The organism is Variovorax sp. KBW07, assembly GCF_003852515.1.
Lineage (GTDB): Bacteria > Pseudomonadota > Gammaproteobacteria > Burkholderiales > Burkholderiaceae_C > Variovorax.
In genome coordinates this window covers 22,651-67,526 of the sequence record NZ_QAJK01000008.1, presented here as the reverse complement: position 1 = coordinate 67,526, position 44,876 = coordinate 22,651, and the positions used below count along the sequence as shown (strand labels likewise).

General features: G+C 68.2%; 43 protein-coding genes. 24 read left to right on the top strand and 19 right to left on the bottom strand.

All coding sequences use genetic code 11. The features are described from left to right. The first annotated feature begins 163 nt into the window (after positions 1 to 163). From atzF to DBV14_RS01830, 14 genes are all read left to right on the top strand, one after another. Complete coding sequence (gene atzF, locus DBV14_RS01895; RefSeq protein ID WP_124457502.1) at positions 164 to 1,885, top strand: allophanate hydrolase; 1,722 nt, start codon at positions 164 to 166, stop codon at positions 1,883 to 1,885. Between the two features lie 13 nt (positions 1,886 to 1,898). Next, positions 1,899 to 2,897, top strand: coding sequence for an ABC transporter substrate-binding protein (locus tag DBV14_RS01890; protein ID WP_124457501.1), 999 nt, complete (start codon positions 1,899 to 1,901; stop codon positions 2,895 to 2,897). A gap of 2 nt (positions 2,898 to 2,899) precedes the next feature. Then, positions 2,900 to 3,739 (top strand): ABC transporter permease, encoded by an 840-nt coding sequence (locus tag DBV14_RS01885; protein ID WP_124457500.1) that lies wholly within the window; start codon positions 2,900 to 2,902, stop codon positions 3,737 to 3,739. Further along, positions 3,736 to 4,569: an ABC transporter ATP-binding protein gene (locus tag DBV14_RS01880; RefSeq protein WP_124457499.1), complete on the top strand. Its 834-nt coding sequence runs from the start codon at positions 3,736 to 3,738 to the stop codon at positions 4,567 to 4,569. Before DBV14_RS01885 ends, DBV14_RS01880 begins: the two co-directional genes overlap by 4 nt. Before the next feature lie 12 nt (positions 4,570 to 4,581). After that, on the top strand, positions 4,582 to 4,788 hold the full coding sequence (locus DBV14_RS01875) for a DUF4089 domain-containing protein (RefSeq protein ID WP_124457498.1): 207 nt from the start codon (positions 4,582 to 4,584) through the stop codon (positions 4,786 to 4,788). Then, positions 4,785 to 6,233, top strand: coding sequence for an AtzE family amidohydrolase (locus DBV14_RS01870; RefSeq protein WP_124457497.1), 1,449 nt, complete (start codon positions 4,785 to 4,787; stop codon positions 6,231 to 6,233). The genes DBV14_RS01875 and DBV14_RS01870 overlap by 4 nt, the downstream gene beginning before the upstream one ends. Beyond that, positions 6,230 to 6,610, top strand: coding sequence for an oxalurate catabolism protein HpxZ (gene hpxZ, locus DBV14_RS01865; RefSeq protein WP_124457496.1), 381 nt, complete (start codon positions 6,230 to 6,232; stop codon positions 6,608 to 6,610). The genes DBV14_RS01870 and hpxZ overlap by 4 nt, the downstream gene beginning before the upstream one ends. Before the next feature lie 47 nt (positions 6,611 to 6,657). Then, positions 6,658 to 7,779, top strand: coding sequence for a BMP family ABC transporter substrate-binding protein (locus DBV14_RS01860; RefSeq protein ID WP_124457495.1), 1,122 nt, complete (start codon positions 6,658 to 6,660; stop codon positions 7,777 to 7,779). A gap of 25 nt (positions 7,780 to 7,804) precedes the next feature. After that, positions 7,805 to 8,866 (top strand): ABC transporter permease, encoded by a 1,062-nt coding sequence (locus DBV14_RS01855; protein WP_124457494.1) that lies wholly within the window; start codon positions 7,805 to 7,807, stop codon positions 8,864 to 8,866. Next, positions 8,863 to 9,786 carry an ABC transporter permease gene (locus DBV14_RS01850; protein WP_124457493.1) on the top strand — a complete coding sequence of 308 codons (924 nt, stop codon included), beginning with the start codon at positions 8,863 to 8,865 and terminating at the stop codon, positions 9,784 to 9,786. The genes DBV14_RS01855 and DBV14_RS01850 overlap by 4 nt, the downstream gene beginning before the upstream one ends. Before the next feature lie 26 nt (positions 9,787 to 9,812). Further along, complete coding sequence (locus tag DBV14_RS01845; protein WP_124457492.1) at positions 9,813 to 10,541, top strand: cysteine hydrolase family protein; 729 nt, start codon at positions 9,813 to 9,815, stop codon at positions 10,539 to 10,541. An 8-nt stretch (positions 10,542 to 10,549) separates the two neighbouring features. After that, a complete protein-coding gene (locus DBV14_RS01840) occupies positions 10,550 to 12,148 on the top strand; it encodes an ABC transporter ATP-binding protein (protein WP_124457491.1) in 1,599 nt (532 codons plus the stop codon). 259 nt (positions 12,149 to 12,407) lie between these two features. Continuing rightward, positions 12,408 to 13,076: a cysteine hydrolase family protein gene (locus DBV14_RS01835; protein ID WP_124457490.1), complete on the top strand. Its 669-nt coding sequence runs from the start codon at positions 12,408 to 12,410 to the stop codon at positions 13,074 to 13,076. Between the two features lie 29 nt (positions 13,077 to 13,105). Continuing rightward, entirely contained in the window at positions 13,106 to 13,873 is a 768-nt protein-coding gene (locus tag DBV14_RS01830; protein ID WP_185545892.1) for a GntR family transcriptional regulator, read from the top strand. Positions 13,874 to 14,015: 142 nt separating this feature from the next. Here the strand turns inward: DBV14_RS01830 and DBV14_RS01825 are convergent, their stop codons facing one another. Beyond that, positions 14,016 to 14,978, bottom strand: coding sequence for a tripartite tricarboxylate transporter substrate binding protein (locus DBV14_RS01825; protein WP_124457488.1), 963 nt, complete (start codon positions 14,976 to 14,978; stop codon positions 14,016 to 14,018). Positions 14,979 to 15,036: 58 nt separating this feature from the next. After that, positions 15,037 to 16,272, bottom strand: coding sequence for a flavin-dependent oxidoreductase (locus DBV14_RS01820; protein WP_124457487.1), 1,236 nt, complete (start codon positions 16,270 to 16,272; stop codon positions 15,037 to 15,039). A gap of 101 nt (positions 16,273 to 16,373) precedes the next feature. On the opposite strand from DBV14_RS01820, the gene DBV14_RS01815 reads away from it, so the two are divergent. After that, positions 16,374 to 17,285, top strand: a complete 912-nt coding sequence (locus tag DBV14_RS01815) for a LysR family transcriptional regulator (protein WP_124457486.1) — start codon at positions 16,374 to 16,376, stop codon at positions 17,283 to 17,285. Between the two features lie 49 nt (positions 17,286 to 17,334). On the opposite strand, the gene DBV14_RS01810 is transcribed toward DBV14_RS01815, so the two are convergent. From DBV14_RS01810 to DBV14_RS01795, 4 genes are read right to left on the bottom strand one after another with little or no spacing between them, the layout of a single operon-like run. Then, positions 17,335 to 19,338 (bottom strand): DUF4034 domain-containing protein, encoded by a 2,004-nt coding sequence (locus tag DBV14_RS01810; RefSeq protein WP_124457485.1) that lies wholly within the window; start codon positions 19,336 to 19,338, stop codon positions 17,335 to 17,337. Positions 19,339 to 19,354: 16 nt separating this feature from the next. Next, a complete protein-coding gene (locus tag DBV14_RS01805; RefSeq protein WP_260396778.1) occupies positions 19,355 to 20,164 on the bottom strand; it encodes a DUF1266 domain-containing protein in 810 nt (269 codons plus the stop codon). Then, positions 20,161 to 21,567 carry a PcfJ domain-containing protein gene (locus DBV14_RS01800; protein ID WP_124457484.1) on the bottom strand — a complete coding sequence of 469 codons (1,407 nt, stop codon included), beginning with the start codon at positions 21,565 to 21,567 and terminating at the stop codon, positions 20,161 to 20,163. Before DBV14_RS01800 ends, DBV14_RS01805 begins: the two co-directional genes overlap by 4 nt. Before the next feature lie 19 nt (positions 21,568 to 21,586). Further along, on the bottom strand, positions 21,587 to 22,390 hold the full coding sequence (locus tag DBV14_RS01795) for an exodeoxyribonuclease III (protein WP_124457483.1): 804 nt from the start codon (positions 22,388 to 22,390) through the stop codon (positions 21,587 to 21,589). 13 nt (positions 22,391 to 22,403) lie between these two features. On the opposite strand from DBV14_RS01795, the gene pyrE reads away from it, so the two are divergent. Both pyrE and DBV14_RS01785 read left to right on the top strand, forming a co-directional pair. Beyond that, the gene (pyrE, locus tag DBV14_RS01790; RefSeq protein ID WP_124457482.1) at positions 22,404 to 23,090 is read left to right on the top strand and encodes an orotate phosphoribosyltransferase; all 687 of its coding nucleotides are present in this window, start codon (positions 22,404 to 22,406) and stop codon (positions 23,088 to 23,090) included. A gap of 12 nt (positions 23,091 to 23,102) precedes the next feature. Beyond that, on the top strand, positions 23,103 to 23,795 hold the full coding sequence (locus DBV14_RS01785) for a DUF4124 domain-containing protein (RefSeq protein ID WP_124457481.1): 693 nt from the start codon (positions 23,103 to 23,105) through the stop codon (positions 23,793 to 23,795). 42 nt (positions 23,796 to 23,837) lie between these two features. Here the strand turns inward: DBV14_RS01785 and gatB are convergent, their stop codons facing one another. Genes gatB through gatC form a run of 3 tightly spaced genes read right to left on the bottom strand, consistent with a single transcriptional unit; the run spans position 23,838 to position 27,119 of the window. Next, on the bottom strand, positions 23,838 to 25,328 hold the full coding sequence (gene gatB, locus DBV14_RS01780) for an Asp-tRNA(Asn)/Glu-tRNA(Gln) amidotransferase subunit GatB (protein ID WP_124457480.1): 1,491 nt from the start codon (positions 25,326 to 25,328) through the stop codon (positions 23,838 to 23,840). 1 nt (position 25,329) lies between these two features. Continuing rightward, positions 25,330 to 26,820 (bottom strand): Asp-tRNA(Asn)/Glu-tRNA(Gln) amidotransferase subunit GatA, encoded by a 1,491-nt coding sequence (gene gatA / locus DBV14_RS01775; RefSeq protein WP_124457479.1) that lies wholly within the window; start codon positions 26,818 to 26,820, stop codon positions 25,330 to 25,332. Next, positions 26,820 to 27,119: an Asp-tRNA(Asn)/Glu-tRNA(Gln) amidotransferase subunit GatC gene (gene gatC / locus DBV14_RS01770; protein WP_124457478.1), complete on the bottom strand. Its 300-nt coding sequence runs from the start codon at positions 27,117 to 27,119 to the stop codon at positions 26,820 to 26,822. The genes gatA and gatC overlap by 1 nt, the downstream gene beginning before the upstream one ends. A 214-nt stretch (positions 27,120 to 27,333) precedes the next feature. Here gatC and DBV14_RS01765 point away from each other — a divergent pair, with 214 nt between their 5' ends. The 4 genes from DBV14_RS01765 (at position 27,334) to mrdA (ending at position 31,971) form a co-directional block, all read left to right on the top strand. After that, positions 27,334 to 28,377 (top strand): rod shape-determining protein, encoded by a 1,044-nt coding sequence (locus tag DBV14_RS01765; RefSeq protein WP_013538761.1) that lies wholly within the window; start codon positions 27,334 to 27,336, stop codon positions 28,375 to 28,377. A gap of 86 nt (positions 28,378 to 28,463) precedes the next feature. Then, entirely contained in the window at positions 28,464 to 29,423 is a 960-nt protein-coding gene (gene mreC, locus DBV14_RS01760; protein ID WP_124457477.1) for a rod shape-determining protein MreC, read from the top strand. Next, positions 29,420 to 29,941, top strand: a complete 522-nt coding sequence (gene mreD / locus DBV14_RS01755) for a rod shape-determining protein MreD (protein WP_124457476.1) — start codon at positions 29,420 to 29,422, stop codon at positions 29,939 to 29,941. The genes mreC and mreD overlap by 4 nt, the downstream gene beginning before the upstream one ends. 59 nt (positions 29,942 to 30,000) lie before the next feature. Then, the gene (mrdA, locus tag DBV14_RS01750; protein ID WP_124457475.1) at positions 30,001 to 31,971 is read left to right on the top strand and encodes a penicillin-binding protein 2; all 1,971 of its coding nucleotides are present in this window, start codon (positions 30,001 to 30,003) and stop codon (positions 31,969 to 31,971) included. 133 nt (positions 31,972 to 32,104) lie between these two features. Here the strand turns inward: mrdA and fahA are convergent, their stop codons facing one another. From fahA to DBV14_RS01720, 6 genes are all read right to left on the bottom strand, one after another. Further along, the gene (gene fahA, locus DBV14_RS01745) at positions 32,105 to 33,382 is read right to left on the bottom strand and encodes a fumarylacetoacetase (RefSeq protein WP_124457474.1); all 1,278 of its coding nucleotides are present in this window, start codon (positions 33,380 to 33,382) and stop codon (positions 32,105 to 32,107) included. A gap of 130 nt (positions 33,383 to 33,512) precedes the next feature. Beyond that, complete coding sequence (locus DBV14_RS01740; protein ID WP_124457504.1) at positions 33,513 to 34,502, bottom strand: tripartite tricarboxylate transporter substrate binding protein; 990 nt, start codon at positions 34,500 to 34,502, stop codon at positions 33,513 to 33,515. 2 nt (positions 34,503 to 34,504) lie between these two features. Next, the gene (gene hmgA, locus DBV14_RS01735; RefSeq protein WP_124457473.1) at positions 34,505 to 35,815 is read right to left on the bottom strand and encodes a homogentisate 1,2-dioxygenase; all 1,311 of its coding nucleotides are present in this window, start codon (positions 35,813 to 35,815) and stop codon (positions 34,505 to 34,507) included. A gap of 54 nt (positions 35,816 to 35,869) precedes the next feature. Further along, on the bottom strand, positions 35,870 to 36,067 hold the full coding sequence (locus DBV14_RS01730; RefSeq protein ID WP_124457472.1) for a DUF2783 domain-containing protein: 198 nt from the start codon (positions 36,065 to 36,067) through the stop codon (positions 35,870 to 35,872). Between the two features lie 5 nt (positions 36,068 to 36,072). Beyond that, complete coding sequence (locus DBV14_RS01725; RefSeq protein ID WP_124457471.1) at positions 36,073 to 37,710, bottom strand: FAD-dependent oxidoreductase; 1,638 nt, start codon at positions 37,708 to 37,710, stop codon at positions 36,073 to 36,075. 153 nt (positions 37,711 to 37,863) lie between these two features. Next, positions 37,864 to 38,823, bottom strand: a complete 960-nt coding sequence (locus tag DBV14_RS01720) for an MBL fold metallo-hydrolase (RefSeq protein ID WP_124457470.1) — start codon at positions 38,821 to 38,823, stop codon at positions 37,864 to 37,866. A 156-nt stretch (positions 38,824 to 38,979) separates the two neighbouring features. Between DBV14_RS01720 and DBV14_RS01715 the strand changes: the two genes are divergently transcribed. From DBV14_RS01715 to DBV14_RS01705, 3 genes are all read left to right on the top strand, one after another. Then, the gene (locus DBV14_RS01715; protein WP_124457469.1) at positions 38,980 to 39,849 is read left to right on the top strand and encodes an IclR family transcriptional regulator; all 870 of its coding nucleotides are present in this window, start codon (positions 38,980 to 38,982) and stop codon (positions 39,847 to 39,849) included. A 3-nt stretch (positions 39,850 to 39,852) separates the two neighbouring features. Then, entirely contained in the window at positions 39,853 to 40,608 is a 756-nt protein-coding gene (locus DBV14_RS01710; RefSeq protein WP_124457468.1) for a Sir2 family NAD-dependent protein deacetylase, read from the top strand. 101 nt (positions 40,609 to 40,709) lie between these two features. Next, positions 40,710 to 41,726, top strand: coding sequence for a hypothetical protein (locus DBV14_RS01705; RefSeq protein ID WP_124457467.1), 1,017 nt, complete (start codon positions 40,710 to 40,712; stop codon positions 41,724 to 41,726). A gap of 22 nt (positions 41,727 to 41,748) precedes the next feature. Here DBV14_RS01705 and DBV14_RS01700 read toward each other — a convergent pair whose 3' ends face one another. The 4 genes from DBV14_RS01700 to DBV14_RS01685 are packed head-to-tail and all read right to left on the bottom strand — an operon-like array spanning position 41,749 to position 44,606. Beyond that, on the bottom strand, positions 41,749 to 41,970 hold the full coding sequence (locus tag DBV14_RS01700) for a hypothetical protein (protein ID WP_124457466.1): 222 nt from the start codon (positions 41,968 to 41,970) through the stop codon (positions 41,749 to 41,751). A 33-nt stretch (positions 41,971 to 42,003) separates the two neighbouring features. Next, positions 42,004 to 42,759 carry an ABC-type transport auxiliary lipoprotein family protein gene (locus tag DBV14_RS01695; RefSeq protein WP_124457465.1) on the bottom strand — a complete coding sequence of 252 codons (756 nt, stop codon included), beginning with the start codon at positions 42,757 to 42,759 and terminating at the stop codon, positions 42,004 to 42,006. 18 nt (positions 42,760 to 42,777) lie between these two features. After that, positions 42,778 to 43,746, bottom strand: a complete 969-nt coding sequence (locus DBV14_RS01690; protein ID WP_124457464.1) for an MlaD family protein — start codon at positions 43,744 to 43,746, stop codon at positions 42,778 to 42,780. 17 nt (positions 43,747 to 43,763) lie between these two features. Further along, positions 43,764 to 44,606, bottom strand: coding sequence for an ABC transporter ATP-binding protein (locus DBV14_RS01685; RefSeq protein ID WP_124457463.1), 843 nt, complete (start codon positions 44,604 to 44,606; stop codon positions 43,764 to 43,766). Between the last annotated feature and the right edge of the window lie 270 nt (positions 44,607 to 44,876).

Sequence of the window (44,876 nt, the reverse complement as noted above, 5' to 3'; positions counted from 1 at the left end):
CCGTCGGCGTGGGCGTCGCCATGAACAGCAGCGAGGCGCTTGATCGAACGCTGCAGCCCTCACCCTAGCCCTCTCCCAGAGGGAGAGGGGACAAGCCCAAAGCCCCGAATCCGTTGGCACGCCACTTGCATCTCGACTTGTACACAAGTTTGGATGCCTGAAGATGGTGCATGTAGAAAACGGATCGCCCGCCGCCGCCTGGATCGCGAAATTCGCGACCCCCGTGCGGGGTGCGCAAGACAACGAAGCGCTCGGTGCGGTGCTCCCGCTTGCCGGCCTGCGCTTCGCCGTCAAGGACAACATCGACGTGGCCGGCGTGCCCACCACTGCCGCCTGCCCGGCCTTCGAGCGCTCGCCCAGCGTCCATGCGGCCGTGGTGCAGCGCCTGCTCGATGCCGGTGCATCGCTCGTCGGCAAGACCAACCTCGACCAGTTCGCCTGCGGCCTCAACGGCACCCGCTCTCCCTATGGCGAAGTGCCCAACGCCTTCGACGCGCGGTATGTCTCCGGCGGCTCCAGTTCGGGCTCGGCCTATGCGGTGGCGGCCGGTGAAGTCGACTTCGCCCTCGGCACCGACACCGCCGGCTCCGGCCGCGTGCCTGCGGGGCTCAACAACATCGTCGGCCTCAAGCCCTCGCGTGGACTGCTGAGCACCTTCGGCGTGGTGCCGGCGGCGCAAAGCGCGGACTGCGTGTCGATCTTCGCGCGCACCGTGGCGCTGGCGGTCGACGTGCTGCTGGCTACGGCCGGCCACGACGCGCGCGATCCGTACTCGCGCGACCTGGCCCTGCGCCGCGAACCGATGCCCGCGCGCTTCCGCTTTGGCGTGCCCGACACGTTGAATTTCTTTGGCGACAGCGCCGCCGAACAGGCCTTTGCCGAAGCACAGGAGAAGCTGGTGGCGCTGGGCGGTTCGCCCGTCAGCATTCCCTATGCGCCGCTGGCCGAAGCCGCCGCGCTGCTCTATGAGAGCGCGCTGGTCGCCGAACGCTACGCCGCGGTGCATGCGTTCTTCGACGCCCACGGCGACGAGGTGATCGAGCCGGTGCGCAGCATTCTTGCAAGCGGCCGCAACTACACAGCGGCCGATGTGTTCGATGCGCAAACACGCCTGCGCGCCATTGCGCAGCAGGTCGCGCCGATGTGGCGCGGCATCGATGTGCTGCTGGTGCCCACCGCGCCCACGCACTACAGCCGCGAGCAGATGCGTGCCGACCCGGTCGTGTGCAACCGCAACCTCGGCGCGTACACCAACTTCGTCAACCTGCTCGACTACGCCGCGCTGTCGGTGCCGAGCAGCCTGCGCGCGGACGGCCTGCCCTTCGGCATCACCCTGATCGGCCCGTGCGGCAGCGACCTCGCACTGGCCGAACTGGGCCAGCGCTATCACCACGCCACCGGCCTTGCGCAGGGCGCGACGGGGCTGCCGCTGCCCGCACCGCGTCCGGTGCCCGGCCTGGCCGCGCCGGGCGCCGGCACGCTGCCCATCGTGGTGGTCGGCGCGCACCTCTCGGGCATGCCGCTCAATGGCCAGCTCACCGAGCGCGGCGCCACGTTGCTGCGTGCGACGACGACGGCGGCCGCCTATCGCCTCTACGCGTTGCCCGGCACCACGCCGCCCAAGCCGGGCCTGCAGCGCAGCGAAGAAGCCGGCGGTGCCGCCATCGACGTCGAAGTCTGGGCCCTGCCGCTGGCGCAGGTCGGCAGCTTCCTGGCGCTGATTCCGCCGCCGCTCGGCCTGGGCAGCGTCGAGCTGGCAGACGGCAGCTGGGCCAAGGGCTTCATCTGCGAAGGCCATGCACTGGCCGGCGCGCAGGACGTGACCCACCACGGCGGCTGGCGCGCCTACATCGCAAGCCGCACCGCTGCCCCCCATTCCCATTGATCCAGGAGTTTCGATGACCACCCCAGAAAAATCGTTCGCATCGCGCCGCCAGTTGCTGCAAGCCGGCGCAGCCGGACTCGCCGTGCTGGCCGCACCGGCCGTGGTGCGCGCGCAGGCCGCGCCCAAGCTGCGCATCGGCTTCTGGCCCGTGGCCGCGGGCTTGCCGTTCTTCGCGGCGGTCGATCGCGGCTACTTCAAGGAAGCGGGGCTCGATGTGGAGCCGCTCAAGTTCGCCGGCGCGCAACAGGTCATGGAGGCCATGCTCGCGGGCCGCTGCGACGGCAGCGCCAACGGCACCGGCTCCGCCAATCTCGCCATCGGCGAGATCGCGCAGCCGGGCCTGTTCAAGATCTTCTGCACCAACCCGAGCAACGCGAAATTCGTGCTCGACGAGTTCATCGTCGCCAAGGACAGCCCCATCAAGACCATGGCCGAACTGGCAGGCAAGAAGGTGGCCTCCGGCCCCGGCATCCAGAACGTCACGCTGTGCAAGACCATGCTCGAACGCGCGGGCGCCAAGGGCGCGACCGTGAGCGAGCTGCCCATCGGCCAGCACGTGGCCGCGTTGGTGGCGGGCCAGGTCGACGCCTGCTACACGCTGGAGCCCACCGGCACGGTCGGCCGCATGAACGGCACCACCCGCGTGATCGAGGCCGGCGTGGTGGCCAGGTACATCCTCGGCGACCCGATGGCGCCGTGGCACGGCGGTGCGGCCAGCCTCACCACCGAGTTCATCAAGAAGAACCCCGAGGTCGCGAAGAAGTACATCGCCGCCTACGCGCGCGGCGTGGAGCTGGTGCGCAGCAAGCCCGACGACGCGCGCCAGCACATGAAGGGCTACACCGCCATCGAAGGCAAGCTCACGGCCGAGGTGCCGCTCGCGTCGTACATGCTCCACAACGAGTTCAAGCCGAGCGACGTCGCGTACTTCCAGAAGTTCTACGACCTGTTCACCGAGAAAGGCATCTTCGAAAAGAAGGTGCTGGTGGACGGCCTTCTCTACAAGGCGTGACCATGGCCGACACACACACGACCGCGGCCACCGCTCCTGCCGGACGATGGACCCCGCCTGCCGGCACCGCGGTTGCGGCTCCCAAGCCGCCATTGAGCGACCGCCTGCTGCCCTTCATCGGCCCCGTGGCGCTGTTCATCGTGTGGGACCTGGTGGTGCGGCTCGGCTTCATCAAGCCGATCCTGTTGCCCACGCCCGCCGACACCATTGCGGCGCTGATCACGGGGCTCGCGGGCGGTCCGCTGCTCACCGATTTCGCGATGACCGTGTGGCGCACCCTGCAAGCCTTCCTGATCGCGGCGGTGGTCGGCGTGCCGCTGGGCGTGCTGCTCGGCAGCAACGAGAAGGCCTACCGCAGCGTGGAGTTCCTGATCGACTTCTTCCGCTCGACACCGTCGTCCGCGCTGATTCCATTGTTCCTGCTGGTCTTCGGTGTGTCCGATGTCAACAAGGTGGCCATCGCCGCTTTCGGGGCACTGCTGATCGTGGTGTTCAACAGCGCCTACGGCGTCATGAATGCCCGCAAGCAACGCGTGATGGCCGCGCGCGTCATGGGCGCTTCGCGCTGGCAGGTCTTCAAGGACGTGCTGATCTGGGAAAGCCTGCAGCCCACCTTCGTCGGCCTGCGCTCGGCGGTGTCGATGGCGCTGGTGATCGTCATCGTGGCCGAGATGTTCATCGGCTCCGACACGGGCCTGGGCCATCGCATCATCGATGCGCAGCAGGTGCTCAACGTGAAGAGCATGTACGCGGCCATCCTTGCGGCCGGTGCGCTGGGCTACGCGCTCAACGTTCTCTTTCTCGTCGCCGAGCGCCGCATCGTGCACTGGAGCGGAAGATGAAAGTCACGCCCGACATCGTCATCAACGGCCCGGTGTATGCCGACGTGCCCAAGCCGGTCTTCAAGCCCGGCCCGGCCGGCACGCACATCACCATTCGCGGGCTGACCAAGTACTTCGCGGGCTGGCCGCTGTACGAGAACTTCGACCTCGACATCCCGAAACACAAGATCGTCTCGGTGTTCGGGCCCAACGGCTGCGGCAAGTCCACGCTGATCAACATGATCGCGGGGCTGGTTCCCATCGATTCGGGCGAGATCCTGTTCGACGGCAAGCAGCGCAAGGACACCAAGATCGGCTACGTGTTCCAGAACTACCGCGAGGCGATGTTCCCGTGGATGCGGACCATCGACAACATCGCGTATCCGCTGAAGCTGGAAGGCCGAAGCAAGGCCGAGGTCGACCGGCGCATGGAAGAACTGGTGGCGTCGTTCGACGTCAAGTTCGACCTCAAGCGCTTTCCGTACGAGCTGTCGGGCGGGCAGCAGCAGACCGCTTCGATCATGCGGGCGCTCGCACCCAACCCCGAGGTGCTGTTTCTCGACGAGCCTTTCTCCGCGCTCGACCTCGAGATGACGCTCTTCATCCGCGAGAAGCTGCAGGAGGTGTTCATGCAGACCGGCACCACCATGCTGCTGGTGTCGCACGACCTCGAAGAGGCCGTCTACCTCGCCGACGAGGTGCTGTTGCTGACCAAGCGGCCGACCAGGGTGGCCGAGATTCTTCGCTACGGCGATGCGCGGCCGCGCACGGTCGAGACGCTGAGCAGCGAGAGCTTCGTCGCGATGAAGAAGCTCAGCCTCGACATCTTCCAGCGCGAAGTGCGCCGCTAGGAGGGCAGGGCCATGACACCCCGACAGGTCGAAAACCACGTCGATGCCGTGGCGGCGGCACTGGGCCTGCCGCTGTCGCCGGCCCATCGGCCCGGCGTGCTTCGCTACTTCGCGCTCGCGGCCGAATTCGCGGCCGTGGTGGAGGCGGTGCCTCTCCCGATGCATGCCGAATCCGCGGTGCACTTCTCGCCGGTCGCGCCTTCGGAGAAAGAGGCATGACCGCCGGGCTACTCCTCGCCGAGGATGCATGGGCCATGGCGGATGCGGTCCGCGGCAAGGCCGTCAGCGCCACCGCGCTGGTACAGGCCAGCCTGGCCCGCATCGCCGCGACCGATCCGCACGTCAACGCGTTCACCGGCGTGCTGGCGGAACGCGCGCTGCGCCGCGCCGGCCAGATCGACGCATCGCTGGTTTCCACACATGGCGAACGCACCCGCGAGCTGCCGTTGCTCGGCGTGCCGTTCGCGGTGAAGAACCTGTTCGACATCGCCGGCCTGCCGACGCTCGCGGGTTCGAAGATCGAGTGCGACAGCACACCGGCACGCGCCGATGGCGTGCTGGTGCGGCGGCTGGAGCGCGCGGGCGCCGTGCTGGTGGGCGCACTCAACATGGACGAGTACGCCTACGGCTTCACCACCGAAAACAGCCACGTCGGCGCCACGCGCAACCCGCACGACACGAGCCGCATCGCGGGCGGCTCTTCGGGCGGTTCGGGGGCGGCCGTGGCGGCGGGGCAGGTGCCGTTGGCGCTCGGCTCGGACACCAACGGCTCCATCCGCGTACCCGCCTCGCTGTGCGGCGTGTTCGGCTTCAAGCCCACCTTCGGTCGGCTGCCGCGCACCGGCAGCTACCCCTTCGTTTCCAGCCTCGACCATCTCGGTCCGTTCGCCCGTTCGGCGCGCGACCTGGCGCTGGCCTACGACGCGATGCAGGGCCCCGAAGACGCTTCGGGCCCGCGCGACCCGGGCTGTGCGCAGCGCGCGGTCGAGGCCGTGTCGGCCGGGCTGGCGCACGGTGTGCGTGGCCTGCGCATCGGCGTGCTGGGCGGCTACTTTCGCGAGCGCGCCATGCCCGAGGCGCTCGCGGCGGTCGACCGCGTGGCCGATGCGCTCGGTGCGCGCGCCACCAGCATCGAACTGCCGATGGTCGAGGCTGGCCGCGCCGCCGCCTTCCTGATCACCAATGCCGAAGGCGCCGCGCTTCACCTGGACGACCTGCGGCGTCGTGCGCACGACTTCGAGCCGTTGTCGCGCGACCGCTTTCTTGCCGGCGCCTTGCTGCCGGCCGCCTGGGTGGCGCGCGCCCAGCGCGTTCGACGCGCCTACGCCGAGGCCGTGGCGCGCGTCTTCGAACACTGCGACATATTGCTGGCCGCGGCCACCCCCGGCGCGGCGACCCCGATCGGCGCGGAGACTTTCGAGATCAACGGCCAGCGCCTGCCGGTGCGGCCCAACATGGGGCTGCTGACCCAGCCGATCTCGTGCATCGGCCTGCCGGTGTGTGCCGTGCCGGTGTGGGGTGCGCACGCACGCTTGCCCATCGGCGTGCAGGTCATCGGCGCGCCGTGGCGCGAAGACCTCGTGCTGCGCGTGGCCGCGGCGCTCGAAGCCGCGGGCGTGGTGCAGGCACCGGTTGCCTCGCTCCCTGGGGGAAAGCCGGCATGACCCCCGAGATCAACCTGCCCGACGTGCACGCGGAAGTCGAAGCGGCCTTCGCGCGCTACGAAGACGCTCTCGTGAACAACAAGGTCGAGGTGCTCGACGAACTGTTCTGGCGCAACCCCGCCACGCTGCGCTACGGGGCCACCGAGAACCTCTACGGCTACGACGCAATCCAGGCCTTTCGCGCAGGCCGGCCATCGCAAGGGCTGGCGCGCGAGCTGGTTCGCACCGTCATCACCACCTACGGCCGCGACTTCGCCACCGCCAACTGCGAGTTCCGGCGCGAAGGCGCCAGCCGCACCGGCCGCCAGAGCCAGACCTGGATGCGCACCCCGGAAGGCTGGCGCGTGGTCGCTGCCCACGTGAGCCTGCTGGCCTGAGCGTGCCCGCCTTTTTTGCCCTCCCCTCAACTCCCCGAAAGAACGCCATGACAAGCCAATTCAATCGCCGCGATTCCCTCAAGTCCCTGGCCGCGCTCGGTGCCGCAGGCACGCTCGGAGGCTGGAGTGCGCTGGCCGGCGCGCAGGCCAGCAAGCCGCTGACCGTGGGCGTGATCTACGTCGGCGCGCGCGACGACTACGGCTACAACCAGGCGCACGCCATGGCCGCGGCCGAAATCAAGAAGCTGCCGGGCATCAAGGTGGTCGAGGAAGAAAACGTGCCCGAGACCGCCGCCGTGCAGAAGACCATGGCCGGCATGATCTCGCAGGACGGCGCGAAGCTGCTGTTCCCCACATCCTTCGGCTACTTCGATCCGCACATCCTGGCGGTGGCGCCCAAGTACCCCGACGTGCGCTTCTCGCACTGCGGCGGCCTGTGGGCCGAAGGCAAGCACCCGAAGAATGTCGGCAGCTTCTTCGGCTACATCGACGAGTGCCAGTACCTGAACGGCGTGATTGCCGCGCACATGACGAAGAGCAACAAGATCGCCTTCGTCGCCGCCAAGCCCATTCCGCAGGTGCTGCGCAACATCAACGCCTTCACGCTCGGCGCGCGTTCGGTCAAGCCGAACATCACCTGCAGCGTGATCTTCACGGGCGACTGGTCGATGGCCGTGAAGGAAGCCGAGGCCACCAACAGCCTGGCCGACCAGGGCTGCGATGTGTTCACCATGCACGTCGACGGCCCCAAGGTGGTGGTCGAGACGGCCGCCAAGCGCGGCAAGATGGTCTGCGGCTACCACGCGAGCCAGGCCAAGCTGGCCCCCAACGCCTACCTCACCGGCGCGGAGTGGAACTGGCTCACCGCCTACAAGGCCGCCATCGAAGCGGCGCAGTCCGGCAAGCCGCATCCCAACTTCCTGCGCGGGGGCCTGAAGGAAGGCTACGTGAAGATGTCGGCCTACGGCGTCATGGTGCCGGACGCCGCGAAAAAGCAGGCCGACGACATCAAGGCCCGGATGATCGCGGGCACCTTCGACATCTTCAAGGACGGCATCAAGGACAACAAGGGCGCAGTCGTGGTGCCGGCCGGCAAGGTGCTCAAGCAGACCGACCTGGAGCTGGAGAAGATGAACTACCTGGTCGAAGGCGTGCTCGGCTCGGCCTGAATCCCGGTACACCAAGGTCGCCGCCATGCGCCACGCGCTCAAGGAATTCGCCCTGCCGGTGTTCGCCATCGCGGCGGCGCTGCTGCTGTTCGGCCTGCTCGTGGCCTTTGCCGGTGTCGATCCGGTGGAGGTCTGGGCCACGCTGTTCAAGGGCGCGTTCGGCGACTGGTTCTCGTGGCAGAACACGCTGCAGCGCGCTGCGCCCCTGATGCTCACGGCGCTGTGCGTGGCGTTGCCCGCGCGGGCCGGACTGATCGTCATCGGTGGCGAAGGCGCGCTGGTGCTGGGCGGCCTGGCGTGCGCGGCGTTCGCCCATGCGGTGCCGCTGCCCGGCAACGCCATCGGCACGGTGGCGGTCTGCATCGCGGGCGCGGTGGCCGGCGCGCTGTGGATCATGCTCGCGGGCTGGTTGCGCCAGTACCGCGGCATCAACGAAACCATCAGCAGCCTGCTGCTGGCCTACATCGCCATCGGCATCTTCAAGCACCTGGTCGAAGGGCCGCTGCGCGATCCGGCGAGCCTGAACAAACCTTCGACCCACGCGCTGAACGGCGGGCTGCTGATCGGCGGCATCGGTGGCTCCGACGTGCACTGGGGGCTGGCGATCGGCGTCGTGGCCTGCCTGGCGCTCGGCGGGTGGCTGCGCGCCACGGCCTTGGGCTTTTCGGTGCGCGTGGTCGGCGGCAATTTGCGCGCCGCCCAGCTCGTGGGCCTGCCGGCCACGCGGCTCATTCTCACGGCCTGCGGGCTCGGCGGCGCGTGCGCGGGGCTCGCGGGCGCGATCGAGGTGGCGGCGGTGCACACCAACGCCAACGCCTCGCTGATTGCCGGGTACGGCTACGCGGGCATCCTCGTGTCGTTCATCGCGCGGCACAACCCGGTGGCCATCGTGCCGGTGGCCATTTTGTTCGGCGGCTTCGGCGCGGCCGGCAGCCTGCTCCAGCGCCGACTCGGTTTGCCCGATGCGTCGGTGCTGGTGCTGCAGGGCATCGCCTTCGTGCTGATCCTCGCGAGCGAAGGGCTGCGCACGGTCAACTGGAAGAAGGTGGGCGACCGCATGCTGCCCGAACCCAGGAGCTACACATGACGGCCGACCAGTGGATCGCGCTGGTCGCCGGCATCGTCGGCGGTGCCTTGCGCGTGGGCGCGCCTTTCCTGTTCGTGAGCCTGGGCGAATGCCTCACCGAAAAGTCGGGCCGCATCAACCTGGGGCTCGAAGGCGTGCTGGTGCTGTCGGCCATGGCGGCCTTCGGCGGCGCGTACCTCACCGGCTCGGCCTGGCTCGGCGTGCTGGTCGGTGCCACGGCGGGTGCCGCGCTGGCGTTGCTGCACGGGCTGCTGTGTTCGCTCGATCGCGTCAACGACGTGGCCACCGGCATCGCGCTGATGCTGCTGGGCACCGGGCTCGCCTTCTATCTCGGCAAGCCGCTGATCCAGCCGCAGGCGCCGCAGATCCCCGCCATTCCGCTGGGCTTCTGGAGCGACAACACGGTGGTGCGCTCGGCCCTTCAACTCAACGCGCTGGTGCCCATCGGCGTGGTGCTGGCGGTGCTGCTGTGGTGGGGCTTTGCGCGCACGCGCGCCGGCCTGCTGGTGCGCATGGCGGGCGATTCGGCCCAGGCCACGCGCGCGCTCGGCTATTCGGTGTCGGGCTTGCGCATCGCGGCCACCACCGCGGGCGGCTTCATCGCCGGGCTGGGCGGCGCGTCGCTCACGCTGTTCTATCCGGGCAGCTGGAACGAAGGCATTTCGAGCGGGCAGGGGCTGATTGCCGTGGCGCTGGTGATCTTCGCGCGCTGGAGCCCGCTGCGCTGCGTGGGCGCGGCATTTCTCTTCGGCGGCGCGGGCGCCATCGGGCCGGCCCTGCAGTCCATCGGCATCGGCTGGGGCTACCACCTGTTCAACACCGTGCCGTATGTGCTCACGCTGGTGATCCTGGTGCTCACCTGCAAGCCTGGCAGCGCCGCCATCGGCAGCCCCGGCGAACTTTCATCGACAAGGAACTGAGTGCCTGCGCAGGCCGAACGAAAGCCATGACCACCATCGCCAACACCACCGAACGCCACGTCGCCGCCGAGCCCTATGCCTGGCCCTACAACGGCGCCCTGCGGCCCGACAACACCGCGCTGATCGTGATCGACATGCAGACCGACTTCTGCGGCAAGGGCGGGTATGTCGACGTGATGGGCTACGACCTGTCGCTGGTGCAGGCGCCCATCCAGCCCATCGCGCGCACGCTCGCGGCGCTGCGCCCGCTGGGCTTTCACATCATCCACACGCGCGAAGGCCACCGGCCCGACCTGGCCGACCTGCCGGCCAACAAGCGCTGGCGTTCGCGGCAGATCGGCGCGAACGGCGTGGGCATCGGCGACGATGGGCCTTGCGGCCGCATCCTGGTGCGCGGCGAGCCCGGCTGGAACCTCATTCCCGAGCTCGCGCCACTGCCCGGCGAAGTGGTGATCGACAAGCCCGGCAAGGGCTCGTTCTATGCCACCGATCTCGAGCTGATCCTGCGCACGCGCGGCGTGGAAAACCTCATCCTGGCCGGCATCACGACCGACGTGTGCGTGCACACCACGATGCGCGATGCCAACGACCGCGGCTTCGAATGCCTGCTGCTGTCCGACTGCACGGCCGCCACCGACCACGGCAACCATCTCGCGGCGTTGAAGATGATCACGATGCAAGGCGGCGTATTCGGTGCGCATGCCACGTCGCAGGCCCTGCTGGCCACGCTCGCGCCCGAAGCGGCGACAGCCTGAAGTACCACATGGCCGCCGCTCTTTCCGCGCAACCCATCGGCGGCCTGCCCGCCGGCACCGGTGCGCTCGCGCTCGACACCTACGAGCTGACGAAGCGCTTCGGCGGCTTCACCGCGATGGACCGCGTGACGATGCGCGTCGAGCCCGGCACGGTGCACGCACTGCTCGGCGAAAACGGCGCGGGCAAGAGCACGCTGGTGAAGTGCGTGGCTGGCTTCCAGCGCGCGGAAGAAGGCAGCATCCTGATCGACGGCCGGGAGCAGGACATCGCCAATCCGATCGTGGCGCGCGCGCTGGGCATCGGCATGGTGTACCAGCACTTCACGCTGGCGCCGGGCATGACGGTGGCCGAGAACCTGTTGCTGGCCGGCGGCAAGACGCCCGCGCTGATCGACTGGAAGAAAAAGCGCGCCGAGCTGGAAGCCTTTCTTGCGACCACGCCCTTCAGCCTCGACCTGGACGTGCGGCCGTCGGAGCTGGCGGCGGGCGAGAAGCAGAAGCTCGAACTTCTCAAGCAGCTGTACCTGAAGCCTCGGTTGCTGATTCTCGACGAGCCGACCTCGGTGCTGACGCCGCAGGAGGCCGACGAGGTGCTGGGCCACGTGCGGGAGTTCGCGCGCAGCGGCCTGTGCACGGTGCTGATCATCACGCACAAGTTTCGCGAAGTGATGGCGTATGCCGACAGCGTGACGGTGCTGCGTCGCGGCAAGGCGGTGCACCACTGCCGCGTGGTGGGCACCAGCCCGGCGCAGCTGGCGCAGGCCATGATGGGAGGCGAGGGCGCGGTGGCTGCGGCGCCGGCTTCTTCGCCTTCGGCAAGAAAGCCGGTCGCGCAAGACGCGCCCGTCGCATTGAAGGTGCAAGGGCTGAAGGCGCAGGGCGATCGCGGCACGCTGGCATTGCACGGGCTGAGCCTGTCGGTGCGCGCGGGCGAAATATTGGGGGTGGCGGGGGTGTCGGGCAACGGGCAGCGCGAGCTGGTGGAAGCGCTGGTCGGGCAGCGGCCGCGGCTCGCTGGCAGCGTGACGGTGATGGGCCAGCCCTACGACGCGCGGCGCGCGGAGAACCACCGCCTGAAGGTCCGCAGCCTGCCCGAAGAACCCTTGCGCAACGCATGCGTGGGCGACCTGAGCGTGTCGGAGAACATGGCGCTGCGAGACTTCGACAGGCCGCCGTTGTCGCGGGGCGGGGTGCTCGACTTTCCTTTCTGGCGCCGCCGTGCGCGCGAGTGGATTGCGGAGTACGGGGTCAAGACGCAGGGCGAGGGGACGCCGATTCGCAGCCTGTCGGGTGGCAATGTGCAGCGCGCGGTGTTGGCGCGCGAGCTGGCGGGTGAGATCAACGTGCTGATTGCGGCGAACCCGGTGTTCGGCCTCGACTTTGCGGCGGTGGCGGAGATTCATTCACGGATCGTGCAGGTGCGAGAGAAGGGCGGGGCGGTGCTGCTGGTCAGCGAAGACCTCGACGAGTTGCTGGAGCTGGCGGACCGCATCGTCGTGATGAGTGAGGGGCGCGTGGTGTTCGAGACTTCTGCTGCGGGGGCTGAGAGGCATGTGATCGGGGCGCATATGGGGGGTGGTGGGCATGCTGAGCCGGCTGTTGCATGAGCGCTTTGTTCGCTTCCGTTGGAAGGCCGCCCGGTATGCGGCGCGGTGCGGTCGCCCCCGCTGTGCCGGCCCTTCGGGCTGCCCTGCGGTGCTCGCGTTTCGCGGGGTCTCGCAGAACTCGCTGCGCTCAAACAACTGCGAGCCCTGTCCGCGAAACGCTGCGCTCCTCGGCGGCCCAGAGGGGGCGACCACACCGCGCCGCACACCGGGCTCCGGGGTGGCGTGCTTTTTCCTGCCTTGAATGTGAGCGAGAACAGCCATGCGGATAGATGCCATTCCTTTCTCTTATGACTTTGCGTTGAAGCATTCGGCGCTGGTTCTTATCGATATGCAGCGCGATTTCATGGAGGCCGGTGGCTTTGGTGAAACCCTGGGCAACGATGTTTCGCTGCTGCAGGCCATCGTGCCTGCTACACGCAAGGCCTTGCTGGCATGGCGACGAGCCGGAGGGCTCGTGGTTCATACGAGGGAGGCGCACGCCGCTGATCTGTCGGACTGCCCGGCCGCCAAGCGCAACCGGGGCAACCCGGCGCTGCGCATCGGCGATGTCGGGCCGATGGGGCGCATCCTCGTGGCGGGTGAGCCAGGGAACCAGATCATCGAGGCGCTGGCGCCGGTGGCGGGAGAGATCGTCATCGACAAGCCGGGCAAGGGCGCCTTCTACGCCACCGGCCTGCACGAACTGCTGCAACGACGCGGCATCACCCACCTGCTGTTCGGCGGGGTCACCACCGAGGTCTGTGTGCAGACCAGCATGCGCGAAGCCAACGACCGCGGCTACGACAGCCTGCTGCTCGAAGACTGCACCGAGAGCTACTTTCCGGCCTTCAAGGCGGCCACGCTGGAGATGGTGCGCGCCCAGGGCGGGATCGTGGGCTGGACCGCGACGAGCACGGCGCTGCTCGCGGCCCTGGACAGCACCGCATGAAGCGGGCGCCAGCGACTACCATTCCCCACGTGTCTACCGCTCGACCCCGCCCCGCTTCACCTGTCGCTCCCGCTGCTGCCGTTGCTGTTGTTGCTGCCGACGCCGCCGTTTTTCGCACGCGGGCCGACGAGGTCTATGCGCAGCTCAAGCGCGACGTGGCCGACTTCATCCTCGTGCCGGGCGACCGTTTCACCGAGAACGAAATCAGCGAGCGGCTGGGCGTGTCGCGCACGCCGGTGCGTCAGGCGTTGTTCCGGCTGCAGCAGGAAGGTTTTGTCGAAGTGCTGTTTCGCAGCGGCTGGCGCGTGCTGCCGTTCGATTTCGACCAGTTCGAGCAGTTCTACGACCTGCGCATGGTGCTGGAGACGACCGCCGTGCACCGGCTGTGCGAAACCGATCGGCGCATCGACCGCAGCCTGATCGAAGCGCTGGCCGACATCTGGCTCGTGCCGGCGGCGCAGCGCAGCGCCGACACCGCGCAGGTCGCCCAGTGGGACGAGGCCTTTCATTGCACGCTCGTGGCAGCGGCCGGCAACGCCGAGATGGCGCGCGTGCATGCCGACGTGACCGACCGCATCCGCATCATTCGCCGGCTCGACTTCACCAAGCAGCCGCGCATCGACGCGACCTACGAAGAGCACGGAAAAATCCTGAAGGCCGTGCGCGCGAACCGCGGCGACCAGGCCGCGATGCTGCTGCGCGCGCACATCGAGACCAGCCAGGCGGAGGTGCGCAAGATCACGCTGCACCAGGTGCATTTGGCACGGCACGCGGGCAAGGCCCAAGGCCCGCGCTGAGCCGTGGAGTTTCTCCTTCCCCTTCGGGGGAAGGCTGGGATGGGGGCTCTCGGCCTTCACCACAGCGCAGCCTCCGCAAAGGCCGCATGCCCCCACCCCGACCCTCCCCCGGAAGGGGAGGGAGAAAGACCCAGGCAGGAACTCAGTCCGCGGTGATGTTCCCGCGCTTCACCACCGCGGCCCAGCGGTCCGCATCTTTCTTCACGAGCGCACCGAACTCCGCAGGTGTCGAACTCGCCGGCACCATGCCCTGCGACTCGAACGACTTCGCCACCTCGGGCTGCTTCAGCACCGCCGCGATCTCCTTGTTGAGCCGCGCCACCACGTCGGGCGGCGTGCCCTTGGGCGCCAGCACGCCGTACCACATGTCGACGTTGTCGGTGGTCGCACCGGCTTCGGCCAGGGTCGGCACCTCGGGCAGTTGGGGCAGCCGCTTGCTGCTGCCGGTGGCAATGGCCTGGAGCTTGCCGACCTGGATGTGCTGCAGCGCCACGTGAACCGGCAGGAACATGTAGTCGATGCGGCCGCCCAGCAGGTCGGTCACCGCGCCGGCGGTGCCCTTGTACGGCACGTGCAGCATCTCGGTGCCGGTGCCCTGCATGAAGAGCGCCATCGACAGGTGGTGCGGCGTGCCGACGCCCGGCGTGGCGTAGGTCAGCTTGCCGGGGTTGGCCTTGGCCGCGCTCACCATCTGCGCCACCGTGCTTGCCTTCTGCACGTTCGGGTTGGTCACCAGCAGCAGCGAACCCCACGATGTGAGCGACACCGGCGCGAAGTCCGCCACGGGGTCGTAGCTCAGCGACTTGTAGAGGCTGCGGTTCATGACCAGCGTGTTGACCTGCACCATCAGCGTGTAGCCGTCGGGCTTGGCGCGCGCCACTTTCTCGCTGCCGATGTTGCCGCTGGCGCCGGCCACGTTGTCCACGATCACCGGCTGGCCCAGCAGGGCCGGCAAGCGTGCCGACAGCTGGCGTGCGACGAGGTCGATGCCGGTGCCGGGCGTGTAGGGCACCACCAGCGTGATCGGCTGGTCGGGCCAGGCATGGGCGGCCATGGCGGTGGCCGAGACGAGCAGGGCGGCGAGGGTCTGGGTGAACAGTCGCACGGGAGGTCTCCGTTTTCTTTTGGGTAGGCGATGAATCGGTTGCGCGGCTGAACGGGCCTCAGAGGTACGAGGCCCGCGCCTTCAGCGCGACCGGGTCGTAGCCGGCCACGCGCTTGTAGTTGTCCGAGATGGCCTGCAGCTCGGCCGTGGACACGATGTCCTCGATCTGCCCGAAGCGCTGGCCGCCCGAGCGCTCGAACACTTCGCGCAGGATCGCGTCGGGCGGGTTGCTGCGGTTGGTCAGCACCACGTCGGTGGTGGTCTTCACGCGCACGCGGTCGTAGTCTTCGAGCGCGGCGGTGCCCACGCCCAGGTCTTTCAGTGCGCCCGCAAGGAAGCGCGCGTCGATGATGGCCTGGCCCGCGCCGTTGGAGCCGCGCGGCACCATCGGATGCGCGGCGTCGCCCAGCAGCGTGAGGCGCCCGTGCGTCCAGCGCGGCAGCGGGTCCTGGTCGACCATCGGGTACTCCAGGATGGTGTCCGACGCGAGGATCAGCGCCGGCACGTCGAGCCAGTCGAAATGCCAGTCGGCGAAGGCGGGCAGGAAGTCTTCGAGGCGGCCGGCGCGGCTCCAGTCGCGCATCGCGGGCTGCGGTGCGTGGATCTCGGCCACCCAGTTCACCAGCTGGTGGCCCTCGGCGTCGATGTCGTTGCGGATCGGGTAGATCACCATCTTGCCGACCGACAGCCAGCCCGCGCGCACCATGCTCGCGCCGGACAGGAACGGCTTCCAGCGCGCGGTGCCGCGCCACATGTTCACGCCCGAATAGCGCGGCGCGCCCTCGTTCGGATACAGCTGCTTGCGCAGCGCCGAGTGAATGCCGTCGCAGCCGACCGCGATGGCGCCGCGCACCGCGGGCGCCTCGGCAAAGTGCACGGTCACGCCTTCGGCGTCCTGCGTCACGCCGGTGCAGCGGTGGCCGCAGACCACGCTGTCGGGCCCCAGGCGCCTGAGCGTCTCTTCGTACAGCACGGTCTGCAGGTCGCCGCGATGGATCGAGAACTGGGGCCAGTCGTAGCCCGCGTGCTCGCCCGCGGCTTCGCGAAAGATCAGTTGCCCGTGCTCGGTGAAGAAGATCGACTCCTTCGTGCGCACGCCCACGGCGTCGAGCTGCGGCAGCAGGCCCAGCTCGGTCAGCTCGCGCACCGCGTGCGGCAGCAGGTTCACGCCCACGCCCAGCGGCTTCAGTTCGGGCACGGCCTCGTACACCCGGCAGGGAATGCCGGCCTGGTGCAGGCTCAGTGCCAGGGTCAGGCCGCCGATGCCGGCGCCCAGGATGATGACTTCGTTCATGGTCGTTCGTAGTGCGGTTGCGTGGTGTCCCGGGCCGCATTAGGAACGCAGGCAAGCCATTTGTGAAATTTAGATGTGATATGGATTTATCATGAATCCTTATGAATCTCTCGACCCGCCAGATGCGTGCCTTCCTGCAGGTGGCGCGCATCGGCAACTTCACGCGTGCGGCCGAGCAGGCCCACATCACGCAGGCGGGGCTGAGCATCCTGATCCGCGAGATGGAAAAGCAGCTGGGCTGCCGGCTGTTCGACCGCACCACGCGCGTGGTGAGCCTCACGCCGGCCGGGCGTCGGCTGCTGCCGGTGGTCGAACGGCTCATCACTGACCTGGACGACGTGGCCGCGCAGCTCGGTGCCGAAGGCGACGAGGCACGCCAGACCCTGCGCATCGCGGCCACGCCGCTGGTGTCGTCGCACCTGCTGCCGCAGGTGTTCACCACTTTCCGGCAGGCCCATCCGCAGGTGAGCCTGCGCCTGTTCGATGCCGACCTGCGCGACGTCGAGGCACTGGTGACGGCCGGCGATGCCGACGTGGGCCTCGGGTTTTTCTTCAAGGCCGCGGCGGGGCTCGACCGCACGCCGGTCGGCCGCTTTCACCTGATGCGCGTGGCGCCCTCGGCGGACCCGCGCGCCAGCGGGCCGGCTACCGTGGGCAGTGCGCCGTGGTCGGCGCTGCGCGGTAGCGAACTCATCGGCCTGCCGCCGGGCAACCCGATCCAGAAGGTGATCGACCAGCAGCTGGCGCCCATCGGCATGGCCGATGCGCAGCGGCCCGCGTTCAACTTCTTCGGTACGCTCATCTCGATGGTGGAGGCCGGCTTCGGCACGGCCGTGATGCCGACCTTTGCAATGGCCGCCTGCCGCCGCCATCGGGTGCGCACCGACGTGCTGACCGCGCCAAAGGTGGGGCTCGACTTCTACCGCATCACCAAGCGCGGCGCGCAGGAAACGCAAGCCATGCAGGCCTTCGTCGCCACGCTGGCGAAGGCGCTGCCCGCGCTTTCGCGGTAGCGATAGCGGGAGCCAGGGCCTCGCCGCGGCTCAGACCCGCTGCGGCCACTCAGACCATCGCGTTGTCGCCGCCCGGAATCTCGTGTGCCTTGATCTGCCGGCGCGTGAGCTTGTAGAGCGTGGAGGACAGGAAGCCGTCCTGGTGGGTGTTCTTGGTCACGTTCACCACGAACTCGTCTTCGGGCGCCACGGCCTGCGCGCCCATGATCCAGCGCACGCTCTCGCGGTAGTTGTAGAGCACCTTGTCGTTGGCGTCGGCCAGCAGGGTCGACAGCGCGGCCATGGCGATGGCGTCGCCGTTGGTGGCGTGCTCGCGCACGAAGTCCAGGTGGCGGTGGCGCATGCCGAGGTCGGACAGGTCGCTGATGAACATCAGCGCGCCCTCGGTGGCGTCGTCGTGGCCCAGCTCGCGGGCCTTCAGCATGGCCTCGACCGCCTGCGCCTGCAGCGCGGGGCGTTGCGCCGCGGGCGTGGCGTCTTCCCACGCCATGTCGTGGCAGAGGTAGCCGAGCTTGTAGGCCGCGACGCTGTTGCCGGCCTCCGCCGCCTGGCCGTAGCAGCGCATCGCCTGTTGCCGGTCCTTGGGGCCGTGCACGCCGCCGGCATGGAAGATGCCGAGCGTGAGCAGGCACGAGGTGTCGCCGGCGGCCAGCCCCATCTCCAGGATCTCGAAGGCTTCCTTGTTGCGCGGCACGCGCCAGAGCGCGCGGGCCAGGTCGTCCCAGTTCTCGGTGCCGGCGTTGCGTTCGCGGGCCGCGGCCAGCCAGGCGTTGCCGGTCGCCTCGTTGGGCACGAAGCCGAAGGCGCCCTTCAGGCTGCAGTAGCCGTGCAGGATCAGCGCGGTGTTGCATTCGTAGGCGTTGGCGCTGTTGCAGATGGCCTGGCCCAGCCAGTGGCCGTCAGGCTCCTGCTCCAGCGCAATGTGCACCGCCATGTTCATCGCGTATTCGTCGTCGATGGGGTGGTGGCTCTCGGCTTCGCGCAGGCAGGCCAGCGCCTCGGCGTGCTGGTCGAGCATGTAGTGGCTCACGGCCAGCCAGCGCAGGGTTTCCCAGCGGTGGTAGGGGTACAGGGCTTCGTTGGCGCGCTGGCGCGTGGCGGCCATGCGCTGCTGCGCTTCGGCCGGGTCGTCGTCCTTGTCGACGCTGTTGCCCTGGTGCTCGTCGCGCCAGATTTCGTGGCGCAGCCGGTCTTTCTCGACGTCGTTCAGGTGGGCGCAGGCGGGCGAGGCGATGAAGGCGCGCACGCGCTCGTGGCTGCCGCCCCAGCGCGGCTGCTGGAACCAGACGCACTGGCGCATGAAGAAGAACAGCCGCGGGTGCACGTGCAGCGTGGCGTGGATCCAGTAGGGCGTGCCGCCGATCACCTTCTTGCCCTGCACGGGAGAAGGCAGGGCGGCGGGCACTTCTTCCGGGCAGGCGATGCGCTCGTCGTGCGCCAGGCCGGAGCGTGCGAGCTGCGCCAGCAGTTCTTCGCGGGCGGCCGCATCGTCGTCCAGCGAAAAGTCGTGCTGCAGCGGGCTGTCGGGCCAGCGGCCGCTGCGCACCAGTTCGCTCAGCCAGTCGGGTTCGTTGAAGGCCGAGGTGCTCTGCAGCAGCAAGGCGCAGGCGGTCCACATGGTGGGCGCCAGCGTCAGTGCGCGCAGGGCGGCCACGGCGCAGCGCGTGGCGCAGGCATGGGCGCATTCCCAGCCGAGCGCGGTGACCGAGCTGGCCCAGCCCGAGCCACGGTATTGGTAGGCCCAGTGGTACCAGTAGTGCGCCTCGCAGAGCCAGGCGTGGGCCGATTGCGGGTTGGCGGCCTGCCATGCGGCCAGGCGGGCCAGCCCTTCGGCACCGGCGGCGGTGCAGCCGGCCAGGTCGTCGGGCAATGCGCCGTAGTAGCGCTCTTCGTCGTCGCGGTCGTGAAAGCTGGCGGCCAGCGCGTCGTCGAGCCGCTGGTCGAGCGCGGCGTAGTCGCCGGCGCGCAGCATGGTGTCGATGTCGCAGAGCTTCCAGCGGGCAGGCGCGGGGGGAATCACGGTCGCTGCGGCGGGGGGCGTGTTTGTGGTCATGGGCGGCGGTCGCGCGTCAGGCCGACGCGGCAGGGGCGAGAGTGGCGGGTTGGGGATCGAAGATGCGGTAGCGCTTCCAGGGCAGCGTGAGCCAGTTGCCTTGCGTGTTCTGCAGGTGCTCCTGCACTTCCAGCGTGGCGCGCGACGAGGCGGGGCCGTCCTGGCTGCTGATGCGCAGCCAGTGCAGCCGCGCCCGCGCATAGGCGTGGCCGAAGTCTTCCCAGCTCTCGAAGCTGTCTTGCGCGCGCTGCGCGTTGAGGAACAGCACCAGCCAGGCCTGCGATTCGGGCACCCAGCCCAGCAGCGCGATGCAGCGCACCAGGAAGGCGGTGCGCGCGCAGTCGAAGGCCAGCGCGTCGCGCACCTTGCCTTCGGCCGCGAGCTGTTCGTAGAAGTTGGCGTGGGTGCGGCCGAGCCCGCCGACCCAGCCGACCAGCGCGGCCTGCATCTGCGTGGCGATGTCGCGCTCGGGCAGGTCGGCGGCCATGTTCATTTCGCGCAGCACCTGTTTTGCCAGGCGCTGGCGTTGCTCGGCGGGCAGGTCGAGCGCCAGCGCGTCGCTGTCGCAGCGCAGGCCGTTGCGCAGCAGCAGGATGTCGCCGAGCGCCAGCGCCCAGCGGCGGCGGTTGGGCACCACCTTGCCGGCTTCGGCCCTGGCCTGCGCAGCGCGCACCGAGAGGTCGGCGTTGGCCTTTTCCATGTGGCCGATGACCTTGCCGGAGCCGCGCATGGCGATGCGGAACGCGGTTCGCACGATGAACCACGCGACGCGCAGCCCGAGGTACAGCAGGCCCAGGAACAGCAGGATGACGATGGCCTGCATCATGGCAATGCGGCTCCCAGCGGCGGCGCGCACACGGCGGCGCTCAGCGAGATGCCTTCGATTTCCATCATCGCGGCGAGGGCCGGCGTTTCACCCGGCGCATCGGCCGGCGCCGCCTGCAATGAAGGCGGCAGCCGGTTCGCGGGCAGCGTCAGGCGGGCGGCGGCGGCCACCGCCACGTCCATCTGCCGCAGCCGCGCCAGCTCGTGCGGCGCAATGCGCAGCAGCAGCCACTGCAGCGCCGGCGGCGGTTGCTCGAAGTGCTCGATCAGGTGGAAGTTGCCGCTCATCACGCTGAGCAGGAAATCGGGGCTTTGCACGTCGGTGACGAACTTCCACTGCCCCTTGGCGGTGCCGGCGTCGTCCGCCGTCTCGGGCTCGAACACCAGGCCCATGCCTTCGCAGTCGCTGTGGCGCTCGCCGCGCGGCGGCAGCGTGCGCAGGAACTGCAGCACGTCGTCGGCGTACTTGCGCACCGGGTGGCGGTTCTGCTTGCCCTTGATCTGGTCGACCCGCAGCCCGTCGGCATGCACTTCGAGGCTGATGGTCACGTGCGGCAGGTTGCCCGCGCTGCGCAGCGTGAACAGGCGCAGCCGGCCGCTCTGCGCGGCGCTGGCGTACTGCTCGCCGTAGCCACCGGCGAGCTTCTTGATGTTGGCGAACTGGCCCAGGCAATGCTGCATGTGGAAAGACTCGTAGGCCATTTCTTCGCGCAATGCCGCATGGCTGCCGATGAACTCGAAGATCACGCCGTTGGGCGTGCGCAGCAGCTCCTTCAGTGCCAGGCCGCTGCTGGGCACCCAGCCCTTGTTGCGCTTGGCCTGCATGCGCTGGTGCTCCTGCTCCCACATGGCCATGGCCATGAAGCAGGTGATGCGCTGCAGCTTCTGTTCGAGCCGCGTGCCGCGCCGCGAGCGCAGGAACTCGACCAGCATGCGTTCGCGGTCGACCAGCAGCAGGTGCTCGGGGTCCAGGTAGTAGAAGGTCTTCGGGGCGGCTTCGGTGCCTTGCGATTCGGCCTTGCTGCCCTTGGACTTGTCCTTGCTGTCCTTGTCCTGCGCGCTCGCAGCGCTCGCTGTGTTCGCCGCGGTGGGCGCGCGCGGCTGCAACTGCTTTGCCAGCCACTCGGGCAACGGCTTGTCGGGGCCGGCGGCGGCCAGGTAGTCGGCGGGTGACTGCACCGGCAGCACGTTGTCGAAGCTGCCGATGGCCCAGCGGAAGAAATGGTTCAGCAGCCAGGCCGCCATGTCGGCGTCGTCGCCGCGCTCGGCGCTGCGGCGCGCAATGGCGGCCTTGACCTCGGGCGCGTTCACCACGTCGCGCGGCAGGTACACCGCCGTCGCCGCTGCCGTGGCGGCAGGCGGCGCGGAGGGATGCGTGGAAGGAGGCGGAGTCGGAATCGGCATCGACGGGCGGGCGGACGACTTACAGCGTGAAGTCGTACTCCACCGTGATCGGTGCGTGGTCGCTGAACTTGATGGTCTTGTAGATGGCCTCGGTGCGCGCCAGCGCGCCCATGGCCGGCGTGGCCAGGTGGTAGTCGAGCCGCCATCCCACGTTGTTGGCGTAGGCCTGGCCGCGGTTGCTCCACCAGGTGTAGGCCTCGTCGGTGGTGTCGGGCTTGAGCTTGCGGTACACGTCCACCAGGCCCGCGCCGTCGGCGCCGGCGTCCAGCAGCCGGGTCATCCAGGCGCGTTCCTCGGGCAGGAAGCCGCTGTTCTTCTGGTTGCCGCGCCAGTTCTTCAGGTCGATCTGCTGATGCGCGATGTTGATGTCGCCGCACAGCACGAACTCGCGCTCTTTCTTCAGCGCCAGCAGGTGCGGAAAGAAGCCCTTCAGAAAGCGGAACTTGGCGGCCTGCCGCTCTTCGCCCGAGCTGCCGCTCGGAAAGTAGCAGCTGATGACCGAGAACTTGCGCTTGGGCGTGTCGAAGCGCAGTTCGAGGTAGCGGCCCTCGGCGTCGAATTCGGCGTCGCCCCAGCCGACCACGACCTTGCTGGGCGCATGCTTCGTGTAGATGGCGGTGCCGGCGTAGCCCTTCTTCTCGGCGAAATGAAAGTGGCCCTTCAGGCCCGCCATTTCCTCGAAGCGGCCTTCGACGTCACTGGCCTGGACCCGGATCTCCTGCATGCAAATACAATCCGGCGCAAGTTCGGCCACCCAGTCGGCCACGCCTTTGGTAGCGGCCGAACGCAGGCCATTGAGATTGAGACTGGTCAGTTTGAACACAAGGAAATTCCCGATGGCTGTAGATAGTGAGAAAAGCAGCGCGGTCGCACAGGACTTCGTCCAGTTTGCGTTGGATGCCGGCGTACTTCGCTTCGGCGAATTCAAGACAAAAGCCGGTCGGATGAGTCCTTATTTCTTCAATTCAGGGCTCTTCGACGACGGCGGCAAGATCGCGCGTCTCGCCGGATTCTATGCAGACCGGCTGATCGAGAGCGGGCTCGAATTCGACATGATCTTCGGCCCCGCCTACAAGGGCATTCCACTGGGCGCCACGGTGGCCGCCGAGCTGGCCCGCCGGGGCCGCAACTACCCCTTTGCCTACAACCGCAAGGAAGCCAAGGCGCACGGCGAAGGCGGCAACCTGGTCGGCGCGCCGCTCAAGGGCCGCGTGCTGATCGTCGACGACGTGATGTCGGCCGGCACCGCGGTGCGCGAGTCGATCGCCGCGATCCAGGCGGCCGGCGCCACGCCGCACGCCGTGGCCATCGCGCTCGACCGGCAAGAGAAAGCCACCGAGAACGGTGTCGATGTGGACCACAGCGCCGTGCAGTACGTGCGCAACCAGCTCGGCCTGTCGGTGATTGCCATCGCCACGCTGGACGACCTGCTGAGCTACCTGTCGGCAGGCAGCGCCGCCGCCGACCTGGGCGCGCACCGCGAGCGCGTGCTGGCCTACCGCACGCGCTACGGCGCCAGCTGAGGCAAGGCACCGATGCGCACGCGCGATCACGGCAAGCCGACCCGCCTGCTGGCGGTCGCATCGTTCCTGGTGGTGGCTTCGGGTTTCTTTTGCGGCGCGTTGCAGGCGCAATCGCAGAAACTGGAAGGCGCTGGTCCCGGCATCTTCACCTGCACCGACGCACGCGGCCGCACCCTGACGGCCGACCGGCCGATTGCCGAGTGCGTCGACCGCGAACAGCGCGAGCTGAACCCCAGCGGATCGGTCCGCCGCAAGGTTGAGCCCACCTACACGGCGCGCGAACTGGCCGAGCGCGAAGACCGCGCCCGCGAAGCCGCCGTGCAGGCGGCACGCCTGACCGACGAGCGCCGCCGCGAACGCGCGCTGCTGGTGCGCTACCCGAATGCCGCCACGCACGACCGCGAGCGCGCCGAGGCGCTGGTGCAGATCGACGCGGTGATCCAGGCGGCGAAGAAGCGCATCGCCGAGCTGGGCGAAGACCGCAAGAAGGTCGACGAGGAGCTCGAGTTCTACAAGCAGGACACGAGCAAGGCGCCCGGCGCGGTGCGCCGCAAGCTCGAAGACAACACGCAGAGCGTGGCGGTGCAGAACCGCTTCATCGCGGAGCAGGAAGAAGAAAAGAAGCGCGTGAATGCGCGCTTCGATGAAGAGCGCGGCCGTTTGAAGCTCATCTGGTCGCCTCAAAACGGCGGCACGCCACGCTGAACCCGCCGGGGCCTTGCGCAAGGCCCCGGTTTCTTTTGTCGATCAGCCCAGCTTGGCTTTCAGCAGCTCGGTGACTTGCGCCGGGTTGGCCTTGCCGCCGCTGGCCTTCATGACCTGGCCCACGAGGCCGTTGAGCGCCTTTTCCTTGCCGCCACGGTATTCCTCGACGTTCTTCGCGTTCTTGGCGATGACCTCGTCGAGGATCGCGTCGAGCGCGCCGGTGTCGCTCATCGGCTTCAGGTCCTTGGCTTCGATGATCGCGTCGACATCGCTGCCTTCGCCGGTCCACAGCGCATCGAACACCACGCGCGCCGCGTTGTTCGGCAGCGTGCCGTCGGCGATGCGCTTGACCAGTTGGCCGAGTTGCTGCGCCTTGACGGGCGCGGCCTCGATGCCGATTTCGGCGGCGTTCAGGCGGCGAGCCATCTCGCCGGTGATCCAGTTGCTCGCGAGCTTGGGCGCGGCGCCCGCGCTCACGGCTTCATCGAAGTAGCGTGCCAGCGCGGTGCTCTGCGTGAGCTGCGCCGCGTCGTATTCCGACAGGCCGTGGTCGCGCACGTAGCGCTCGGCCATGGCGCGCGGCAGCTCGGGCATGGTGGCCTTCACGCGCTCGATCCAGTCGGCGGCAATCACCAGCGGCGGCAGGTCCGGATCGGGAAAGTAGCGGTAGTCGGCCGAGTCTTCCTTGGCACGCATGGCGCGCGTCTCGCCAGTGTCGGCGTTGAACAGCACGGTGGCCTGCTCGATCTTGCGGCCGTCTTCGATCTCTTCGATCTGCCAGCGGATCTCGAAATCGATCGCCTGCTGCATGTGCTTGAAGCTGTTCAGGTTCTTGATCTCGCGGCGCGTGCCGAGTTTGTCACCGGGCTTGCGCACCGACACGTTGGCGTCGCAGCGAAAGCTGCCTTCCTGCATGTTGCCGTCGCAGATGCCGATCCACGTGACGATCTTGTGCAGCTCCTTGGCGTAGGCCACGGCCTCGGCGGTGGAGCGCATGTCGGGCTCGGTCACGATCTCCAGCAGCGGCGTGCCGGCGCGGTTCAGGTCGATGCCGCTCTGGCCGATGAAGTTCTCGTGCAGCGACTTGCCCGCGTCTTCCTCGAGGTGGGCACGCACCAGGCGCACGGTCTTCTTTTCTTCGCCGAGGAAGAACGACACCGAGCCGCCCTGCACGACGGGGATCTCGAACTGGCTGATCTGGTAGCCCTTGGGCAGGTCGGGGTAGAAGTAGTTCTTGCGCGCGAACACGCTGCGCGGCGCGATGTGCGAGCCGAGCGCCAGGCCCAGCTTGATGGCGCGTTCGACCGCGCCCTTGTTCATCACGGGCAGCGTGCCGGGCAGTGCCAGGTCGACCGCGCAGGCCTGCGTGTTGGGCTCGGCACCGAAAGCCGTGGAGGCACGGCTGAAGATCTTGCTGGCGGTCGAGAGTTGCGCGTGCGTCTCGAAGCCGATGATGACTTCATAGCCGCGCACCAGCGGGCCAGTGGGGCGGCCCTGTTGTTGTGCTTCGAATGTGTTCACGGTCTCGCTCATCTCAGAAGCCCTCCGGCGTGCGCGTGTGCCAGTCGGTGGCCTGTTGGAAGCGGTGCGCTGCGTTCAGCAGCTTCGCTTCGCCGAAGTAGTTGCCGATCAGTTGCAGGCCCACGGGCATGCCGCTGTCGAAGCCCGCGGGCACGCTCATGCCGGGCAGGCCGGCCAGCGATGCGGGCAGCGTGAAGATGTCGGCCAGGTAGTCGGCCACGGGGTCGTCGCCGTGCTCGCCGAGCTTCCATGCGGTGGTCGGCGCGGCGGGGCCGGCGATCACGTCGCACTGCTTCAGCGCCTGCTGGAAGTCGTCGGCGATCATGCGGCGCACTTTTTGCGCCTGCAGGTAGTAGGCGTCGTAGTAACCGTGCGAGAGCACGTAGGTGCCGATCATGATGCGGCGCTTCACTTCGTCGCCGAAGCCTTCGGCGCGCGTGCGCTCGTACATCTCGGCCAGGTCCTTGTACTGCTTGGCGCGGTGGCCGAACTTGACGCCATCGAAGCGGCTCAGGTTGCTCGACGCTTCGGCCGCGGCCAGGATGTAGTACACGGGAATCGACAGCTCGGTGCGCGGCAGCGTCACTTCCACACGCTTGGCGCCGAGTTTTTCATACTGCAACAGTGCTGCATCAATTGCGGCACGCACGCCCGGCGCCACGCCTTCGCCGAAGAACTCCTTCGGCACGCCGATGCGCAGGCCTTCGAGCGAGTCGTTCAGCGAGCGGCCGAAGTTCTCGGCGGGCTTGTCGAGGGAGGTCGAATCGCGGTCGAGGTCGGGGCCGCAGAAGGCCGACAGCAGCAGCGCGCAGTCTTCGGCCGAGCGGGCCATCGGACCGGCCTGGTCGAGGCTCGACGCGAACGCCACCATGCCGTAGCGCGAGGCGCGGCCGTAGGTCGGCTTGATGCCGGTGATGCCGCAGAACGAGGCGGGCTGGCGGATCGAGCCGCCGGTGTCGGTGCCGGTGGCTGCGGGTGCCAGGCGCGCGGCAACGGCCGCCGCGCTGGCACCGGACGAGCCGCCCGGAATGTGCGCGCGGTTCCAGGGGTTCTGTACCGGCACTGCCTTGTCGTGGCCGACGGCGGGCACGGCGACGTTCTCGTTGGCGGAGCCCATCGCGAATTCGTCGCAGCTCAGCTTGCCGAGCGTCACCGCGCCGGCTTCGGCCAGGCGGCGCACCACGGTCGCGTCGAACGGCGAGCGGTAGCCCGCCAGCATCTTCGAGCCGGCGGTGGTGGCGAAATCGGTGGTGACGAAGATGTCCTTGTGCGCGATCGGCACGCCGGCCAGCGCCGGGGCGTTGCCCTTGGCGATGAGGGCGTCGGCGGCGCGGGCCTGGGCCAGCGTGACCTCTTCATCGACGGCAACGAAGGTGCCGAGCGATTCGTGGGCTTTCATGCGGCCCAGGAAAACCTGCGAGGCCTCGACGGCGGAAACCTTGCGGTCGGCCAGCGCCTTGGCCAGCTCGACCACGCTCAGTTGATGCAATTCACCGCTGCTCATCATTCGATCACCTTGGGCACGAGGAACAGGCCGGCTTCGACGGCCGGGGCGCTCTTCTGGTTGGCTTCGCGGTTGTCGGGTTCGCTCACCACGTCGTCGCGCAGGCGCAGGGTGATGTCTTCCAGCGCGGCCACCGGGTGCGCCAGCGGCTCGACGCCGTGGGTGTCCACCGAACGCATACGTTCGACTAAATCGAAAAAGCCGTTGATCTGGCTGAGCATGCGCTCGCTTTCGTCGGGAGCAAGCTGCAGCCTCGCCAGCGAGGCAATGCGCGCAATATCGGAGTTGGACAGTGACATAAGGGCGGGTGGCTGAAAAAAGCCGAGGTAATCGCACGCCGAAGAGGGTGCTAATACAGGAATCAGAGGGGATTCGGGTATTATCCCGCCTTTGCCGCAACCCCCGCGAACGCGCCGGCTTTTGCGCCAAAAACAATCAATTCACCCCGTCAAACGACCCAAAAATAGAGCGACGACCTGCCGACGCGCAGGCCGTGCTCAGAGGATTCCGCACATGTTTGGAGCTTTCCGTCGGTACTTTTCCACCGACCTTGCGATCGACCTCGGCACCGCCAACACCCTGATATTTGCCCGCAACAAGGGCATCGTGCTGGACGAGCCCTCCGTCGTCGCGATCCGCCACGAAGGCGGTCCCCACGGCAAGAAGGTGATCCAGGCCGTCGGCCGCGAGGCCAAGGCCATGCTGGGCAAGGTGCCCGGCAACATCGAGGCCATCCGCCCGATGAAGGACGGCGTCATTGCCGACTTCGTGATCACCGAGCAGATGATCAAGCAGTTCATCAAGATGGTGCATCCGCGCACGCTGCTCACGCCGAGTCCGCGCATCATCATCTGCGTGCCCTGCGGCTCGACCCAGGTCGAGCGCCGCGCCATCAAGGACGCGGCCGAGGCGGCAGGCGCCACCTCCGTCTACCTCATCGAAGAACCCATGGCCGCGGCCATCGGCGCAGGCCTTCCCGTCAGCGAAGCCTCGGGCTCGATGGTGGTCGACATCGGCGGCGGCACCACCGAAGTGGGCGTGATCTCGCTGGGCGGCATGGTCTACAAGGGCTCCGTGCGCGTCGGCGGCGACCGTTTCGACGAAGCCATCATCAACTACATCCGCCGCAACTACGGCATGCTGATCGGCGAGCCGACGGCCGAAGTCATCAAGAAGACCATCGGCTCGGCCTTCCCGGGCTCCGAGGTCAAGGAGATGGAAGTCAAGGGCCGCAACCTGTCCGAAGGCGTGCCGCGCAGCTTCACCATCAGCAGCAACGAAGTGCTGGAAGCCCTGACCGATCCGCTCAACAACATTGTCTCGGCCGTGAAGAACGCGCTGGAGCAGACGCCGCCCGAACTCGGCGCCGACATTGCCGACCGCGGCATGATGCTGACCGGCGGCGGCGCCCTGCTGCGCGACCTCGACCGCCTGCTGGCCGAGGAAACCGGCCTGCCGGTGCTGGTGGCCGAAGACCCGCTGACCTGCGTGGTCCGCGGCTGCGGCATCGCCCTGGAGCGCATGGACCGCCTGGGCAGCATTTTCACGAGCGAGTAAAAGGCGCAAGCCATCATCGGCCGGCCTCTGCTTGCGCGGGCCGGCTTTTTGTTATTTGATTCCGCACCACCGCCGGGTCTGAATTCATGCCTCTGGGCACGCTCGATCGCACAGCGCCACCCCTGTTCAACCAGGGGCAGTCGGCACTCAGCAAGCTGATTTTCTTCGGCGCGCTGTCGCTCTTCCTCATGGTGGCCGATGCACGCTTTCATATCGTGCAGCCCATTCGCGCTGCCCTGGGCGCGGTGCTGTACCCGGTGCAATGGGTGGCGCTGAAGCCGGTGCAGGCCGTGATGGGCGGCGGACGCTACCTCGAAGACCTGCAGACCGCGCAGCGCAACGAGGCCGATGCCCGCAAGGCGCTGATGATGCAGGCCGAGCGCGCCAGCCAGGCCGACACGCTGGCGCAAGACAACGCCCGCCTGCGCGAACTGCTCGAACTGCGCCAGACCACGCAGACGCCCGGCCGCGCGGCCGAGGTGCTGTATGACGCGGCCGACCCCTACACCCGCAAGATCGTGATCGACCAGGGCCTCACGCAGGGCGTGGCGGCCGGCTCGCCGGTGATCGACGCGCGCGGCGTGCTGGGCCAGGTCACGCAGGTGCTGCCCTTCACGAGCGAGGTCACGCTGGTCATCGACCGCGACCTGGCCATTCCCGTGCAGAACACCCGCACCGGCGTGCGCAGCGTGGCCTTCGGCGATGCCTCGGCGCACGGTGGTGGCCTGGAACTGCGTTTCATGGCTGCCAATGCCGACCTGCAGGAAGGCGACCTGCTGTCCACCAGCGGCGTCGATGGCATCTACCCGGCCGGCCTGCCGGTCGCGAAGATCGAACGCATCGAGCGCCGCGCCGACTCGGCCTTCGCCCGCATCTACTGCGTGCCGCTGGCTCACGTGACGGCGGCCCGCTACGTGCTCGTGCTGGAGCCCACCGGCGCGCCGACGGCTCCGCCGCCCGCCGCACCCACGACCACCCAGCGCAAGCGGCCCGACGGCAAGCCCGGTGCCGGCAAGAACGAAAAGAAGCCGGGAGAACGCCGATGATCAAGCGACCCGGCCAACAGCAGCTGTTGCTGCCCGTCAGCCCGCTCTTCATGTGGACCAGCCTCATTGCGGCGCTGCTGGTCAACATGGTGCCCATTGGCCGTGCCGTCTGGATGCCCGACCTGCTGGCGCTGGTGATCGTGTTCTGGGGCGTGCACCAGCCCGCGCGCGTGGGCATTGGCGCGGCCTTCGTGTTCGGCCTGTGCATGGACGTGCACCAGTCGTCGATGCTGGGCCAGCATGCGCTGTCCTACACCACGCTGGGCTTCTTCGCGATCATGATCCACCGGCGCCTGCTGTGGTACCCGGTGTTGTCGCAGGCGCTGCAGGTGCTGCCGCTGTTCGCACTGTCGCAGCTGATCGAAGTCATCACGCGGATGATCGGCGGCGGCGTGTTCCCGGGCTGGACGGTGCTGATCTCGCCGGCCATCGAGGCCGCGCTGTGGCCACTGGCCACGGCGTTGCTGCTGGCCCCCCAGCGCCGCACGCCCGAACCCGACGAAAACCGCCCACTCTGATCCCCAAGCCCACAGCCGCATTTGCCTTCGCACTTGCACGCGCCTAAGCTCGCACCGCCATGACCGAAATCCGCAACGTAGCCGCCGACCTCGCGCGCTTCAAGCGCCGCGTGATCGTCATCGGCCTGGCGGTGCTGTTTGCGTTCGGCCTGCTGTGCGCGCGGCTGGTCTACCTGCAGGTCACGCGCCATGAAGACCTGGCAGAGCAGGCCGAGAGCAACCGCACGGCCATCGTGCCGGTGGTGCCCAACCGGGGCCTGATCCTCGACCGCAACGGCATCGTGCTGGCCTCGAACTACTCGGCCTACACACTGGAAATCACGCCCTCGAAGGTGGGCGACGTCGAAGAAACCATCGACAGCCTGACGCAGGTGCTCGAGGTGTCGCCGCGCGACCGCCGCCGCTTCAAGCGCCTGCGCGAAGACTCGCGCAGCTTCGACTCCATTCCGATCCGCACCCGCCTGAGCGACGAGGAAGTGGCCCGCTTTGCCGCCCAGCGCTACCGCTTCCCGGGCGTGGAGATCAAGGCGCGGCTGTTCCGCAACTACCCGCACGCCGAGCTGGCGTCGCACGTGCTCGGCTACATCGGCCGCATCAACCAGCGCGAGAAAACCGCGATGGAAGACTGGGACGAGGAAGAGCAGGCCAACTACAAGGGCACCGACTACATCGGCAAGCTGGGCATCGAGCAGAGCTACGAGAAAACGCTGCACGGCCAGACCGGCGTCGAGCAGATGGAAACCTCGGCCGGCGGGCGTGCCGTGCGCCGCCTTGCGAGCCACCCGGCCACACCCGGCAACACCGTCATGCTGTCGCTCGACATCAAGCTGCAGAAGCTGGTGGAAGACATGTTCGGCGACCGGCGCGGCGCGCTGGTGGCCATCGACCCGAAGACCGGCGAGGTGCTGGCCTTCGTGAGCAAGCCCACGTTCGACCCCAACCTGTTCGTCGAAGGCATCGACAACGAGAGCTGGGCCGCCCTGACCGAGTCGCTCGACAAGCCGCTGCTGAACCGTGCGCTGCGCGGCACCTACCCGCCCGGCTCCACGTACAAGCCCTTCATGGCGCTGGCGGCGCTGCAGACCGGCAAGCGCGGCGCCAGCGTGGTCGTGAACGACCCCGGCTATTTCAACTTCGGCGGCCACCGCTTCGGCAGCCCCGAAGGCAACCTGGGCGGCGTCGACATGCGGCGCTCGATCCAGCTGTCGAGCAACATCTACTACTACTCGCTGGCCAATGAGATGGGCGTGGACCTGATCCACGACTTCATGAAGCCGCTGGGCTTCGGCCAGATCACCGGCATCGACCTGGGTGGCGAAGTGCGCGGCGTGCTGCCGAGCACCGAGTGGAAGCGCAACGCCTACAAGCGGCCCGAGGCCAAGAAGTGGTACGCGGGCGAGACCATTTCGCTGGGCATCGGCCAGGGCTACAACGCCTTCACGATGCTGCAGCTGGCGCAGGCCACGGCCATCGTGGCCGACGGCGGCCTCAAGCACAAGCCGCACCTGGTGCTGGCCACGCGCAACACCGTGAGCGGGCAGGTGGTGCCGCTGCCGCAGCCGCCGGCGGAAAACCTGGGCTTCACCGCCGCCAACGTGGCCGTCATCCGCGAAGGCCTGACCAGCGTGGTCACCAGCGGCACCGCGCGCAGCGTGTTCGCGGGCGCGGCCTACCAGGCGGCCGGCAAGACCGGCACGGCACAGGCCGTGACGCAGGCGCAGAACACCAAGTACAACGCACGCGCGCTCGAGGAACACCAGCGCGACCACGCCCTGTTCATGGCCTTCGCGCCGGTGAACGATCCGAAGATCGCCGTCGCGGTGATCGTCGAGAACGCGGGGTGGGGCGCGGGTGCCGCGGCACCCATTGCGCGCCGCGTGTTCGACTACTGGCTGGCGAACCAGTACCCGAGCGAAGCCGACATGGCGGCCGTCAGGATTGGCAAGGCGGGCGCGCCGGTGGGCAAGCCGCGCGTGGCCAGCGAAGTGGCGTGGCCGGCCGCTGCGAGCGCCGCCGCCCCCGCGCCCTGATTGTTTTACTCCCTCTCCCCTTGGGGAGAGGGTTGGGGTGAGGGTGAGCGGCAATCGAAGCGGCGCGATGTTGTGAGGCCCACGGCCCTCACCCTGGCCCTCTCCCGGAGGGAGAGGGGACAACACGCAGACCTCAGGCGCTCACGGTGCCGGCGACTTCACCCAACCCGATGCGCACCGCACCCGCCCGCTCGCAGTACCCGCGCATGATCAGCGTGTCCCCGTCTTCCAGGAACGTGCGCTTCTCGCCGTTCGGCAGCGTGATCGGCTGCTTGCCGCCCAGCGTCAGCTCCATCAGCGACCCGGCCTCGTCGGGCTTCGGCCCCGAGAGCGTGCCCGAGCCCAGCAGGTCGCCGGGCTGCAGGTTGCAGCCGTTGACCGTGTGGTGCGCGACGAGTTGCGCCGCGGTCCAGTAGGCGGCTTCGGTGGTGTTGCCGCGCGTGAGGCGCACGGGCGCCACGCCTTCGGCGCGCATCTTCGCGGTCTGCAGCAGCACTTCGAGCGTGATGTCGAGCGCGCCGCCCTCGCGGTTCGATGCCGAGTCGAGGTAGGGCAGCGGCTGTGGGTCTTCCGCGGGGCGCTCGAACTTCGCGCGGAACGGCGCCAGCGCTTCCATCGTCACGATCCACGGCGACAGCGTGCTCGCAAAGTTCTTCGCCAGGAACGGGCCGAGCGGCTGGTATTCCCAGGCCTGCAGATCGCGCGCCGACCAGTCGTTCAGCAGCGTCACGCCGAACAGGTGGTCTTCGGCCTCGCCGATGGCAATGGGTTGGCCGAGCGCATTGCCCTGGCCGACCAGGAAGCCCAGCTCCAGCTCGTAGTCGAGCCGCTTGGAAGGGCCGAAGCTCGGCGTGACCGCATCGGGCGCCTTGGTCTGGCCTTGCGGGCGCTTGAAGACCTGGCCGCTCACGCCGATCGACGAAGCGCGGCCGTGGTAGCCGATGGGCACCCACTTGTAGTTGGGCATCAGCGGCTGGTCGGGGCGGAACAGCTTGCCGATGGTCGTCGCGTGGTGGATGCCGGTGTAGAAGTCGGTGTAGTCGCCGATGCGGCAGGGCACCGTCATCTCGGCCTGGGCCTGCGCCAGCAGCGCCTTCGACCATGCGGCCTGCTTGTCGCTGCCTTCGGCAAGGCCGGCCGAAATCGCGGCGCGCAAAGCCTGGCGGTCTTTCACGCTCGCGTTCATCAGCACGTTCATGTCGTCGGTGTCGACCAGGCCCACGGCCTTCAGGTCGAGCACCTGGTCGCCGATGGCGACGCCGATGCGAAAGCCTTCGTCGCTGTTGCTGCTGCCGGCGGCGCGGAAGCGGCCGAAGGGCAGGTTCTGGATCGGGAAGTCGGTGCCGGCGGCATTGGCCGATGCGACCCAGCTGCGCAGCTTGGGGTCATGGGTGGCGTTGAGTGCGGTCATGGATGTCTTTCAAATAAAAAGCCCGGGGGGTTTTCGGGAAACACCGCGGAACCGGCTTTGCCGGGCCGCTGGTGTTGCCCCCGGTAGGGGGTTGGAGGCCACACGAAGTGGGCAAGCCTGGGGGCGAGTCTTAATCCGCGGTCATGCCGGCCTTCTTGGCGACTTCGCCCAGGCGCTTGTATTCGGTGTCGGTGAGCGTGGTCAGCTCTTGCGCGGTCGAGCTGCGCGGCGAGAAGCCGGCCTGCTGCAGCTTGGCCTTCACGTCGGGCATGGCCAGCGCTTCGACGAAGGCTTCGTTCAGCGCCTTCACGATCGGTGCCGGCAGCTTCGCCGGTCCGTACACGCCGAACCATGGGTCGAGCGCATAGCCCTTGAGCCCGGCCTCGGCCATCGTCGGCACGTCGGGCAGCGACGGCGAGCGCGCGGGGCCTGCCACCGCCAGCGCACGCAGCTTGCCGGCCTGGATGTGCGGCAGCGACGCCGGCAGGTTGTCGAACATCACGCCGATGTTGTTGCCCAGCATGTCGGTGATGGCCGGGCCGCTGCCCTTGTAGGCGACGTGCACGAGGTCGGTGCCCGTCATCTGCGCGAACATCACGCCGGCCAGGTTCATCGAGGTGCCGGCGCCCGCGGTGGCGTAGGGCAGGCCGGGGTTCTTCTTCGCGGCCGCGATCAGGTCGGGCACCGACTTGATGGCGGAGGCCGCCGGCACTTCGAGCACGATGGTCGAGGTGCCCAGCAGGCTGATGGCCGTGAAGTCCTTGCGCGGATCGAAGGCCATCGACTTGTAGATGTGCGGGTTGAGCGCATTGGTCGAGATGGCGCCGAAGCCGATGGTGTAGCCATCGGGCGCGGCCTTGGCCACGGCGTCCATGCCGATGTTGCCGCCCGCGCCGCCGCGGTTGTCGATCAGCACCGGCTGGCCCAGCTTCTCCGACACCTTCTGGCCTACGGTGCGCGCCACCAGGTCGGTGGTGCCGCCGGGCGTGTACGGCACGATGAACTTGATGGGCTTCGACGGGTAGTCGGCCGCGTGCACGGCAAAGGGCGCGAGCAATGGCGCGGCAAGCAGTGCAACGGCCGTCGCGCGGCGGGTGAGGGCGAAAGCGCTCTTCTTCATCTTCATGGCTTGAATTGGTCCTTGAGGCCGGCCCAGCAATCGGCGTAGTCGGTATCGAGCGCGGGGCTCTTCAGGGCGAAGTTGGTGGGAATGAACCGGTAGCGGCTCTCGAACATGAAGGCCAGCGTGTTGTCCAGCTTGTGCGGCTTCAGGTCGGCGTGGGTGGCCTTGTCGAAGGCTTCTTCATCGGGGCCGTGCGGCACCATGCAGTTGTGCAGGCTGGCGCCGCCGGGCTTGAAGCCGCCCGGCTTGGCGTCGTACTCGCCCAGCACCAGGCCCATGAATTCGCTCATGAGGTTGCGGTGGAACCATGGCGGACGGAAGGTGTTTTCCATCACCATCCAGCGCGGCGGGAAGATCACGAAGTCGCAATTCGCGGTGCCCGGCGTGTCGCTGGGCGAGGTCAGCACGGTGAAGATCGATGGATCGGGGTGGTCGAAGCTGATGGAGCCGATCACCATGAAATGCGCCGTGTCGTACTTCACCGGCGCGAGGTTGCCATGCCAGGCCACCACGTTGAAAGGCGACTGCCGGGCGGGTGCCTTCCAGAAGCGGCCGGCGAACTTCTTCACCAGTTCGTAGGGGCCTTCTTCCTGCTCGAAGGCCGCCACGGGCGCCTGGAAATCGCGCGCATTGGCCAGGCCGTTCGAGCCGATCGGGCCGAGCTCGGGCAGGCGGAAATGCGCGCCGTAGTTCTCGCAGACGTAGCCGCGCGAAAGACCATCCGGCAGCGCGACCTTGAAGGCCATGCCGCGCGGCAGCAGCGCGATTTCGCCGGGCTTGACGTCGAGCACGCCCAGCTCGGTCGTGATGACCAGGCGGCCCTGTTGCGGCACCACCAGCATCTCGCCGTCGGCGTTGACGAAGGCGCGGCGTTCCATCGAGCGGCCGGCCAGGTACATCAACGAGCCGATGCCGACCTGAGATTCGGCGTCGCCGTTGGCCGCGATGGTGTACATGCCGTCGATGAAGTCGGCTCCGGCCGCGCCGTCCAGCGGCTGGGGGTGCCAGCGCAGGGGCTCGGGCGGCAGTGCGATCTCGCGGTCGGCGCCGGTGGTCCAGTGCGCTTGCGCATAAGGCTGGTAGCGGCCCGACACCACCGAAGGCTGGCGGCGGTACAGCCAGGTGCGGCGGTTCTCGTGGCGCGGCGCCGTGAAGGCGGTGCCCGAGAGCAGCTCGGTGTACAGGTCGAAGGGGCCGCGCTGCGGGTTGTTGCGGCCTTGCGGCAGCGCGCCGGGCACGGCTTCGGAGGCATATTCGTTGCCGAAGCCGCTCAGGTAGTGCCGCTCGGTGGCGGTGCTGGGTTGGGTCATGGTGTTTCTCTTTCGAAAATCGCGATGAGGTTGGAATGCGTACGCAAGGCGGCGTCAGCCGGCGCGCGCGGCGTCGAAGGCCTCGCGCAGCACGGCGAGCGAGCCGACGTGGTTGGCCAGCACGAGCACGAGCCGTGCGTTGAAGGCGTGGCTTTCTTCGGTGGAAAGCCCCTGGTGGGCCTCGATCAGCGCTTCGTAGAAATCGTCGGGCGCGTCGAGGTTCGGCGTGGTGATCAATCGGGTTTGCGTCATCGTGTTCATGCCTTGGCCAGTGCGCGGTCGATGGCCGCGCGGATGCCGGCCGCCGTGGGCTGCCGCCAGCGCGCGCACACATGCTGGTCGGGCCGCAGGAGGTAGACGGTACCGGGTTGCGCGTCGTAGCGCTGGGCGGCGAGCTCGACCTCGGCCGGCGTGCCCCGCACCTGCACGACGTGCAGTGGCGCGTCGCTGGCTTTCAGCGCCTGCAGGCTGTGCGCGGTCGCGTCGCCGATGCCGAACACCAGGGCGGTGAACCGGTCGGCGTGGCATTCGCGCAGCAGCCAGCCGGTGCCGCCATCGGCGCGCGCCACGGGCGCATCGGCCGCCGCGGCGCCCGGCACCATCGCGCCGGCGAAGGCTTCGGCATCGGGTGTGTTGAGCGGCGAATCGCGCAGCACCGTGGCCACCGAGAGCCGTCCGCTGTTGACCAGCGTGCGCGCGAAGGCGTGGCGCTTGGTCAGCTCCAGCACCGCATCGCGGAACAGCCGGCTGACGTCGCTCTTGGGCGTGATGAAGTCGGTGGCGCGCGTCGAGTTGCGGATGTTCTCGTCGGCCGCGAATTCACGCTCGCTGGCGTAGCTGTCGAGCAGTGCATCGGGCGCTTCGCCCCGCACCACGGCCGCGAGCTTCCATGCAAGGTTGTCGGCGTCCTGCACGCCCGAGTTGGCGCCGCGCGCGCCGAAGGGCGACACGCCGTGCGCCGAGTCGCCGGCGAACAGCACGCGGCCGTGGCGAAAGCGCTCCATGCGCTGGCAGGCGAAGGTGTAGACGCTGGCCCAGCCGATCTGGAACTGCACGCCCTCGAAGCCGATGCTGTCGAGCAGCGCGCGCACGCGCGGCGTGATGTTCTCGGGCTTGCGCTCTTCCACCGGGTCGGCGTCCCAGCCGAGCTGGAAGTCGACGCGCCACATGCCGTCGGCCTGCTTGTGCAGCAGCACGCTCTGGCCGGGGTGGAACGACGGATCGAACCAGAAGCGGCGCTCGGTCGGCAACTGCGCGTCCATGGTGATGTCGGCGATCAGGAAGCGGTCGCGGAATATGCGGCCCTTGGCCTCCAGCCCCAGCAACTGACGCAGGTTGGAGCGCGAGCCGTCGCAGGCGGCCACGTAGCCGGCGGCCAGCTGGTAGTTGCCTTCAGGCGTCTCTACCGTGAGCACGGCGCTGTCGCCTTGCTGCGCGATGCCGGTCACCTTGTGGTTCCAGCGCAGGTCAATCAGCGGCAGCTCGGCCACGCGTTCGACCAGGTAGCCCTCGACGTAGTACTGCTGCAGGTTGATGAAGGCCGGGCGCTCGTGGCCGGGCTCGGGCAGCAGGTCGAAGCGATAGACCTGCTCGTCATGGAAGAACACCTTGCCGACGTTCCACGACACGCCCTTGTCGACCATGCGGTCGCCGCAGCCGAGGCGGTCGAACACTTCGAGCGTGCGCTTGGCGAAGCAGATCGCGCGCGATCCGCTGGAGAGGGTGTTGTCGTTGTCGAGCAGCACCACGGGAACCTGGCGCAGCGCGAGGTCGATGGCGAGCGCGAGGCCGACCGGGCCGGCGCCGACGATCACGACGGGGTGATGGGCAGGGGCCGCCGCGTCCTGGTCGGCGTGGCGTTTGTAGTCGAAGCGCAGACTTTGATAGTCGATCACGTGTTGTCTCCGTGTCTTTTCGTCTCTTGCCTTGCATTGCTCCTTCCCCCTTTGGGGGAAGGTTGGGATGGGGGCAAGCGGCGTTCACTTCGGGCGCTCTGCCTGCCCCCACCCCAATCCTCCCCCAGCGGGGGAGGGAGCAATGCGGACCGTTCAGCCTTCCAGGGCCTTCCACATGTCGATGTCGCGCTGCGCCGTCCACACGCGCGGGTCCGCATGGCCCGAGGCTTCGTCATACGCGCGGCTCACGTCGAACGGCATGCAGTGGTCGAAGATCACCCACTGGCTGTACTTGGGCTTGAGCTTGGCGTAGGTCTCCTTGTAGACCGCGTTCAGGTCGCGCCCGGCCTTCACGCCCTCTTGCACGCTGGCATACACGTCGGAGATGAAGTTGCGCGTGCCGGTCAGGCCTTCGGCCACGGCTTCCGGCGTGGTGAGCGCGGCGCCTCGGCCCGGCACCAGTGCCACGGGCTTCAGCGCGGCGATGTTGTCCAGCGTCTGCGGCCAGTCCTGGAAGTAGGCGTCGCCGGCGTACGGCGTGGCGCCGAACTCGACCAGGTCGCCCGACAGCAGCGTGCGTTCCTGCGGCAGCCAGACGACGGTGTCGCCCTTGGTGTGGCCGCGGCCGAGCTGGATCAGCTGCACTTCGAGCTTGCCGAGCCACAGCGTCATCTTGCCGGTGAAGGTCATGGTGGGCCAGGTCAGGCCCGGCGGCACGGTCTCGACGTTCTGGAACAGGCGCGGGAAGCGGCCGATTTCGCTGGCCTTGTCTTCCTCGCCGCGCTCGACGATCAGGTCGCGCGTGTCCTGGCTGGCCAGCACGTGCTCGGCACCATAGCCCGCCGCGCCCAGCACGCGCACCGCGTGGTAATGCGTGAGCACCACGTACTTGATGGGCTTGTCGGTCACTTCACGGATGCGGCGCACCACGTCGGCCGCCATGGCGGGCGTGGCCTGCGTGTCGGCCACCAGCACGCAGTCGTCGCCAATGATGATCCCGGTGTTGGGGTCGCCTTCGGCCGTGTAGGCCCAGGCGTGTTCCGAGATCTGGCTGAAGGTGATCTTCTTCTCTTCCATGTCGGCCTGGCTGGCGAACTTCTTGGCTTGGCTCATCGTGTGTCTCCGGTGGGGTGGGGTATTCGGTTCAGGTGTTTCGATTCGTTTAAGGCGAATGAATTCGCGGATAACGAATTTCCGAAGTGTAAGCCTCGGATCAGTTCATGTCTAATCCCTTCTTCATGAACGAACAACCAGACGGCAAGGCGGGCCATGGCAGCGACTGACACCGACCGCGCCCAGCGCGGCATCCAGAGCATCGAAGTCGGCGGCCAGCTGCTGCGCGCGCTGGTGCACCACGGCCGGCCGATGGCGCTGAAAGACCTGGCGCGCGAAGCCGACATGACGGCCGCCAAGGCGCACCCGTACATGGTGAGCTTCGGGCGCCTGGGCCTGATCGAGCAGGACCGTGCCAGCGGCCACTATCTGCTTGGACCGCTGGCCTTGCAACTGGGGCTGATCAGCCTGCAGCAGGCCGACCCGGTGCACATTGCCACGCCGCTGATCGGCCAGCTGGCCCAGCAGCTCGGCCACACCGTGGCGCTGGCCGTGTGGGGCGCGCGCGGCGCGACCATCGTGCGCACGGCCGAGTCGCCCTCGCCGGTGCACGTGAACATGCGGCACGGCACGGTTTTCTCGCTCACCAACACCGCCTCGGGCCGGGTTTTTGCCACCTACCTCGATGCCGCCGTGGTGCGCGCGCTGCTCGAGGAAGAGCGCCAGCGCCAGAAGCAGCGCAAGGGTGCCGTCGAGCCGGCCCCGCCCGCCGGCATGCCGCCCGTGCAGCCGCTGCCCTCGTGGAGCGATTTCGAGCGCCAGCTGAAGGAAGTGCGTGACCACGGCATCAGCCGCTCCGACGGCGAGGTGATCGAGGGCGTGAGCGCCATGGCCGCGCCGGTGTTCGACCACACCGGCGCCATCGTGCTGGCCGTGACCGCCATCGGCCCGGCGGGTATTTTCAATACCGCGTGGGACGGCGAGATTTCGCGCGCCCTCAAGGCCTGCGCGGACACCGTGTCGCAGCGGCTGGGCGCCACTGCCACTGTCCTCCCTGCGCTACCAACGAGTCTCTCCAAAACCTGAACGATGACGCCAGTCAGCCCCGATACCCCGTCTCCTTCTCTTTCTTCTTCCATCGACGCCGCCGTTGCGCTGCTGCTCGCCGCCCGGCGCATCGTGGTTTTTTCCGGCGCCGGGCTGTCCCGGGCTTCCGGCATTCCGACCTACCGCGATGCGGACGGCCTGTGGAAGAGCCAGAACGCCCTGCAGTTTTCCCACGCCGAAGATCTAAAGCGCGACCCCGCCGGCTTCACCAGGTTCTGGGCGCGACGCCTGTCGGTGGTCGAGTCGGCCCAGCCGAACCCGGGCCATGCCGCGCTGGCCCAACTGCAAAGGCTGCGCCCCGCCACGCGGCTGGTGACGCAGAACGTCGACGGCCTGCTGACCCTGGCCGGTGGGCAGGACGTGCTCGAGCTGCACGGCTCGCTGCGCCGCTGGCGCTGCGACCACTGCGGCAACCGCAGCGGGCCCTGGCCGTTCCACCGCTGCCTGCGCTGCGGCTCGCACGCGCGGCCTGACGTCGTGATGTTCGGCGAGATGCTCAACTCCGGCGTGCTGCTCGACGCCCAGGTGGCGGCGCAGGAGTGCGACCTGTTCCTGGTGGTCGGCAGCACCACCATCGTCTACCCGGCCGCCGAGTTGCCGCAGACCGCGCTGGCGCATGGCGCGAAGCTGGTCACGCTCAACCTGGAGCCGCTGCCGCACCTGGACGATGCGGCCTCGGTGGTACTGCGCGGGGCTTCGGAAGACCTGTTGCCGAGGTTGCTGGCAGGGCTGGGCTGAGGCGCATTGCCGCTGGTGTGGAGGGTGGAGGGCGGGCCTGGGGCGCCATTTAAAATCTGCCCCCACGAGCTCGCGCCTTCGCATAGACATTTACAACAAAGATGACGCCCGCAAAACTCTGGCTTTCGATATTTCTGCCGGCCTTTGCCGTCTTCACCGGACTGCTGTTCCAGACACTGGTCACGCCCATTCCCTATGGGGACCTGGCGCGCATTGGCCGCATCTCCGACTACGATTTCGGCTGGCGCATCGAGCCGCCACGCGTTGCCCCCGAGTTGCTCGAGGCTGTGCCCATCGACAAGGCCGACATCGTCGTGGTCGGAGACAGCTTCTCGTCCACGCACCTCTGGCAATCGCGGCTCGTCGGCAGCGGGTACGGCGTGGCCACCGTCTTCTGGGATTCGATCGACAACGCGCTGTGCGACGACTTCGACGACTGGCTCGTCGGTGCGGGCTTTCGCGGCAAGCTGGTGATCCTCGAGAGCGTGGAACGCCTGTTGGCCCTGCGGCTCGCCAACTCGCAGAAATGCAGCCATATGAGGGCGCCGCCCCTCTCCTATACCGAGCCGCTGTCCCCGCCGCCCGTGCGCGTGCCCGGCTTTGCCTTGAACTGGGACGCGCAACTGATTTCAGGCTGGCTCACCACCCGCTGCACCCGCGCGGCCATTGCCGGCAAGGTGCGCAGCGGTTGCGACCAGCAGACCCGGGCGCTTGCGGTGGCAGATGGCTGCAAGCTCTTCAGCCATCGCCGCTGCGACATGGCGCTGTTCCTGGGCGCCGACCAGCAATTGGGAGAGATCACGCCGGAGCACCTGGCGGGCATGCAGGCCCTAGCGCAGACGCAGTCGCGCGTGCCGATCATGTGGATGGTGGTGCCGAACAAGACGACGACCTACCTGGACCCAGGGCATTCACGGGACTTCGTGAAGGCGCTCCGGCAAACCAACTTAGGACCTGACCTCTTCACCTTCGCGCTCGAGGAAAAGACGAAGGTGCAGGACTTTTACTTTCCGAACGACACCCATCTTTCGTCGCACGGCCTGCTGCTGTTGGGCGACCGCATGCTGCAGGCAGTGCGGCACAAGCTGGGCGAAGCGCCCGCGTCGTCCGGCGACTGACGACGCTGCTCGCTCGGGCTGTTCAGCCCTTCTTGCCGCCCAGCAGCACCAGCGCGCCGCCGACCACGATCACGGCCACGCCGGCCCAGACCGGGAAGTTGACGGTCTGCTGTTCCTTCACCGAGAACTCCAGCGGGCCCAGCTTGGCCTGATGCGTTTCCTTGGTGAAGCTGAAGCTGCCCAGGCCCAGGGCGGCAATGCCCGCCACGATGAGCAGGATGCCGACGATGCGTGTGGCGTTCATGGGGCGGTCCTCCGTTCAGGGAATGGCTTGCTGCTACCGGGGCGACTGTGATTGAGACGACGAAGACGGCGGCGGCAGCGTTGGCAATTGTGGCTGCTGTTGCTGCAGCTGGTCCACCCACTGCACCACCTCGGCCACCGCGCCGTCGCTGGCCGCGATCAGCGCCTTCACGCCGCCGGGCGCATCGGCGCTGGGCGCGGGGCTGCGCACGGTGAACATGCGCTGGCCCAGCACGCGGTCGCCGCCGGGGGCGCTGCGGACCAGCGTGGCGCGCAGGCGCACCAGGCCGACGCTGCCGGTCGCCGAATCGAAATAGTGGCTGAACTCGTCGAGCGAAATGCGCAGCGTGTCGGGCACCTCGCCCTTGGCGCGCGCCATCGTCGCGCTTTCTTCGGGGCCCAGCACCATGCGGCGCTCGGTCAGCGTGTCGCGCAGCCGCTGACGCAGCAACTGCGCGGGCGGCAGGCTCCAGCGCGACTGGCCATAGGGGCGCAGTTCGTTGGCGTCCGCATATCCGAGGCGATACAGGATCTGCGTGCCATCGAGGCGGGTGTTGCTCTCGAACTCGGCCAGCGCCAGCGTGGGCCGCGTCGCGGCCGCCGGTGCCGCCGTTTTGGCTGCCGTCGCGGCCGTGGCACCGGGCCCCGGGCCGAAGTCGTACAGCGTGGCGCGCGCGGGCTTGTCGGGCAGCACGCCGCAACCGGCGGCCAGCAGCGCGAGGCCGACGGCCAGCGCCGCGGCGCCGGCACGGCGTGCGCGAATGTTCTGGGTGGATCGAATGGCGTTCATGGTGGTGCTTGCCTTCCCTCAGGGACGCGTCGTCGTCGTGGCCGCCGGTGCGGAAAAGCCGGGTTCGCCCGGACCCGCGGCGTTGCCGCCATTGCCGAACAACAGCGATTGCGGGTTGTCGTTGATGCTGTCCGCCGCGCGGCCCAGCCGGCGCACGGCGTGCGCGGTGTCGTCGGCCACGCGGTTCACGCGCGGCAGCGTGGCCGCGTTGAACGAATCGACCGCCTGCGCCAGTGCCTTGGTGCCGTCACTCAGGCGTTCGACCGGGCCGTCGGGCGCGTTCAGGCGGCCCACGGTGGTGTTGAAGTTGTTGGCCACGCGTGAAACGTCGCCCGCCGCCTTCTTCACCGAGCCCAGCGTGTCGGGCAGTTTTTCCAGCGCCGGGTTCAGCCCGGTCTTGACGGTCTTGTCCAGCGTGGTGAGCAGCGTGTTGGCGCTGGCCGAGGCGGCGGCAATGTTCTCCAGCGCATCGGCCGCGCGCTTCTGGTTGGCGTCGCCCAGCAGCGTGTTGGCGCGCTTCGTCACTTCCTCGACCTGGTTGATGATGGCTTCGCCGCGGTCCTGCAGCTGCGCCAGCATCGAGGGCTTGAGCGGAATGCGCGGGGGCTCGTCGTTGTCCGGCTTCAGCGACACAGTCGATTCGCCCTTGTCGTCCAGCGCGATGAAGGCCAGGCCGGTCACGCCCTGGTAGCTCAGCGTGGCAAAGCTGGAGGTGGTGAGCGGCACGCGTTCGTCGACCGTGATGCGCACCCGAACGTTGCCCTTCACCTTGGGGTCGAAGTCGATCGACGTGACCTTGCCGACCGCGATGCCGCGGTAGCGCACCATGGCCTGCGGCTGCAGGCCGCTGACGGCTTCGCGGGTGGACAGTTCGTAGACGTTGCGCACGGTGTTGTCGCGCGTGAACCAGATCACCAGCGCGACGAGCGCGGCCAGCAGGCCGAGCACGAAGGCGCCGGCAGCGAGGGCATGGGCCTTGTTTTCCATGGTGGGCTACCTACCTTTCAGCGCGGTGCGGCTTCGGGCCGCGGCGCGTGTTGTTCTGTGGCTGGCTTGTCATGCAGTGCTTCCAGGGCGCGCTGTCCGCGCCCGCCAAGAAAGTATTCGTGAATGAAGGGATGCGGATAGGCGATGACCTCGCGCGCGGTGCCGGTAATGATCACCTTCTGGTCGGCCAGCACCGCGATGCGGGTGCTCAGGTCGAACAGCGTGTCCAGGTCGTGTGTGACCATCACCACCGTCAGGCCCAGCTCGCGGTGCAGGCTGCGCAGCAGGATGCAGAAGCTGTCGGACGCCTCGGGGTCGAGGCCGGCGGTGGGCTCGTCGAGCAGCAGCAGCGGCGGGTCCATGATGAGCGCGCGCGCCAGGGCCACGCGCTTGATCATGCCGCCCGACAGGTCGGACGGACTCATGTTGGCGTGCCGCGGTTCGAGGCCCACCATCTGCAATTTCACCAGCGCGGCGTGGCGGATGAGATCGTCGGGCAGGAGCTTGAGCTCGCGCAGCGGAAAGGCGATGTTCTCGAGCACGCTGAAGGCGGAGAACAGCGCCCCGTGCTGGAACAGCATGCCGACGTTGGCGGCACCGGTGGCACTGAGTTCGCCGGGCGGTTGGCCGAGCACTTCGACGACGCCGCGCGTGGGCTTTTCGAGGCCGAGGATCTGGCGCAGCAATACCGTTTTGCCGGTGCCCGAGCCGCCGACGAGCGACAGCACTTCGCCACGGTCGATGTGCAGGTTGAGGTCGCGGTGGACTACCTGCTCGCCCTCGGCGTTGGTGAATACCGTCCAGAGCTTGCGGATGTCGACCACTGTGGGGTCGTCCGTGCGGTTCAGTGCGGCGTTCATTGCTGTTGCTCGGGTGCGGGGCATTCTTGGCGCTGCTGTTCGGGGCGCGTGCGACTGACACCGGGTGCTCCCCTCCGCGAATGTCCCCCGCTTCGCTCCTCCTTTATTTCGCTGCGGGGAACACCCGATGCCAGTCGCACGTTGGGCACGCTACTGGTGATCCCGCGATCAACGACTGCTCTGACAACGCTCGCGCCGATGGTGTGCTCTGCGCAGCGAAATAAAGGAGGAGCGAAGCGGGGGACATTCGCGGAGCAGAGCACACCGTCG

What these genes read in the sequence shown, in the direction of transcription:
- DBV14_RS01820 (WP_124457487.1), bottom strand. Translation starts at nt 16,272, where the DNA reads ATGAACGAAGTCATCATCCTGGGCGCCGGCATCGGCGGCCTGACCCTG.
- DBV14_RS01715 (WP_124457469.1), top strand. Translation starts at nt 38,980, where the DNA reads ATGGCAGCGACTGACACCGACCGCGCCCAGCGCGGCATCCAGAGCATC.
- DBV14_RS01835 (WP_124457490.1), top strand. Translation starts at nt 12,408, where the DNA reads ATGCGGATAGATGCCATTCCTTTCTCTTATGACTTTGCGTTGAAGCAT.
- DBV14_RS01880 (WP_124457499.1), top strand. Translation starts at nt 3,736, where the DNA reads ATGAAAGTCACGCCCGACATCGTCATCAACGGCCCGGTGTATGCCGAC.
- hpxZ (WP_124457496.1), top strand. Translation starts at nt 6,230, where the DNA reads ATGACCCCCGAGATCAACCTGCCCGACGTGCACGCGGAAGTCGAAGCG.
- DBV14_RS01805 (WP_260396778.1), bottom strand. Translation starts at nt 20,164, where the DNA reads ATGATGCAGGCCATCGTCATCCTGCTGTTCCTGGGCCTGCTGTACCTC.
- pyrE (WP_124457482.1), top strand. Translation starts at nt 22,404, where the DNA reads ATGGCTGTAGATAGTGAGAAAAGCAGCGCGGTCGCACAGGACTTCGTC.
- DBV14_RS01840 (WP_124457491.1), top strand. Translation starts at nt 10,550, where the DNA reads ATGGCCGCCGCTCTTTCCGCGCAACCCATCGGCGGCCTGCCCGCCGGC.
- DBV14_RS01860 (WP_124457495.1), top strand. Translation starts at nt 6,658, where the DNA reads ATGACAAGCCAATTCAATCGCCGCGATTCCCTCAAGTCCCTGGCCGCG.
- DBV14_RS01890 (WP_124457501.1), top strand. Translation starts at nt 1,899, where the DNA reads ATGACCACCCCAGAAAAATCGTTCGCATCGCGCCGCCAGTTGCTGCAA.
- DBV14_RS01690 (WP_124457464.1), bottom strand. Translation starts at nt 43,746, where the DNA reads ATGGAAAACAAGGCCCATGCCCTCGCTGCCGGCGCCTTCGTGCTCGGC.
- atzF (WP_124457502.1), top strand. Translation starts at nt 164, where the DNA reads ATGGTGCATGTAGAAAACGGATCGCCCGCCGCCGCCTGGATCGCGAAA.
- gatA (WP_124457479.1), bottom strand. Translation starts at nt 26,820, where the DNA reads ATGAGCAGCGGTGAATTGCATCAACTGAGCGTGGTCGAGCTGGCCAAG.
- DBV14_RS01800 (WP_124457484.1), bottom strand. Translation starts at nt 21,567, where the DNA reads ATGCCGATTCCGACTCCGCCTCCTTCCACGCATCCCTCCGCGCCGCCT.
- mrdA (WP_124457475.1), top strand. Translation starts at nt 30,001, where the DNA reads ATGACCGAAATCCGCAACGTAGCCGCCGACCTCGCGCGCTTCAAGCGC.
- gatB (WP_124457480.1), bottom strand. Translation starts at nt 25,328, where the DNA reads ATGAGCGAGACCGTGAACACATTCGAAGCACAACAACAGGGCCGCCCC.
- DBV14_RS01695 (WP_124457465.1), bottom strand. Translation starts at nt 42,759, where the DNA reads ATGAACGCCATTCGATCCACCCAGAACATTCGCGCACGCCGTGCCGGC.
- DBV14_RS01870 (WP_124457497.1), top strand. Translation starts at nt 4,785, where the DNA reads ATGACCGCCGGGCTACTCCTCGCCGAGGATGCATGGGCCATGGCGGAT.
- fahA (WP_124457474.1), bottom strand. Translation starts at nt 33,382, where the DNA reads ATGACCGCACTCAACGCCACCCATGACCCCAAGCTGCGCAGCTGGGTC.
- DBV14_RS01765 (WP_013538761.1), top strand. Translation starts at nt 27,334, where the DNA reads ATGTTTGGAGCTTTCCGTCGGTACTTTTCCACCGACCTTGCGATCGAC.
- mreD (WP_124457476.1), top strand. Translation starts at nt 29,420, where the DNA reads ATGATCAAGCGACCCGGCCAACAGCAGCTGTTGCTGCCCGTCAGCCCG.
- hmgA (WP_124457473.1), bottom strand. Translation starts at nt 35,815, where the DNA reads ATGACCCAACCCAGCACCGCCACCGAGCGGCACTACCTGAGCGGCTTC.
- DBV14_RS01810 (WP_124457485.1), bottom strand. Translation starts at nt 19,338, where the DNA reads ATGACCACAAACACGCCCCCCGCCGCAGCGACCGTGATTCCCCCCGCG.
- DBV14_RS01785 (WP_124457481.1), top strand. Translation starts at nt 23,103, where the DNA reads ATGCGCACGCGCGATCACGGCAAGCCGACCCGCCTGCTGGCGGTCGCA.
- DBV14_RS01875 (WP_124457498.1), top strand. Translation starts at nt 4,582, where the DNA reads ATGACACCCCGACAGGTCGAAAACCACGTCGATGCCGTGGCGGCGGCA.
- DBV14_RS01740 (WP_124457504.1), bottom strand. Translation starts at nt 34,502, where the DNA reads ATGAAGAAGAGCGCTTTCGCCCTCACCCGCCGCGCGACGGCCGTTGCA.
- gatC (WP_124457478.1), bottom strand. Translation starts at nt 27,119, where the DNA reads ATGTCACTGTCCAACTCCGATATTGCGCGCATTGCCTCGCTGGCGAGG.
- mreC (WP_124457477.1), top strand. Translation starts at nt 28,464, where the DNA reads ATGCCTCTGGGCACGCTCGATCGCACAGCGCCACCCCTGTTCAACCAG.
- DBV14_RS01885 (WP_124457500.1), top strand. Translation starts at nt 2,900, where the DNA reads ATGGCCGACACACACACGACCGCGGCCACCGCTCCTGCCGGACGATGG.
- DBV14_RS01845 (WP_124457492.1), top strand. Translation starts at nt 9,813, where the DNA reads ATGACCACCATCGCCAACACCACCGAACGCCACGTCGCCGCCGAGCCC.
- DBV14_RS01705 (WP_124457467.1), top strand. Translation starts at nt 40,710, where the DNA reads ATGACGCCCGCAAAACTCTGGCTTTCGATATTTCTGCCGGCCTTTGCC.
- DBV14_RS01700 (WP_124457466.1), bottom strand. Translation starts at nt 41,970, where the DNA reads ATGAACGCCACACGCATCGTCGGCATCCTGCTCATCGTGGCGGGCATT.
- DBV14_RS01815 (WP_124457486.1), top strand. Translation starts at nt 16,374, where the DNA reads ATGAATCTCTCGACCCGCCAGATGCGTGCCTTCCTGCAGGTGGCGCGC.
- DBV14_RS01710 (WP_124457468.1), top strand. Translation starts at nt 39,853, where the DNA reads ATGACGCCAGTCAGCCCCGATACCCCGTCTCCTTCTCTTTCTTCTTCC.
- DBV14_RS01720 (WP_124457470.1), bottom strand. Translation starts at nt 38,823, where the DNA reads ATGAGCCAAGCCAAGAAGTTCGCCAGCCAGGCCGACATGGAAGAGAAG.
- DBV14_RS01850 (WP_124457493.1), top strand. Translation starts at nt 8,863, where the DNA reads ATGACGGCCGACCAGTGGATCGCGCTGGTCGCCGGCATCGTCGGCGGT.
- DBV14_RS01730 (WP_124457472.1), bottom strand. Translation starts at nt 36,067, where the DNA reads ATGACGCAAACCCGATTGATCACCACGCCGAACCTCGACGCGCCCGAC.
- DBV14_RS01855 (WP_124457494.1), top strand. Translation starts at nt 7,805, where the DNA reads ATGCGCCACGCGCTCAAGGAATTCGCCCTGCCGGTGTTCGCCATCGCG.
- DBV14_RS01685 (WP_124457463.1), bottom strand. Translation starts at nt 44,606, where the DNA reads ATGAACGCCGCACTGAACCGCACGGACGACCCCACAGTGGTCGACATC.